Raw genomic sequence first — 52,071 nt, forward strand, 5'->3', positions numbered from 1 at the left:
GCTGCCCTTGTTGCTCTTAGTTATTTTTCTAAAGAGTTGGATCATAAAAAAAGAAGTATTTTCGTGGCGGTGATTGGTGTAATAACGATCATTGGAGGTTTAGTAATTGGCGGATTTGAAGGGATGCCAATTAGTACAATAGGTATTGGTATTTTAACCGACTCAATTTTACTATTAATTGCCGGAAATAGATCAATGGTAAGAAATGTGGTTTTTGCATTAGTAGTATTGGTGCCATTAGCTGTCTTTATATATGCTGGTGTAGATAAATTTTATGGAAATAATTTTATTGTGGTTGCTAAAAATGAAAATATGGATACTTATCTAAAACAGTATTATGAAGAGTTACAAGTGAAGACAGACACGCAAGGATTTAAAAGGTTTGAACCAAATAATGGAGAAAAGTTTATAGTTCTTTCTTTAGGTAAAGAAAAGCAAGGCAATAATATAGAGGTTGCAGGGGTAGAAAAACAAGGTGATAGAACATTGATTAATGTAAAAACCTTTGATAATCAATCAACAGAAAAGAATCCAACTATTATTATCTTTTTAGACAAACTTGGTAAAAACGTTGTCGTTAAGGATGCGGATGGAACTGTTTATGAGGAAGTTAAATAAAAGAAGGGCCTTATAGGGCGAAGGCTATTAGGGCTTTTCGACAGCCTGAATCCCCCAGTATTAAACTGGGAGGATTTTTACATCAGAAAATCATCTTAAATTGGTCACGCGGTTTCCGTTAAGGGCCATTAATCACTAGGGGTAGCATCAGGAAAATGCGTATTAGCAACGATAAGCATTCTGATACAGGTTAGTTCTAAAAGATGTATCACGCAGTTGACACAAACTGTGCGGATTGAAAATTTTAATCAGCATCTTTTTTTTCATAATAAATCAATACTACCTTGATAATTAAAACTATGAAAAGGGCAATACCTATACTAATATCTAATGTTCCTTCGTCTTCGAGTTTATTAAAAAACCCATTAACTGTAGTGAACGCTAGAAGAGTTAAATATACATATGCTTCATTTTTTTGGAGAAATTTAATTGGGACTACCGCCTTTAGAGTTGAAATTACTATTAGTAAACTATCAGGAACTATCTTATCTCAAAATAGATTAAATAGGTAGAAGCTTAATTATTTTCTAAGAAAGTACAGCACAGTACGAATAAACTTAGACCGCCTTATACACTGTAACGTTTTAGGAGGTGAAATGATGAAACGTGCAATAGGAATTTTTCTTACTCTTTCATCTGTATTAACATACTTAATTGTGGACAAGCTTTATGACCCTATTAAGGAAACAGAAACAAGAAAATTTTCAGGAGCTACAACAGTAACAGTACATTATCAATATCCTTTGATGTTTTGGGTAATTTGTGTCATTTTAATCATTACTTTTATTCTTGGAATTTACTTTATTCTAGCAAAGGAAAAGCTATATGAGGAATGTCCACTCTGGGATACTCCAGAATATATTAGTAATAAGTGAACCGAACTAACGGGTGCGTTAGCTGAAGACTAGAGCTGTCTTTAAGGCAGCTCTTTTTTTCTTATGCAACTAAAGGGGCAGGTTTTCCATTACAGTTTATAATACGAGTAGACTTTGATTTAAATTGAGGAGATAAAATAATGTGTTCTTTTTTGAGAAAAGAATTTTGGGATGACAGAAATAAACCTATTTTGTTTATACAGTGGGTATTAACAATCTTGGCAATAATATTATATTTCCAAACTTATGAAAATACGGTTTATTTTTACTCTGGAATTTTAAGAATAATTGCAGGAATAATCACCCTTCTAATAGGAATTGAAAACTACATTGTTAAAAAAAGAGATTATATATTTTGGTTCATCCTATCGATAATGTGTTGTGGAATGGGGATTGACATATTAATGAACTAACGGGTGCGTTGCTTAAGATCCTCTCATTAAGGCAGTTTCTTCTTTACTAAACTAAAGGGACAGGTTAGTTGCATAAGGGTGATATAATAATTTCAATAGAAAAGATGGAAAATGAGAACTACTGGGAGGGAAATTGGTACTTGGACAAAACTCAAGTGATGGTTTATTTCTGCTTGTATGGAGATGAGTTTCCAATAGATTATGTGACCGAAACGTTGGAAATTGAACCAACAAAAACCTATAAAAAAGGCGAAGTCATTGTAAGACCTGATAATCCAAATGTTATTTCAACGAAAACTCTTTATCGAAAAGAAACAGCCTGGGAATTAAGTACGGGCTATCAAGAATCCTATGATATGAAGGAACAAATGGACCAGATTTTAGGACCGTTAAAAAATAAGGCAGCTATACTAAATCAGGTGAAAGCAAAGTATAAACTGGAATGTAAAATCTTCATCGTTATTATTATGGAAAATGGAGATTCACCGGGTTTGTATCTTGATAACGAACAGATTGAATTTGCAAATAGCGTTAAAGCTGAAATTGATATTGATTTGTATGCAAATCCTTATGAAAATGAATATGACGACTAAAAAAGCACAAGCTCTCTTCAACTAACTGGTGCATTAGCTTAAGATCGGAGCTGTCTTTAAGGCAGCTTTTTCTTATGGAACTAAAGGGGCAATTTAGTTCAATAAGGCTTATAATCTGGTTGTAGGAATAGAACCTATAAGGTGGATAATAAAATGGAAACAAATGCTTTATTTTACAAGATTCGAAAGAGAACTATTTTGACGGAGGATTATGTAAATTGGTCGCACAATTTATTAAAAACCGGTGTGTCATCACCATCCGTAAATATTATTTCTTCCTTTCCATTTGACGAAAATATTTTCGAAGTGGAATTTTATTTTAAAAGAGCTTTGAATGAATTGGGTATAGAGGAACCAACCCTTGAGATATGTGCTAGAGCCTATATAGGTCATTTAACAAATGAAATTATTAAAGAAAATAACCATGCAGTGACCTTTGATTTTGCGTATATGATTTATCGGATTGTTGCGTCGGATTTAGATTATCCAAATGATTTGATGGAGTGGTATGAGATAAGTGAAATGATTGATGAACTACGAAATGGTGATATACCTTTAGACTTTAATGAGAACGATGTAATATCAAGGATTAAAAATGAGGCAGGTAAATATCTTATTAGGGAGTAGTATTTCTTCATCAACTAACGGGTGCGTTAGCCAACGATCGGAGCTGTCTTTAAGGCGGCTTTTTCTTTTGGCACGATCGGGGCAGGTTAGTTCCGTTGTGTACAGTTTATTGTACTTTACAATATCAAATATTCATGGAAATTATTTCATAATTTAGGTAAAATATCATAGGGTTCTTTGATTTGGAATTACAAACTAGCTTGTTCATGATCTCCTTTAAATAGTAATTTCCACTAGCTTTTTATTTTGATGGATAAAAGCCACAAAGGGCGGGGCGTAGTGAATTTCATTCATCAACTGCTATTTTTGTTTTGATCAAGTAGAAAGGAATGAAAGCAATTAAATGATAAATATAAAGAAATTAATAAAATGTATCGGAATAATTATTATAATATTATTAATCATTTCCCTTTTTTCACCAACATGGACTTCTCATATAAAAGGTGATAACAGTATAAGTGCATTAGAACAAGTAGAGATAAATGGAAGTAGTCAGGAAATCATGATACGTGGTAAAGATAAAGATAATCCGGTTATTATTTTTGTACATGGAGGACCCGGATGTCCGGAAATACCATATGCCGATCAATACCAAGACTTATTGGAAACTAATTTTACGGTTGTTAATTATGACCAAAGAGCAAGTGGAAAATCATATCATTTTTTTGAGGACTACTCCAATCTTTCATCAGACTTACTGGTGGAGGACTTATTGGCTATGACGGATTATATATCAGAACGTCTTGGCAAAGAAAAGATTATACTTATTGGTCATTCTTATGGTACATATATTGCCATGCAAGCTGCCTATGAAGCTCCTGAAAAATATGAGGCATATATTGGTATTGGACAGATGAGTGATACAACAGAAAGCGAGATTGACAGTTTGAACTACAGTATTAATCAGGCTCAAAAAGCTGGCAATACGGATGATATCTTATTTTTACAAGGGTTAACAGAAAAAATCAAAAATGGCGATACGTTCACCCCGCGAAATTATGTCATGAAATATGGTGGGGCCTCAAGACTTATTGATAACCCTGATGGTGATAACATAGGTATTTTATTCAGCAGTGAGTATAACTTATTAGATGTCATCCGTTATAACTTTGGGTTATCCTTTTCTCAAAATATTTTGTTAAAGGAAGTATTAAAAAATCCATTACCCACTATAGTAACGGATCTTAAAATACCATGCTATTTCATCATGGGTAAATACGACTATATGACATCAACAAAGGCAGCAAAAAATTATTTTAATATGATCGAAGCAAATAAAAAAGAATTTATTACTTTTGAACAATCAGCTCATTATCCACAATTTGAAGAGAAGGAAAAATTTTATGAATGGATGTGCGATACATTTATAAAATAAATATAGATAAGGCAGCGTTTTCCTTATCTTGAAAAAGAGAGTGTGAAGAATAGTAACTTAATCTAACGGGTTCTTTACTTCAATAAGATAGGTTGCTGAGGCAGCCTTTTCTTATGGCGCTAACTTGATCATAAGTTTGAAGTAAGCTATAAAATTTATGACGTTAAATCAAGGTATCTTATTCTAACAAGTGAGTAGCTACGTATACAATTGATAACATGGGGAAATATGAACTAGCGGGTGCATTTGTTGAACAGGAAGTAAAAGGGGTGAAATTGTTCTTCTTAAATGAAAAAAGCATCCAACTGGATGCTTTTTTGTTGTGTGTTACTTGAATGGACGGATGGCAATTAGCGTCATTTGTTTGCCTCGTTTACTGTCCAATGTTAACTCCACTTCAGTGCCTTGTAATGAAAACAGCTCATTTTTCAGTGAATCGGAAGTGGCTTTTGCTGAATAAGTAACACCATCATTGGCTATGAATCGGAATACGCCCGTTGAGTCGACTCCTGTAACCATCCCTTTAACGTTAATCGTCGTATTGGTTTGAGTAGGGGGAGACACGACTGGGATTTTTATCGTTTGTCCGATTGTTAATTTTGATGAGTCCACTTTAGGGTTTGCTTCTTGAATAACAGCTACAGGAATGCCTAAACGTTTAGAAATCTTAGTAAATGTATCTCCGCTTTTAATAACGTATATAGAAGAATGGGAAGGGTTCTCTTGTTTGCTTGTTTGCGGTTTAGCAGTTAAATAGCTCTCGCTCACATATGCTTTTTTTCCGTGGTACGTGATTTGAGCCCAACCATTAGTAGTTGAAACCACCGATACTTTACTATTTTGTTTCAAGGAACCCAATACTGCACCAGTTGCAGAGGCAGCGGCCCTAACACGTAACGAGCTTGCATGTACATACATCGTCTTAGCTTGAACAGATGTATCGGGGGTAGTATCAACAGGATTCGTACCTTGATCCGTTGCTTTAGATTCAGAAAGGTAAGCGGCACTCACAAACACCACTCTGCCTTCGATTATTATTTCTGCCCATCCATTTTTCACATGGATAAGTTTTACTGCATCCCCTTTTTTATAGCTGCCGACAATGGAACTGCTTGTACTAGGTGAGGAACGAACATTCAAAGAAGTGGCCGTAACATACGCATCTTTAACACTTGGTAAAAGTAATTTTTGGTGATCTTTAATCGAAGTGATGCCGTTTGCCTCTTTGATTTGTTGCGGTGTAACACCGTGTTTTTTAGAAATAGCTTCAATCGTATCCGTATCTTTCACCACATACGTATATTCATCTATACACGCAGAAGCGGTTTGAGCCGAAAGTGTTAATAAAATCGTGAAAATTCCCGATACGATGACTGTTTTAGCCGGACTTCTTTTCACCCATTTCCGTACATTGGCTACATGGGTTCTCCAATCCAGTGTGATGTTTCTCAAGAAAGATTTTACATCTAAAACATTTCTGATATCCAGATTATGGGTTGCTTTATTATATTGACGGGTTTCCATTCTTGTAGTGAATACGGGCGTGATTTCTTTCGCTTTGATTTTTCCTTCTTTGTGATACCCATGTTTTTCTTTTCTGCTTACTGCCAATTTTCCATCCACCACTAAAGGCATCTCTATGTTCATTTTCATTCCCCCAAATGTGGTTTACACATTTCTATATTCTGTAAATGATAAGGTTCTGTCCTTAAACATTGCTGCTAATTTGTTGCTCCTTCTTTTGAATGGAAACCACCATTATTCCTGTTTCAACAAATTAAGATCATTCTTTTCCATTTAACGGCCCCGGTAGTGAAAAAATCCATATTAGTAAATTAGATCAATTGAATATTAATTATAATTGTGAAATATGCGAACTAACAGGGCCAAAAGATGCAGTGAATTCAGCAGAATTCCATGTAATTTTTAGGTAAATTATGGTAGTGTGAAATGGGGGTGATCACTTGAGGAAATGGTTTATTCTTTTTATTAGCTTCTTTTTCGTTTTATTCTTTTTACCAGGTTGTTCAGCAAAGCCTTCTCTGGAGCTAGTAGATGCGGATGTTGATATTGTGAAAGATAAAAGCTTAGTTGGTGCGATTAGGATAACCGAAGGGGAAAGAAAAGGAGATGAGCTGATACCGACCGCTTTATTTTATCAATTCACCATTAAAAATAATGGCAATGATCCAGTAGGCAGCATCGAGAAAGCTGATAAAGGAATCGAACTTAAGATTGAGCCTAAAGACCAATTAAAATCGGTGTCAAAAGATGTGATAGGCTTCAATATATACAATCCTGATAATTATAATGAGAGTGGCGTAGGGTTCGGCCAATCCCTTATATCCATTATTAATGCTGACCAAAAGGAGAAGTATACATGTACCTACGATTTAGGTGTAAGCGAAGAAAACCCCGAAGTTCCGTTGCTTGTACCTTCAAAAGAAAAATTAGCCCAACTGAAAGAGAATGCATTTAATGCTTTCCTGATTGTAACGATCGAAAATCAAGAAATTGCAAGATTTGACCTGGATGAATTTAAAAACTAACGGAGCAAGTTAGTTTTACATAACAAACCTTGTAGAAAAAATCTGAATGAAGTCGGTGATGTTATGTTTAAGCAAAGCATTAGATTTCCCTTAATATATTTTGTGGTATTCACCGTTTGGAAATTTATTGCTAACAAAGAGGTTGATTGGATGGATAACATAATGACCTGTTTTATATTGTTCTTGATCATGCTGCTATATAATTGGGCGAAAATCCCATATAAGTGGAATAAGGACAAATGAAGAGGAAAATATAATCAATACTTTTCTCTTCAGCTAACAGGGTGCGTTTGCCGAAGATCGGAGCTGTTTTAAAGGCAGCTCTTTTCTTATGGAACTAACGGGGCAGGTTAGTTTAGCAAAGATATTAAAAATGTAAAAGCACCCAATAAAGGCCGTATTTTATTTACTCGCTCTTTCGTTCGATTTTTGTCTTTTATGCAATGTATGCTTTGTTCCCCATTCATGCATTGCGTGTAAGATGTGTTCCAAGCTCCTGCTGTATTCAGTAATCGAATATTCCACTTTAGGAGGAACCTGTGGAAAGACAACGCGCTGAATAGTATCCTCGTTTTCTAACTCACGTCATTGATTGGTTAACATTTTTTGCGTGATTCCAGGCATTCTTCGTTTTAACTCACTGAATTTTTGAGTACCGTTCGTAAATAAATGCAATAAGATAATTGGTTCCCATTTCCCGACTAATATACTTAAAGCATCTTCTACACAGCATGATTCTGGTTCTATATTCAGCCTAATAGCTCCTTAAGTATCTTTTTCTATACTATACCACTTTTAAGTGCGTACTTTTTAATATGACCATTATGCGTAATAATAACATTGAGAGAAAGGATGATATTAAATGACAAAAATCGGTATTTTAGTTGGTAGCTTACGAAAAGAATCTTTTTCTAAAAAAATCGCATCGAATGTTGCAGCTTTGTTTCCCGAAGGATATGAAACAGAATGTATCGAAATCGGAAATCTCCCATTCTATAATCAGGATGATGATAGTGAAAATAATGTCCTACCAGAATATACGGCATTTCGTAACAAAACAAAGCAATTTGATGCTTTTTTATTTGTAACACCTGAATATAACCGTTCTGTGCCAGCTGTATTAAGTAATGCACTGGATATAGGTTCACGTCCTTATGGAGCGAGTGTTTGGAATGGTATACCAGCAGCCATTATTAGTCAATCACCTGGTAATTTAGGCGGTTTTGGTGCAAACCACCATTTACGTCAATCACTTGTATGCTTAAATATGCCAGTGGTTCAACAACCGGAAGCTTATTTAAGTAACGCGGCAGCTTTATTGGATGAAAACGGCAAAGTTAAGAATGAAGGAACTGTTCAATTCTTACAATCATTTGTCGATACGTTTGTAGGTTTGATTCAGAAATATCAAGTTTAGTTTTATTCGGCAATCGGGGCGCAATTGTAAAACATGAAGTAAAAGGGCGATACATATTAATCATGTCTAATATGTATCGCCCTTTATTTTTTATGGAGCCTACGCACCTTATATTTTGAAAGAAAACCGGAAGTAAATAAAAAACATACGCAATTAAAATATTGATTACCATAGCGGATTGCGTATTTAATGGATAGCGATCTGGTATATCACTATTAAATATAACTACATTAAACAAACCGGCAAAATAACCTGGCCAACGATACTCTTCAAATTGATGCACTAAAAAGGCCACAAAACTTAACGCTAACAGTACTTTTATTTCACTCATTTCTCCCCAATTCGCGACTAAACAAACAGCGACAACAATAGCCGCAACTAACCCTATATCACACCAATGCTTTCTAAAGAAACTAACCATCTCTATCACCCACTGTCTCAATTTTTATAGAAATAGCGTTCAAATAAGAAATCAATCTGTTTTTCTACAGGCAGTACTCTTATATCTGCCCCTGATTCAAGAATTATAAAAATTTAAACTGTCATCATCATTAAAATTTCCTGATCCGTTTCATTTGTTATTTCGATCAGAATATTCTTCACTTTACTAAAACCTAGCTTCTTCAAAAAATCTCCATATTCGTATTGAGATGTAAATACCGTAGTTCCCATTGCAATAATTTTCCTAACTAACTCAGGGTATTGCTGAATTACTAGTACATAATTAAGTGAAAATATTTTTAATCTTTCTTTCGCTGGCACTTTAATATCATCTAAAATAGAAAAAAGTACCTTGAAAGCTAATTAATAAGACTTTAATCGTCTCACTAATCAACTTTTCTTTTGAGCCAAAATGATAATTTATAAGCGCGATATTTGTATCTGACAATGCCGCAATTTTTCTTATGGTACACTTTTGAAACCTTCGTCTTTAATTAACTCTAATGTTGTATTTAAAATCTTTTCTTTCGTTGATATGTTTTCATTTTCCCCCCTACATTTTTAAAAATTTATTCCATACAAAAAAGCTGAAATTGCCACTTTTCACGCTTTTTGTATTTGTACTGTTATAAACCAGCTCCTTATATTCCGCACATAAAATAAATTTCTAAAAAAAATTTTAAACGATCCATATACCAATACGTAAAGAAAAATATATTGTAATTTCCTCCGAAAAAAGCTAAAGTAATAGTTTTTTTAAAATATCCCAATATATCCCGGCTAACTCTCGAATTTTGTAGATTAAGTGAATGGGTTTATTAAGCTACGAATTCATGGAACTCTTGGCTACTTAAGTCCTCTAGAATATAAAAAATTAACCCTTAAAAAAGTTGTTAGATATAGTGTTGACATACCATCCTTTTCTTATGGAACTAAAGGGGGGAGGTTAGTGAATGAAGAATTTTCCATTTTTTACACAAATAAAAAGGTGTCAAATGATGATTGAACAGAAGTAGTACAGAACTTTTTTAGGGGGAAATATTTTCTTGAAAATGGTTAGAGCTATCTTAGTAGTAGTTGTTCTTGTTCTATCAAGTTATAGTCTAATAACTGAAACCGAGTTAATGCCGTATTATATGTTTTTCATAGGGGTGCTTTCATTCGTGACAGGATTAGCTGAACTTCAAAAAGGCAGAAAAGGCTTTTTGGGATATATGAGCATTGTTATCTCTTTATTTGTTTTCTTTGTTTCCATACAGGGTTTCTTAATGAACTAACGGGTGCGTTAGCTGAAGATCGGAGCTGTCTTTAAGGCAGCTCCTTTTTTTATGGCACTATCGGGGCAGGATAGTTGAAGAACAATTGATCTATTACACCTTAAAAACTGGACTATTTTTCTTGAAATTAGGAAAGATAACTTCTGAGGTGAGTTTTATGAAAAGGCTATATAGATTGATTATTACCATTCCGATGTTGTTTTTTGGTTCAATTCAAGGATACGCACAACCTACAGAATGTCCTGTGCTAAGTGAATTAGAAACGATTAAGGATAAAAAAGAGGTAATAGACGCGTTAAATACTTTAATTCCAAAAACTTATGGAACTGGATTAGATGACTTACCTAACTTATATACTAAGTGGGATGTAGTAACGGCAAAACCTTTTCCTAAAACAGTTGGCAATACAGAAGAAGAAGACTATTTTGGAATGGCAAAGACCTTTTGTGGCAAAGAAATTGCTGAAAAATCATGGCTTGTACGTTTAGATTTTCCCAAAGCACCTGGAGCTAACTTAGCCCAAGGTCAAATATTTTTAGCGAAAAGCAAGAAAAAAGGATGGTTTGTTTGGTTTCAATACCATTAAATTGCTATTCCTTAATGAACTAACGGGTGCTTTAGCTGAAGATCGGAGCTGTCTTTTAGGCAGCTTTTCTTATGGAACTAAAGGGGCAGTTTAGTTCTATAAGATTTATCACGCAGTTGACACAAACTGTGAGATAGGGCGAGAAAAAAGAAAAATATAATAGGAAGGAACCTCTAATTAAATCAACTTCGATGCTAAGTATAAGTAATCTTAACAAGTTTACTTCATTGCCTATTGAAAAATGAAATCAAATATAAATGAAATTGTACTAAATGTTTTATTTTTATATGGTTTTGCATCATAAACGAAATAAAGGATAGCTAAAACAATAAGTTTTTTTATGTGCTTGGTTTTATGGTTCGTTTCTTTTCTTTTCCTACAATCAGAATTTGTGGTATGAAAATCCCAATTAAAATACAAACAATTCCAAGCCATTGCAGAGGTGATACGATTTCATGCACAAGTGTAACAGAAGCGATGATTGCTGTAGGCAGTTCAGCGGCTCCTAAAATTGTTCCAAGTCCTGTGCCTACCTTTGGTACCCCAATAGAGAAACAAATAACTGGTATAACTACACCGAAGAGCCCAAGTAAGAAAGCATATTTCCATAAACCAGCCTGCAATGTACCATCGGTCAAGAAAGTGGGTGGAAATATTAAGCAAACGAAGAGTGTAGCACTCGTTGTCATGAGAAAGCTTTTTGAATAGGTTGGTACAGTTGTAGCTACCCTTCCACTTGTAAATATATATATGGAAAAAGCTATTGCTGCTAGCAACCCAAAGATAATACCTTTTGTAGATAATTGTTCTCCTATGCCTTCAAAAATACCCCCAGCAAGCAAAGTTCCTACAAATAAGATCAGGATGGATAATATCTTTCCCCTATTTGGGAAAGTTTTGTTAGCAACTGCTTCAATTAGCACACCAATCCATGTGAATTGAAATAATAGAACAACAGCAATAGATGCAGGTAATTCCTTCACAGAAAGACCATAAAAAATACTCGTTAAACTCATTGATGTCCCGACAGCTAACAACGCGAATATATTACTTTTGGATACTTTATTACGAGAGAATAAAAGAACGAGTAATAATAGTCCAATCCAACCAAATACATATTGTCCCCCTAAAAGTTCAGAGAAAGAAAATCCATTTAAAAAGCCAATTTTAATAATGGAAGAAAGTGCACCGTAGCTACAGGCACCCAATAATACTAATAAAGAAAATTTTGATTTGTTCAAAAAACCCCTCCCAAAAAATAAAAACGCTCGCTGTCTATACATAGACAACGAGCGAATGAAACAGAGCCAAAAACTCTACAAAATTCCGCCTCTCACAAAAGTGTGAATTTGCGTATTAAATTATATTGGGAATTATATAGGTAAATCAAAAAGGAGTCAACAATTTTTGAAAAATTGTAAAGGCATGAATAAACCTTTGCTGTTGACGGTTTTTCTGCATGGATTACTATTTTGCTCATTGTTACGTCTTCCTTGAATTCAGATTTTTACTATTTCAAAAGAAAAAAGGACCGTGCAAAGTGCGTGTTAATCACTTCACACCTACTTGTTTTGACTTCTAGCATCATCCCTTATACGCTTGTGAACAAGAAGAAGACGAACGGAAGGAAGAAGATTTGAATGTATGATAATGGGAAGAAACGTACATTTTCATTGGCTTTTGGAACTAAAGGCGGCAGGTTAGTGCATGTAGAATTCACATTTTTGGAAAACATTGTTATAATGAAGTGGGTAATTTCGTTAGGAAAGTTGCTGTTCAAGGTGGTTAGAGATATGAAATCTAAAAAAACAGTAGTGATCATTGTTTTCGGTATAATATGTATAGCTATCGTTATGAATCTGTTAAAGAAGGAATTATGGGATGTAAACGAAGAGCTGTTAAAAGAAGAAGTGTTATCAATTGGAAATTCCGTTGAAACAATAAATTTATTAGATGTAACACCGTTCGACTGGGATGTAGTATATTCCTTTCGGCCATATACCCCGAAAGATGATATATATGAAACGGTAGGTTATAAATGGGATACCATTAGCGAAACTGTAAATGAAGGAATGAATCAGATAGTATTTTTGAACGATGGAAAAGTGGTCTGCTATTTATATGGGTATCCTGAGAATAATGGATATGGTATATCGTTTGAATCTAAGAATGTGAAAGATGCAGGTTATATGCTTAATAGTAAGGATGATTTAAATTTTCAAGTGGAAAGAAGCGACAGTGTCGTTTTTTTGAAAAAATAAGCAAAAATGAGGCCTTCAACTAAAGGGGCTAGTGTTATAGAATTGTGCACTTATAAATAAGGTACACTAACACCAATACTTATAAAGGCAGGAATTAAATGAATATTGGCGATATGTTATATCAACTAGTTTTCCTTATTTTTATATTTGGAATTTTTTCTGGTGTGTTTTTTCTTGTTCGTTCTTTAGTTACTAAACAACCAAACAAGTCAGAAAATATGAACAAAAGCTTGATAGAATTATTGATTTACTTGAAAAGGATAAGAAAGATTAAACTTCTCCGTAACAGGTGTGGTAACTAAAGATCGGAGCTGTCTTTCAGGCAGCTTTTTCTTATGGCACTAAAGGGGCAGGTTAGTTGAAGAAGAATTAAGAATTGCACGGAATACTGAAGTAAAAATTAAGGTGGGATATTGTGAATGTAGAATTAACAAGGTTTAGAGTAAATGAAGGTAAATCAGAAATAGTAGATGAATGGATGAAATTTTTAAAGGACAATATGAAGGATGTACTTATTACTTTAGAAGGTGAAAGGATGTATGTTGAAACCATATTTAGAGAGAAGCTTGATGGGAATGAGTATTTATATTGGTACTCATTACAAGGAGAAGGTGGTCAAAATGTCGAAGAATCAAGCCATTGGATTGATAAAAAGCATTTAAAATATTGGGAGGAATGTATAGACTCAAGTTTTAGACCTGTTGACCTAAATACGGAGGTTGTTATGATACCTGAGAAAGTTAGGGATATAATGAAACCGTAATTTATATTAAATTTACAGTAATGGTTATTAGGTGTTTTGTGAAGGATTACACTTAAACTAACAGATGCGTTAGTTGAACAAGGAGTTGTCTTTAAGGCAGCTTTTTTATGCAACTAAAGGGGCAGGTTAGTTCATTAAGATGTATCACGCAGTTGACACAATCTGTGAGGTAGTGAAAAAAAAGAGCCTGCAAAAGCAATGGCTCAAAGTTTAACACCCTCAGATATCCGATCATAGACCATAGGTAAGTGTTTAATTAAATCATTCTCGTCGTAATCTTGGTCTTCAAGTTTTAGAAAATAATTGTCTATTGCTCTTTTTATAAAAGCATTCTTTTTATTTATCATATATCTCCATCCTACTTTGAGATTCTATATCAAATCTGATGTTGTATAACCCAACCGCATAAAATATATACAGGACTGTATATATTTTTCAACAACAAATAATGAAAATAGATTTTAATGAACAGCCCAAATAAACTACGTGGAAACAAAAGCTTAATCATTTTCATTGGCTTTTTCAACTAAGGTTGAGTGGCCGTAACCATTAATACCCACCACTGCATTAGGACGCCCTGTGATCATGCCATTCTTCTCTCCTAAGATGCTCTACTTCTTTTTCTCGGAAAATTGGTTAGCCATTTCCATGCCCACTCAAAAGGGCCTGTTGAAAAATAACGAAGCCAAACATGTGAAAATATTACCATAACAACTGAGATAGCAAACCAAATAGCGATAATAGATAGAGCATTTAATTTATATAGACCCAGTCCCAATCCCCAACCATAAAACACAACTGAAGCAATGACATTTTGCAGCATATAGTTGCTTAATGCCATTTTTCCAATGGCCTCGAATGAATTAAAGAGCCTCAATTTCTTATACTTATCCAATAACCAAGCAATAACCCCCATGTAAAACAAAGCCATAATAGGGGCAAAGATGTATCGAACCGGAAATAGTGCCGCCTCATATGGAAGAAAGCTTAACAAATTAAGTGGGACTGCTATAAAGCCAAAGGCAATAAATTTTTTTCGAATATTGATCACTATACCGGTATCAACGGTGAAAACCTTATTTCTCATTAGCAATATTCCAATGATAAATAAACAAATATTTTGCGGAATGATAAAAATCGCTTCCGCACGAAGTAACCAGAAATGATCCAATCTATAGATCCATTGCTCAGCCCATGTCCCTGTAGGGTAAACAGGAGAACTAAGAGACATCGAAAAATCGTCTGGTGAGAGGGAAACAGCCATTGTCAAAGCTGTCACGTTTAGAATATGAATCGTTCCCATGACGTATAGCCATCTCAGCATTTTCTTTTGTGGTAATTTAGCAATAAAAGCTACTATGATTGCAGTAATTCCATAGCTCATTAACACGTCTGCTTCAATTACAAATACATAATGCAGAATACCATCTAAAAAGAGCAGAACCGAACCCCAAATATATATTCCAGGCCACTCCCAATCTCTCCTTAAAGCTTGTTGACGCTTAATTTCTAATCCTATCCCAAACATAATGGTTAACATGCTGAGAAGCTTTCCATTGACAAAAAATAAAAACAACGAGCTAATAAAGGCATCCCATGAAGACCACCACATCATTTCACCTAAAAGGTAATCATTTTGCGTGTTCGTTAAAGCAGCAAAAAACCATATATTCGTACCAAGCGTTCCGATAATAGCAAATCCTCGTAAAATATCTAATAATCTAATCCTTTTCATACATTCAACCTTTCTTTGAAAACGTTCGTATATAAATAGTAAACGTTCGGTTATAAAAATGCAATATTTGTGGTAAAATGAAGTAGAATGACATTTATACAGTACCCATCGTTTATTAAGGAGGCTTTTACATGAAACAGACTAAGAATAAGATGATAGACTCAGCGATTATCCTTTTTGCAGATAAAGGGGTCCAAGCTACATCTATTCGTGATATTACTGAAGCATGCGGCCTATCAAAAGGGGCATTCTACAATCATTTCCCCACTAAGGAATCCCTTCTTACTCATATCATTGAGGATCATATCAATGTTTTTCAATCAGAAGTTCAAAGAACGTTAACGATCTCGAATCCTCAAGAACGGTTGAAACAACAAATTTTCGTTCAATTTGATTATATTCAGCAGCATCAAGAGCTGTTTATCATACTCAACCGAGAAAAATACTCTTGGTTTAATGAAGACATTGAAAATTATTTTAATGAGATAGACAAGCAAATATTAAATCTCTTTCAAGAAAGTATTCAAGCCGTTCACTCAGAATGCACGTTACAACAGACGTACAGTCTTTCTTTTATTCTTAATAGCCAAATTGTTTCATACACTCTTCTTTTATTGGATGGGAATGAAATGGATCTCAACTTAATGGTCACAAGTTTACTAAATTTAATCAAAGATATTAAAGATGGAATGATTTCAAGAAATGAATCTGGTCCCCTTCCCCTAGGGTGGCTTCAAGAAACAATCGGAATAAATGAAACGGAAAATAGTAAGATGTCTTTTGAAGAAATTTTTCAACAAGTTTACGAACAAATTATTCAAATGGATGATGCGACTAATAAGTCTCAATGGATAGAAGCTCTTAAATGTCTACAACGAGAAAATGGTCAAATAACATCCAATTCCTTCGTTTTAAAAAGTATTCTTTCTAGCCTTCTGAAGGAGCCTGAACTGAAGTCCGTTTACACGAGCCTAACTAGGCTCTTAACTGAAGTTGAAAAGAAACGAAGAACGGCAGAATGAGAAGAATCCCTTTATTAAATACCAACAAAAAGAGTAGGTAGAATTTGAAAATGGGAGGTTTAAGAAGTCATTTTATAGAACCTAGTGGTCCAAATGATCCAACAAATATATTCCATATTTATATGTATTACCTTTCAAAAGTTGAAAGAAAAACACTTTCCATTCAATTTTTCTGGAAATATAATGGAAACAATAGGAGGAAATGAGAATTCCATGCACCAATGCATAAAGAGCATAATGAACGGGTAGAAGAATTTCACCAAAGACACGCTGCTCAAGTGGCTAACGGAAACAGCCAAGCTCGAAACGTCTTTTTTTCATAAAGTACTTGCTCCTCTTAAAGTTGTGAAATAACATCTTTTTCTGCTCCTGCTCTTTAAGGAGCAGTTATTTTTTTGATCTTATGTGACACAGTATGTGTCAAATCTACAAAAGTCCTTAATGAACTAACGGGTGCGTTAGCTGAAGATCGGAGCTGTCTTTAAGGCAGCTTTTTCTTGTGGAAGTAAAGGGGCAGGTTAGTTGAACAAGAAAGTATGGTAAAATTCATAAAAAGTATCGAGGTGATTGTATGAAATATACTTGTCTTTGCTGTGGATATAAAACATTAGATGAAGAACCAACCGATACATATGCAATTTGCAAAATATGCTTTTGGGAAGATGATGGTGTTCAATTTCGAGACCCTGATTACGAAGGCGGGGCTAATGAAGTTTCATTAAGGCAAGCACAAAAAAACTTCGTAAAGTTTGGGGCATGCGAAGAAGGCTGTATTGAGTTTGTAAGAAAACCAAATGAGAAAGAGATAAAAGACCCTAACTGGAAACCGTTTATTTAGAGAAAGCTAACAGGTGCGTTAGCTTACGGGGCAGGTTAGCTACATAAGAAGTGCTTTTAAATGATGTCAGCACACTCGAAAAGCATTGTAAGGCTTTCAAGAAAAATAGAAAGCGGAAACCAAAAATGGTTTCCGCCTTTTGTTTTGAACTTAGGATTTTAATGAAAGATATTCTTTTCTTGGAAAATACTTAAATTTTTTTGAAACTTTTCTTGTGTATAGTTCCACTAATTAGTAAAGGGGGTCAAATATGATGGCAATTGAAAGCCACCGGCTTGTTAAAAAAGCAATCAAAGGTAATAAAAGCGCCTTTGGAAAGTTAGTTCAACAACATTATGAAAGAATTTACCGTACTGCCTATCTTTATGTACATAACGAAGAAGATGCGCTGGATGCTGTCCAAGAAGCAACCTATCAGGCATTTACATCTATCCATTCGTTAAAAAATCCGGAGTATTTTTTGACCTGGTTCACCAGGATTGTCATACGATGTTCGGTACATATCTTAAATAAAGAAAGCAATGTCGTACCTTTGAGTGATGAGATATTGGCAAACCTGCCTGGCCAGGTCAATCCTAACATTGAAGAATCATCTCAGTTGCTTCATGCAATACAGCAACTGAGAGAGAATTACCGAACTGTTATTATTCTATTTTACTATTATGATTACCCAATAAAAACAATTAGCAATGTCATGGGAATTCCTGAGAGTACAGTAAAAACTTATTTAAGCAGAGGGAAAGCGGAATTGAAAGCATCCTATAAACATGAGGAGGACGAATGCCATGGATAACAAGGATTTCAAATCAGCAATAGAGCAAATACCTGTGCCCAAAGAAAAGGTATTTAGCGCCATTTCCCAAGGGATAAACAAGGAAAGCGACAAGGGGAAGATAAAGAAAAAGAAGGTTCTTGCAGGTGTGGTGACTGCTGCTCTTCTAGGAATCACTGTTGCCTCCGGATTCGTTCATCCGACAATGAATAGAGTATTGGCTAATACCCCTTTGATAGGCGGGATTTTTCAAGAATTTAATGATCCAACAGGCTTGAAATTAGCTAACGAGGATGGAGTTACAGAATTAAACCAATCTATTACAAAAAATGGGGTAACTGTAAAACTGACCAGCGCTTACTTTGATGGCAATGTAGTATCCATTACAGGATTTGTAGATGAAGATGTTGAAAAGGGGCATAACGAAAAAGGAGAAGTAAGCTTTGATGTAAACTTTGAACACAATAAAGGGGATCATGACCCTTGGCTAAATGGAAAATCAAATGACATTAAGAAAGTGGAAAATGGATATAACTTTCAATGGAAAATGGTATATCCTTATAAATCATTTAAGGAGAATTCTACTCTTCCCATAACGATTCATAATATCAACGGGATAAAAGGTGAATGGAATTTTGATATCCCAATTCAACAAGAAAAAAATCGTGCACTTGCTATTAACCAAGAGCAAGGATATCCGGAAGATGAGGTGAAGATCCGTATTAAAGAAATACTCACTGCTAAGGCATCATCTTCACTTATATATGAGACCGTGGAGAAATTCAAAGGTGATGATATTTATTTAAAAGTAGTTGATAATAAAGGAAAAGTGTATAGGTTTGGAGATGGAACTTTACTAGATGAGTCAAAACAAAAAGATGGATATCAAAGTACCATAAGAAGAGAAATGACCAAGCTCAATACAGATATTACTTCACTTACCTTTTATCCTCAGTTATCTGCAACAGATCCAAAAGTACAACAGCTTTTGAATATTAAATCTTTCACCTTAAAAAGCACAAGGTTCAATTTAGGCCTGCAGGTAAATGATGTTACTCAAAAAGGTGAGGAATTGGTAATAGATTATCAACTTACAGGACTTCAGAAGAATTTGAGTAAAGGTAAACTTGAAGTAATTAACCATAATTTGCAATACCTTTTGTGGTTGGTTGATAAGGAATATTTAACTAAGATTGACCCGGAGAATCCAGGGATACCTAAAAACCACGGTATTCCCTTTAATGAAGTAAAAATGATTGATAAGGCAACTGCACACTTTCAATCTACTTTTGACTTAAACGGAGAAGAAAGGATGAAGGATTTCAAGCTGGAGAATACAATGTTGATATTTGATTTTTCAAGTTTTATCCCAACTAAGGAATTAAAACCATTTACTGTTCAAGTAAGGAATGAATAAGTAATTAATGTAGCTCATTTAATGCCCTATAGTTGACGAGTGGATTTCTATTTCTAGGGCGATGACTTATGTAAGTCATCGTCTTTTTTTTATTAGTTAGAAGTTGTTCCTAGAGCTTATGCCAATTTTGATAATGCTGAAACTCAAAAAGCTTATTTGAATTAGGTTACGAATCAGTCTATGATTCATTAGAAAGAAGTAACAGGTATTTTAACCACGAATTAAAGTTACCTGTACAAATTCCCCCAATTCCATTTACACATTTATTTGGTAGGAATAAGCATGAGGATAGAAATAACAGTACACTTGAAATCGAATATATAAATCAAAAGGGTTCTCCCTTTGGAATTACAATATTTACAATTGAATCAAAAGTTCAATTGAGTGAACTAGATAGCAGAGCACAGTTCTTCACCTTGAAGGATGGGAGTAAAGCCGGTTATATTTCTAAGCCACCGCGCAAAATGATTAATCTTTTTTACTTTGAGAAAAATGACTGGCAGTATCTTTTTAGGATTCACTCTGATACCTCTAACGTTATTACACCAGAATTATTAGTTGAAATTGCAGATTCCATACAATAATTTACCGCAGAATTTGTGTCAACTCTGCGATAAGTCTGATAGAACTAACCGGGCAGTTTAGTTTAATAAAGATTAACAAATTGAGAAGAATAAGGAGTAGGTAAAATAATATGAGGTGAATCTTGATGATTAAACAATACATAATCTTTTTTGGATTATTGTTATTTGTTATTACTCCTTTACAAACTGTTAAGGCAGAAACTGTTTCAAATTCGGAAAGAGAGTATTTCACGACAGAGGATATCGTTGCAGATATTGTGTTTCCGTCTATCGATAGAATAGTTACAAAAGAGTATGAGGGTGATTATTTCGTAGGCTGGCAATGGAAAAGAATTGTTGGTATAACTTACAATAACAATCATTCTTATGATGTTTCTATTAAGATTGAAGTACCTTTAAAGGAAAATCCAAATGAATTTAGCGAGGATTTAATTAAAGTAAGAATTTCTCCATCTTGTGATAGTGAGAAACTTAATAAGCAGTTATGTGATCACGATTTCAAAATGAAAATTTTAGAATACAAACATTTGTCTCAATAAGAATTATTACCTTTATACTCAACTAACAGGTATGTTAGCTTAAATCTGAGCCATTCAAGTAAAAGCAAATATCATCCATTGTACATCTTTAACGCACAGTGAATGACGTTTGCTTTTTTCTTATGGATCTAAAGGGGCAGGATAGATAAAGTGGGCTATTCAATTTTTTTGAAATAAAGGACATAAAATAAATAGAACCCCACACAATAAGCATGAACTAATAATAAAGGGGGAGGTTTTATGTCGGTGTTGAAGGAAACCCTGAAAAAAGTACTTCTTTTATGTGCAGTATGTATAACCTTTTCACAAAGTGTTCAAGCAGAAGATAATCATGAACAAGAAGGGAAAGTAGTTTATCAAATCCACTATGATTATGAACCAATCTATAAGTTACTAAAAGTTAGTCAGAAGGAATATGACCAATACTGGGAAGATGGTCTTTCTATTGCTGAAATGGCAAAGAAACAGGGTATTTCAAGAAGAGATGTGGAAGGCTATTTTATAAGTTTACACTATAACGAAATGCAAAAGTGGAGAAAAAAAGGTGCCCTATCAGAATTTAATTATTTCAACCTTGTCTATAGGTTAAAAGAACATGACATCGAGGATTTTATTGATACCAATCCAAATCATCCTTGATGAACTAACGGGTGCGTTAACTGAAGATTGGAGCTATCTTTCAGGCGGTTTTTTTGTTATGCAACTAAAGGGGCAGGTCAGTTTAATAAGCAACAGCAAATTGGGAAAACTACCTATTTAAAAACCAAACAGGAAGAGGTAGTAAATTGAGCTTACTTTTTATACGTTTATTTGTTGCTTTTATTCTAATTCAGAACGTTCCACTAATAGTTCAAGCTAAAGAAATTAAATATAATCACGATAGTATAACTATTTCTGAAATCAAGAAGAAAGTTGATTTTAAAGTAGTTGTTCCTCACAATATTCCTAATGATTGGACGTTAGAAATAAAAACATACCCTTGGGATGAAAAAGACAAAATCACTAATTTTAGTTTGCACTATATGGATGGCGACGATAAATATTTGCTAATTAGTATTGATCAAAGGAAGGGACCTTTTAAGAAAGAAATGCACATAAACGAAGAGCAGGTAGATATAAACGGTCATAAGGGCTTTTTTGTAGAATGGGGTAATAGTGGTGAGTTAGATGAAAAGGGAGAACTTGTTACTGGTGGTTTACTTCGTTGGAAACAAGAAGGAACTTATGTAGAAATGCATAGCTCACGGGTATCAAGGAATAAAATGTTGAAAGTTGCAAGATCAATGAAATAGTTTAAAGAACTAGCGGGTACGTTAACTGAAGATCGAAGCTGTCTTTCAGGCAGCTTTTCTTATGGATATGTGTTTTTTTTCGTCTTTTTAGGAAAACTATTCAAAAATTGATTTATACAACAGGAGGCAGCAATATTGAAAAAACTTATTACCTCATTTTTTATTTTTTGCTTAATAGCCACTGGAGTAGTTTCAAATGCAACAGCAGAGGCGGACAATCTATTTAAAACTCCTATCGTAAAGCAATCTCATCAATGGAAAATCGAAATAAAAAAGGGTGAAGAGACGGGAGAAGGTACTAATAATAATGTTGAAAGGTATACTGTAGTTATCACAAATATTGGTGAAGATCTAGATGAAGTTGAATTTAATACTTACAGGAATGAACCAAATACAGAAACAAAATACGGATTAAGTCTTAATGACTTTCAACATGAAAAATTTAAACAGGGACAAGTCTTTGAATTTCAAAATTTCCCTATGTCGGTGAAAGCCAATGAACTTGAATTTGAATTAAGTTGGCACGGAAAACCACACAGTAAAGGAGTTCACGGAAGAAAATACAAGGAAACGTTTATTTTCACGGCTACTAAATAAGAGAAATGAATGGTTGGTGCCCTTTTTACCGCACATCACCTTATAGTACTAAAGCGTGCTTTACCTCATTACTAGGAGCTGATCAGCAGCTCCTTTTCTTATGGGACTAAAGGGGATGTTTAGTTCCATAAGAAAATCGAAAATTGGGGATAATACCTTTAATATTGTTAAAGGAGAGACTTCCAATGAAAACTAAATGGTCTATTTTAATCGTAACTATGCTTATGTTAATAACTGTTAATGTACATGCTCAAACTTCCGAAAAGTATACGGATAATAGCAAGAAACAACTAATCAGTGCAAATGAATTTTATCAAAAGAACGACTTAGATTATTATGAATTCAAATCGGCAACCCTAAATATTAGAGAAAAAATTCTGTATAAAGATTTAAAATCAACAGTTAATAAATATGCGGAAAAATATCAAATAGTTAATAGTTACAATAATCCTCACCCACATATTGATCCGAAGAGGCAGGTATATTTTTTTTGTTCTATTAAAGAGAAAAAAGAAAGTTTTGTCCATAAATATTTAATTGTAGATGCTGAGACAAAAGAGCCAATAACTGAAGGAAACGGAGAAAGGTGGTACTACCATTAAAGGTCTATACTCCCCTCCAATGAGAAACCCAACGCAGACGGAAGAAACTACTTCATTAAGACCTAAATTCTTAATCACCTAACGAAAGCTTATTTTCTATGCAACAATCGGGCAAGGTTAGTTGAATAAAGAAAGAATCAATATTTTTAAAAACGTATGGGAACAGTAAACCTAAACAATATTAGGATAGGTTATATTATGAATCAATTTTTCTTGGGGCTGTCCATAAGTTTGATACTATTGAGTGTTCAACCTCATATAATTACTTCAGCAGAAACTGAATTACATGATAAATTAATTTATGATACATTATTGACTACACTTGACCCATATATATCGGAAGAAGTGGTTCATTATTATGGCTATTATAAACAGTACGGTTTATTTGATGCCAGGATCATAAAGGTTATTAGGAAAAGTGAAGGTAGTTATAGTTTTACGGTAACGGTTCAGGTAAATACATTTGAACACGCTCATAATCCTCCATATGGCAAAGAAACGATCACTTTTGATGTAAGCCCTTTTGGTGTAAAAGTGATTGATTTTGTTCATAAAGGGGATGAGGAGGAAATGAAAATAAAGGAGTTCTATGAGAAAGTTCTTTCGGATATTCAGCAAACGTTTAATTTAAGGTTGGAATCCTTTTCAAAATATAGTTATGAACAACTGCTATATAAATCAGAAAAACAAAAAGAATACAAAGTTCTTTCAGATATTGTCACCGACATTATCGTTAATGATTTAAACCCTGATATAAAACCACCCTATAAAAATGTGATCGATCCAGTTACTTTCATTAAGGGGACCCAAGGTTATATTTTGTTTAAAAGTCCGGATGGGACAAACATCGTTCTTCAAGTGGCTATGGAAAATGGGATATGGGTGGTCGTGGAAAAGAAAAACAAACAAGGCGAGAAAATGCAAAATGAACTGATTTGGTATATGTAATATCATATTAGGCTAGATCGAAGCTGTCTTTCAGGTTAAAAAGATTCATTGAGGCTTCGTTGCTCGATCTTTTGGAAAGTGAGTACAGAAACCATCCTCTAGCAGGTATTTCTTCCACGTAAAAAAAGGTAATTCGGCTGAATTACCTTTTTTGGTGTTCTGCAAGCTCAATCGGATGTCGTCATGGACGCCTGGACATTAGGACTAATTTGTGTCTGAGGATAGTTGATTCGTTCGTCGAATTCGACCCAGTCGAGATTTGCCATCAGCAGCAGGAATCGTTTATCGGTGGACGGGTCGCTAATGATGATGTGGTCACGCCCAGCCGTTTCTACGCGCCCGCGGTAAATCATTGAATTCCATTTGCTGCTGCCTTGGTAAGTGAAGTAGAAGGTACCGATCTTACCTTTGTTGAAGCGCAGGATGTTTTCCATAAAAGATTCTTCGATCGTGCCAGCCGGAAGTTGCTGCCCCGTCCCCATTGGGACGACTGGGGCGGCATACGAAGGTCCAGAAGGCATGGTTTCCCGGAAGCCGCCGTATGGTGGTTGCCCGGCAATGCCATTCATCGTGGAAGCTGGATAAAAACCAGGATGATCATTCATTGGATAATAATTAGAGTCTCCGCAAGTCATGAGAAGATTGCTCCTTTTTAATTCAACTATAAAACTCTGGACAATAGCCCGGTACGCCGACATAAAAGCAATGATTCTTGTGTGAAAAATCGAACTGCGTCATGGGCGACCTTGGCATGGTGGCGGTACAGGGTGCTCGGTATTTTTTCCCCGGACTGGGATTGAAAAACCACAAACTATTTCGGGCCCGCGGGTCCCGATACCCATGCAATACATTCCTGGCCCTCTGAAGGTCAGCTTCATTGGGGCGTTGTGTATACAAGGTTCCATTCAAGACGGGCTCGAAGTGAGGAGTTTCAGTTCCGGGTATCGTTTGATAAATCGCATGTCTGATATTGCGCAATCCTCTGAAGTCAGGGGCACAGTCAGCCTCGACCCGATTGGCCACAACCGTTCCCACCATGTTCATGCCCTGGACTCCCTCACCGCTCGCTTCCGCCTTCATGAGTCTCGCCAACTCCTCCACGTCTCGTGAATTATGTTTTATTCGTCGACCCATTTTCTCGCCCCCCTTCAGCCTATACAGGTAGCTTATTGCCCAAAGCTGGTTTTGGTAACTTGGCTAACAGCCCATTGTTACATGATCCTTGGGCAATTTTTATCGTTTGTAAGCTACTAGATAACTTTAATTAATGAAGGGGTTTTTCATTTGAATGAAAAGATAGCTGGGTGTACGGCAATGTTAGATTCCAACTTCTTATGTACAGTTATTGGCTTTTGGTAAAATGAGAATTTTAATATGGATTCCCTTGAAGTTTCAGTTATTTCCCCACGAAGATATACGGTGAACGTCATGGAAAGCGCCCATCCGAAAAAACGACTGAACGTTGTTTTAGATTCTACTTCTCCTGCTCCTGTATCACTTGCTCAATCCCTGCCAGAATCAGCTTCAAACCGAATTCAAACGAACGATCGGACCCCATCAGGTTGAAAAGCCCATCTGTGAACATTCTCCGGAACAGTCCTGCGTCCGACTCGCTCATGGAGTTCAGAAGGCGGGTCACCTCCTCGCCAGGATTCGTTTCCTGGTCTTTCATGATGGCAGAAACATTCCGTTCATGCTGATAATCGTCTAGAACGAAGTAATAGATATAATTCACAAGCGTGGTGACCACTTGCATTTTCTGCTCTTGCTCAAGCGTCGTCGATTCCACGCAAAGCAGCATGCGGTTGGTGAACCGGATGATGTCCGGTTCGTGGGGCAGCGTCATCATCATGAGCTGTGTTGAGCAAGGATATTGGCTGAGCACACTCCGTACCGTTACCGCAAGGACCGTCAGCTGCTCCTTCCAGTCACCGTCGGAGTGAAACTCCTTCAGGATCATTTTGGATACATGGTTGGCCAGCCGCTGGTAGAGGTCCTGCTTGCTCTTGAAGTACCAGTACAGAGAGGGAGCCTGAATTCCAAGCCGGGTGGCCAAGCGTCTCATGCTGAATTTCTCGATGCCCTCCTCCCCCAGAAGCTCCCATGAAGCTTCTATGATCTTATCCTCCGAAATCTGGGGCTGTTGCTTTTTCATTGATATAGCCTCCTTATAACTAACGGTGTAAGTTTATGATTTACATGGTCATAGGTGTATGATATCATCTAATACTGTAAGGGGCAATCTAACACCGTTAGATTTAAACCTATAATAATGATGAAAGTGGTGACTCCATATGGATTCAGAAAACCTCTATTATTTTGAAAAAGCACCGATAGCAAAAGCCGTAGCTCACTTCGCTGTACCAATGATGCTAGGTACGTCGATGAGTGTCATATATTCGATCTTGAATGCCTATTTCCTTGGTACGCTTCACAATACCGCGATGTTAACGGCACTCGCACTAACCTTGCCGTTATTCGCGATCATCATGGCGCTGGGAAACTTGATTGGCGTAGGCAGCGGTACATTCATCTCGCGTTTGCTTGGAGAGAAAAAATATGATGATGTAAAGCATGTGTCTTCATTCGCCTTTTACAGTAGTTTAGTTCTCGGTCTTATCATGATGGCCGTCGGGCTCCCGCTGATCGATCCAATCGTCCATGGCCTGGGGGCTACGCTTGAATCCTTTGATTTCACGAAGGACTATGTCACGATCATGCTTATCGGTTCACCATTCGTCGTATTATTCTTTACGCTGGAGAACATCGTGCGCTCGGAGGGGGCGGCAATCACGTCGATGATCGGTATGATTCTCAGTGTTGTCGTAAATATCATTCTCGATGCGTTCGTCATCTTCGTATTTCATTGGGACGTGATCGGCGTTGCGTCTGCTACGGTCATTTCCAACTTGGTTGGGAGTGCATTCTACGCCTTCCATATGGGATTTAAGAGCCAATTCTTAACGGTCTCGGTAAAATGGTTCAAGGCTACCAAGGAAATTATGGGCAATGTACTGAAAATCGGAATTCCTGTCTTTATTATGAGTGTGTTTATGGGAGCCATGTCGCTCATTTTCAACCATTTTCTTGTCGAATACGGGGATCAGGCCGTAGCCGCCTTCGGAATTTCATCCCGTTTATTGCAATTTCCTGAGTTCATTCTGATGGGCTTATGCGAGGGAGTCGTGCCGTTGATTGCCTTCTCTTTCACAGCGAATAAATTACGCATGAAGAATACGATTGGATTTACGATCAAAGCGATCGTTGCGTTAGCAGTTGTGTTCGGCATCATCGTCTATTTGATTTCCGACCACTTAATCGGCTTATTTACCAATGACCCGCAATTAATCGAAATGGGCAGCTACATTCTGCATGTGACGTTTTTATCCTTGTTCATTACCGGAATGACCGCATTGTTTACTGGGATCTTCCAAGCAACTGCGCAAGGAACTGCCGCTTTCATTATGTCAATCATTCAAGGAATCACCCTGATTCCCGTATTGTTTATCGCCAATCAAATGAACGGCTTCCACGGGGTGGTCTGGTCGCTTGTCATAGCGGATGCCGTGGCATTTCTCGTCGGTGCCAGCATGCTGTATGTTCTGCGAACCAAATTGCAGCCCGATTTGTCTGAATTAGTACAGTAAAACACCCATTAAGGAAGGATAAGGGATTCCCCGATATTCTTCCTTTTTTATATATAAGATTGCCGCTCCGTTAACGGAAAGGATGATTAGGGAAGTCCCCCAAGCAGAAGCAAACCCATTGAACATATGCTAAAAACGAACAGCGCTTCCCAATAAGGGGAGCGTTTTGTCTTTAATAGGGATCTTGCTTGCTAGGGTAACCAGAATAAACGGGTATCCATTTTAGGATTTTCGATGATTGCTGTAAGAAAGGAATGGATTAGGTGTATTCATATTCAAGTTAATGAGGAACTGGCGGAAAATGAAAAAGCATGGATGGAACAAAATATAAGGATCTTGTTGAACCAACGGGTCTGATAGCGAAGGAGCGGAGCTGTCATATGCCGCATTTTATCCATTCCATAAATATCCATTATTTGTTAACATAGAGGTAGCTAATGAATTACGCTTGAACTAACAATGAGGAGGAATACCATGAACCGAATGCCATTCGAACAACCAACCGAACATTATGATGAAAGGATTTCTTCGATAGATGAACAGCTTTGCGCATTAGTAAGACAACGGAAGGACATTTCTGCCGACAATCCGGGCGTTCCGCCTGAGGATGCTATTTCCAAATGGGCTTTGAAATATAATCTGTATGAGGAATTATTAAGGACGTTATTCACTTCAATGAGAATGGAAGACTTCTTTAAGCCTCGTGTAGAACCGACTGGATTCAGAAAGCACCTATCGGTTTTGAAAATGGTTGAACAAGACGATCAGGTATATTCGGTAACGGTTATTCGGCAGTATGAGAATGCTAGTGTTATTCAGCTTCACGTCGATTGGGAGGAAGCGAGGGATATACCGATGGACGAGCATCATCACAAAAGTTTTGAATTATTTTTAGGGGAACCATATGATTGTTGGCAGGATGGTTCAAGTGGGACAACAGGACATTGTACATATCACTTCATTGTTTCCCCTCCGTTGCCTGACGATATATCAAGCATGGACTTGGTTTTTAAAGAATATCACGAACCCTTTAAGGAAAATCCGACGGGTTCTGAAATTGTTATTCAGATAGAATGATAAACAACGGGGAGTTGCTTTGGCAGTTCATTTTTTGATGGGCAGTTTAGCTTGAAGGGAAAAAGGGGGAGCGGAAAATGGAAAGTGAATCTGCGTTATATGAACATTTACTGCAACTGGAAAAAAAGTTGTTAAAACCAGAAATTCGTACATCTCAAAACGAGCTTAACCATTTACTTGCAGAACAGTTTTTTGAATTTGGTAGTTCTGGTGAAGTCTTGTACAAAGATGAGGGGATTGCTGAAGAAGGAATAGGTGAGGTAAAGATGACTTTGAGTGATTTTGACATACATCCATTGTCTGAAGATATTGTGTTAGCCACCTATCGAATATTTAACGAAGTAAAAAAACAACATTCATTGCGAAGTTCCATCTGGAAATTTACAGATGGAAGATGGCAAATGCTTTTTCACCAAGGTACAATAACCACTCCTTAGCTATGGTTTCTTAATGAACGATCAGGGCAGGACAGAAAGTATAGTATTTTCCATTTGAAAGAGTGAATAAACAACAAGTTTGAATTAACATTCCTCATTAAAAGGGTGCGCGGCACCTTTTCTTTGCGAATCTAAAGGGGCAGAGAGTTCAACAAAGAATTACACTTCATCCTGTGGAAATGATTACTTAACAGGCAATTGCGGATGAAGAAAGAGGGGATTAAATGAACGATGAAGTCATCATAAACATGCCGATATCCAATCATGAAGTCCCTGAATTAAGGGAGCTTGTTGGGTGGGCAAGACGCGATGAAGATTATCCTAGATTGTTCGAGCGATCCAATTTCTGGGCTGGAGTAAGAAACGAAGATAATAAGCTGATAGCATTTGGTTATGTTGCAGGCATGGGATTGGAACATGGCTATATGGAAGACATAATGGTTCACCCTGATTATCAAAAATGGGGGATTGGTGTGAAGCTGGTAAGAGAATTACTGAATGAGTCGGAACGGTATGGATTAGAAATCGTTACTTTAACGTATGCCACCAAACACAAAAACTTTTATGAAACCTCTGGCTTCATTCCCTGCTCAGGCGGGCTGTGGAAAAAGGCGTAACAAGCTGAAAGATGGAATGGCTGAAAAACGGAGCTGTCTTAAAGACAGCTTATTTTTATGCAACTAACGAGGCAGGGTAGTAAGAATGCTTGGCTACCCACAAGTCAAACAGACATTGAAATGAATACCTACACACCCTTCGTTCGATTTCATTTTGGGTTTATGCCCAAAATCTTGAAAAATAAGTATTGATTTGAGCGTCACGGTCTTTCTTCCTATTACTTAATTAGCGGGCATGAAGAGCGATGCCTCTCCCCAATTGGATATATGGAAGGCGGCTATATTCAGGATTTAGGATGAATCGGGTAATTCTTTAATTCAGTTAGGGTTAGTGTTAACATATAGGAAGTATATCGTCTAAGTGAAGGAGCCAGTTATGAATCCTAATATTATCGTGCGTAACAATGTAAAGGTAAAGGGAAGCGGTACACGACCAATGATATTCGCCCCAGGCTTTGGTTGTGATCAAAATGTCTGGCAATCAGTTGCAAAAGACTTCGAGGATGAATACCAAATTATCCTATTTGACTATGTTGGGTCAGGTCATTCCGACTTACAGGCATACAACGTGGAAAGATACAGCTCTCTTGAAGGGTATGCACAAGACGTACTTGATGTTTGTTCCGCATTAGAGCTAAAGGATGCTATTTTTGTTGGACACTCTGTTGGCTGTGTCATTGGCATGCTGGCCTCCATTAAGCACCCTGAATACTTTTCTAAACTTGTTCTGGTAGGGCCTTCGCCTTGCTACCTGAACCTCCCTGATGATTATTACGGAGGATTCGAGAAAGAACAACTTTTCGGATTGATTGATATGATGGAAAAAAATTATATAGGCTGGGCAACCGCCTTTGCGGGAACGGTTATGTCCAATCCCGATCGACCAGAGTTAAAACAGGAGCTGGAGAAGCGGTTTTGTTCCACTGATCCCATTATCGCTCGCCAATTTGCAGAGGCAACCTTTTTCGCAGACAACCGTAAAGACTTAGAAAAAGTAACAGTGCCATCACTTATTTTGCAATGTTCTGAAGATGTTATTGCTCCGGCAGCAGTAGGTGAATATATTCATAGACATCTTCCTGATAGTACGTTGAACAGGATGAAAGCAACAGGACACTGTCCGCATATGAGTCATCCCGAGGAGACGATTCTCCTGATCCGTCAATATTTGGATGAGTCTTCGACAATCGATTGATAGAAAAGGATAGGTGTGGATTTTTGTGAATGAACAATTAAATGAGGCACCTTGCGGGTTTTTTACCTTGTCAGAAGAAGATACTATTTTATCCGTTAACCAAACTTTACTTAAAATATTGGGGCATGGTCATGAAGAAATGGAAGGGCAGCATATTAACTTTATCCTTTCAGCTTCGGCTATACTCTTTCATCAGCTATATCTGGTTCCTCTGATTAAGCTGGAAAATCACATTGAGGAAATTTATATATCTTTAAAGTCTGCAGATGGTGAAGAGATACCCGTGTTACTCAACGCTGTCCGAAGAGAGCGGGATGGAAGAACCATTATTGAGTGTGTGGTGATTCTCATGCGAAAAAGAAACGAACTGGAAAATGAGCTTCTATTAGCGAAAAAAGAGGCAATGACAGCTCTACATGCTAAGAATGAAGCTTATTCTGATTTAGAGAATGCTCATGAAACGGTGAAAATGCAAAAAGAAAAGCTTATTGAATTGAACGGGAAAAACGAAATGTACAAAATGGAAACAGAAAGAGAAATGGAACTCGCAAAAAAAATCCAAGAGGCGTTATTGCCTGTTCCCATTAGTAATGAACATCTTGAAATTCAAGCCTATTATAAAGGCGCCAATCAACTATCAGGTGATCTTTATGGATTTTACCAAATTGACGCCCACCGATTTGGCCTTATCCTGCTCGATGTGATGGGGCACGGGCTTTCTTCGGCTCTCATAACCATGTCGCTTCATTCCATATTTCAAAGATTGATTCTAAAAGGTTCCGAAGTCGGGGCCGTCATGAAGGAATTAGATGATCTTCTTCATTCTCTATTCAATAACACAAGTGAAACTTCTTATTATTGCACAGCTGTTTACCTTTTAATCGATACGGATAAGAAAGAAATCCGTTATATTAATGCAGGCCATCCTCCCGTAGTTTTACAGGATGTGAACGGAACCCAATATCACCTGCATTCCAATCGTCCGCCACTCGGGATGTTCGAAGGGATAAGTTTTAATACGACTGCCATCACATACAATAAGGACAGCAGTCTGTTCCTTTATACAGATGGAGTGGAAGAACCTCTAGGTTCAGACCAATTATGCTCATTAATAAAGAACCATTCGAAAGCCCCGCTATCGACACTTAAACAGGAAATCATAGAATCCCTTAGAAATGGAAAGAACTCGGATTCATGTAAAGATGACCAATGCTTTATACTGGTTAAACTAAATTAAGTCATTGAGGTGTGCGTTAGTTGAAGATTGTAACTGTCTATAAGACAGCTTTTTCTTTAAGCAAACAGGACAGGATGGTTCCATCAGGAAAATAAAAAGCATTCTTTATTGAATGCTTTCAGAGTATAGACAAACTTGATGAACTTCGGGTTTGTCTATTTTTTATGCAGCTAGCCGATCAGTTCCTGTTAATAAGCTTAAATCGTGAATCTCATTTTATACTATTTTTCGCTTGAAAAATTATACTTTTAGTGTAAAATTACACTAAAAAGGGGTTTTTACTACTAATGGAAAGAGAAGAATTCATCCATTTAATTTCAGAAAAAATGAAACTTGTTCGAACTGAGCAAAGTTTTTCTCAAGATAAGATGTGTGAAATACTAGGGATTTCAAAAAAAACACTAGTTCAAATTGAAAAAAGAAGAACAGAAGCCAATTGGACCACCGTTGTGGCATTTTGCGCTTTGTTTAAACATAGCCAATTGCTGATGTCATCGATTGGTGATGATCCAGTTGATTTTGTCCGGCTAATTGCAAGCAAAAATGGCGGGACGCCTAAAGAAAAAACAATGGGCGGTAAGATATGGTGGAAGGAAATTGATTATAGAGGGGATTTTCGATTGCAACAAAACTTGATTAGTAACCATTACCGTATATTGGATCAATACGATTATCGCTGGCATAGTTCTTTTAATAAAGAAGAGAGTGTAAGTCGTTTAATCGAATTACAGGAGTTAGAGACGTTCGAAGGAGAGATAGGGAGGGGGATATGAAGAATAAAATTTTAGTTACATTATTGATGATCAGTATTGGGTTTAATTTGTTTTTATTTGGAAGATGGCTTATTTTTGAACATGCGTATGAACCTTCCAAAAATGAACAGGTTATTTTAAGTGAAATGGTTCAAAAAACGGTTGAGAGTCAAGATTATAAAAAGATAGCAGAAAAAGAGAACATTATTGCGATGGATGCTAGCCTTGATAAAAATAAAGGGGGAGCATTCCCCTACTATTTTGGAGTAAGTGTCCGTACTGACCAGCAGACCTATCTCTTTTTTTGCAATGATGATCAATGCTCAGAAATGGAAAATGGAGGCTGGACTTACTCTATCTATCAAGATGAAAGTCCACGGCTTCCATTTAAACAATAGGAGAAACCGTTAGTATGAAACGATCGGTTTTCCTGCGATGAATATTTTAAATATTCACCTATTTATCATGGAGGTATTATAAGCACTACATGTTCATTGTTGCGGATCGTTGATAAAATGGCTGTGTTAGGGATTCCTGCGGAGGAGAACAGATAATAAAAAATTTCTAGAAAGAGGTGTAATTTCAATGAAATCATTGAACCATATTTTTTGTACTTCCACATTCAAAAAAATAGTGCCAGTACTGGTTCTTTCATGCGCTGCGCTTGCGGGTTGTTCAAACAATAACGGGAATGCTGAATTAACTGAACCTAAAAAACAAGAAACGGCCAAGATTCAAAATTTTGCCCAGCTTGAAGAGAAATTTGATGCCAAGCTTGGTATCTTTGCCTTGGATACCGGTACGAACCAAACGGTAACCTATCATCCAGATGAGCGTTTTGCTTATACATCCACTCATAAGGCCCTAGCTGTAGGAGCTCTATTACAACAGAAATCATTGGAAGACCTTAAGCAAAGAATTACCTATACACAGGAGGATCTGGTTAATTATAATCCGATCACAGAGAAGCATGTTGATTCCGGGATGACGCTTAAGGAGCTTTCGGATGCGTCTCTTCGATACAGCGACAATACTGCTGGAAACCTTATTCTTAAGCAACTGGGGGGACCGGCTGGTTTCAAGAAAGTACTGGAGGAAATGGGTGATGATGTTACCAGCCCTGAGCGGATTGAGCCAGCTTTAAATGAAGTGAATCCTGGTGAAACTCATGATACGAGCACGCCAAGAGCACTTGCTGCCAGTCTTCAGGCTTTTACATTGGGAGATGCACTTCCAAAAGAGAAACGTGAGCTTTTATTAGATTGGATGAAGCGAAATACCACGGGAGATGCATTAATTCGGGCTGGAGTGCCGAAAGGCTGGGAGGTTGCTGATAAGACTGGCGCGGGATCATATGGTACGCGAAATGACATCGCCATCATATGGCCATCAAAAGGAGACCCTATCGTTCTTGCCGTCCTTTCAAGTCGTGATGAAAAAGATGCCGAGTATAATGACAAGCTTATCGCTGAGGCAACAAAAGAAGTAATCAAGGCCCTTAAAGTCAAAAATAAATAGAAAAAGGATTGTACTAAAAAGGGTTACGTGAAGTAGCCCTTTTTTTGTTATACCTATGACGATTGATAAAAAAAGCCAAAACAAAAAAATGACTTCTACACCAAAGTCATTTTTTTTGAAGGTTTTCATGGATTTGCGTACCTAATATTTCGGCCAATTACTTGGTTTTATTACGCAGTTCGAATGACTCGTCATTGTCATCCCATTTTACATGTATCTTAATCTTTTCATCTTTGTTCTTCATTGCTCCATTTACTGAACTTCCACTAGTTGTAAATACTTTTTCACTAGGCGGGGCAGGATAGTCCTCTCTTTTACTTCCTTTACTTGAGCTTGTTTCATAAGAATATTCAAGGTGTTTCATTGAAGATAATTCTTCCAAAGTTCCCTTGTATTTTAATGTAAGTACATAGTTATCTTTGCTGGAGTGAGTTGCTTGTCTGCCCTTTTTGCCCCATATTTCGGTTGCTTTATAAGAATATACAGCCTCCCAGTGCTCGCTCTCTCCTGTAAATTGATAATCAATTTTGGTCTTCGTCTCTGATTCGGTACCTTTATCAGTGAAGATGCTACAAGCTGTTAGTGCCATCATGATAACTAATACAGCGGTCATTTTCTTCTTCATCGTAATTCCCCTTTAAACTTGAGTTTTACCTTAAATTTACCATTAAAAGGAATGTAATGGCAAATGGTGAAAGAGACCGTATCGCAAAAAAAAATAGCTGCCCCTTAAGTAAAGGCATTTTGCTACAATAGGTAGAAATAAGCAGGGAAAGGGAGAAGGGAATGTGTGGAATCCAATTCATTTTAGCTACCACCTATAAAGAAGCGTATAAGGAAGAAACGTTTGTAGAGTTTGAGGAGGGGATACACTCCTATCTTTTAAAAAAGGAAAAGGATCCTGCTAATAAGTTTGGAATACTTCTAAATCTTGATATTTATGGGGAAACCATTTTGTATAGAGATGAGATTAAACAATTGATAGGCATATGTGAAGGTTTAATTCATACATACACAAAGGAAGACAAAGATCAGCAAGTCCGGCGTTTTGCTAAAGATTTAAAATGGCTCTGCATGGAAGCAATACTACGAAAAAAACATGTATTTGCCATAGGTGATTAGCTTTATGTAGTCTAAATTCGATGACCCTGATGAGCAATCGTTTCCAGAGGGATTTAAAACAGATAAAGGGTAGGAAAGACTTTAATGAATTGCAGTTTCACAGCCTGTTGAAAGATGAATGAGGTTTATTGTGAAACCAATGGTTACGATTAACTTCGTTGCAAAGTTATTTATTTTTTTAATGTTTATCTCTTTTAATACATATATATGTTTTTATGCAAAAGACAAAACAGCAGGGATCGTAACTGCGTGTATAGGCTTCTTTCTAATGCTGGTCGTGGCAGCTACTGGATTCTTTCTAGAAAAAAAGAAAAGGGATCCGGATATACCATCAGGATCCCAAAAAGGGTGAGGGAACATGAAATGAACATAGATATAGGGTTTCTCTTTCTTATTCTCCTATCGATGACAGGATTGATATTTTCCATTAGATATACTAAAGAACAAGATAAAGAGAAGACGGAAGTGATAAGTGGAGCAGGAATCCTCGGTAATTTTATGTATCTTTTGATGAATTTACTGCCATTTAAGGTAAGAAAGGCGATATATATTATTGTGTGCCTTCTTTTGGTCCTTCTGTTTTCCATTGGTTTAGGGGAACTAGCAAAGGAATAGTAATTGCAACTAACTGGTGCTTTGCTGTGGGTTCGGGCTGTCTTTAAGGCAGCTTATTTAAAGGGGATACGGAGGAGGGTAATTCAACAAGGAGCCGTGAATCTTATGGTGAAATGAAAAAAATGTTTGTTTGGAGGGTATTCAGTGCAAATCATCATTCCGATAGGTCTTACTGTTGTTGGGTTATTCATCCTATATGTGGTTATTGAAACGGCAGTAAGAAAGGGAATCAACCATTCAATCATTGGTCAAATCCTTGAAGAAAAGCATGAAATGAAAAAAGATAAAAAGTCATTTCTGGATAATGATTTAGATAATGATCGTTAAAAGAGGTTGCTGAAGCGGCCTTTTTCTTATTTGGCTGGTTAGCCACATGGAAATACCTTTATATATGATGTAGAATTTTTTTAGCTTGTGCTGAACATAAAAATAGAAGCTTAGAGGGTTAGGGTGTATGAATATCACTGATATATTGGTTTTGTCTGTGGTTTTAGGCTTAATTAATGGTTTTAAGGACAAGGGAAATAAAGTTCAAGGTTTTTTCACAATAGCTTTCACCTTCTTTACAACAGGTCTAATCTTCAACATAACAGGCAAACTATTTCTTGATGATTTTTTAGATGAATATTTTTCTAGTGAAGAATATGGGGTATGGTTATTTGGCGGTTTGTTCTTGCTATTCTCGATTTATTTAACGATTAAAGGATTAAGAAAAAAGACCAGAAACTCTCTTCATTAATTATCTTTACTAGGCATGGCGGCAGGAACTTATTTTTAAGGAGGAAAATATGGGCTTGAATCATGAGTTTTAGCTTATTTCCAAAACAACTGTTATTTTCGTCATGGAAAAATCTATTCAAGAACGCACCTGCTAGCTTTGTACTCACTGGTGCATACGTTTATGGCGAAAGCGACACTCAGGACGGGTACTTTGAAAAGCTAACCTTAAGCCGAGATGAAGTGATGGCACAATTTGAAAAGATCATTTCAATGTCAGAAGCTTTGGCTAAAGGTGAATTCTTCCTTTATCATTGCGGAATATGATAACTGAGCAATAACGGAACGAAAAATGAACAGAAAATAAAAAACCACTTGCAGTGGTTTTTTTAATCGCGCATGGCCCCGGCCTCACGGGAGGTCATTGCACCTTGTCCTTCGCTTACATCTTTTTGGATTTGTTGTTTTACCTTTTGTGCATCAGTTCCGGAAAATTCCGGTTTCATGATGGAATCGGAATTCCCTTTAGCTTGTTGATCTTGTTTCATATAAGTCCTCCTCATTGCGTAGCACGCTTATTATTCACAAGAATACACCGGTTGTATTCCTTGGAGGCATTGACAAATTTTATAATCAAATCTAGAATTTGGTTAATGAAATGAATGGGGCGGTGTGTATGTTGAGTAATATAGGTATTCCAGGCTTAATTCTAACTATACTTTTCGTATTATTGATTTTGCTTTTAGTAAGAAAACTAATGAAACCAAAGAAAGCACTTCAACAAAAAATGGATAAGCTAGAAGAAGAGGTTCGTATATTAAAAAATCAGAAATGATGAGTACCAGGGGCTGATTGGCAGCTCCTTTTCTTTTGCGCAAACGGGCGGAATACCCTTATTAGGGGGGGGATTCAGTCTTGAAAATGATGAAAATTATCTTAGCAATAATGATATTCGCCTTATCAGCCTATCAGCTACTGAGTTGAAGAAGGGAAACCTCTTTTTGTCTAGAATATCTCTAAGTAAGAACGGTTGTAATAGTTGGGGAGGGTTCAGATGGATAAAAGAGTTCAATTTGACTTTGAAGTCGTGTTTACGAATGGCGGTGGGCTTCAAGGGCAGGAATTCCGCTTGGATATTGAGGGAGATGACATCACAGACCAAGAGCTGGCCCAGTATATTGTAGAGGATATGAGGTTACTGATGGTTGGAGACGTTAAGATATTCAATAAAAAAATAATAAATGAAAAACATAAACGAAAGCCTGTTGATGAGTGAAAGTGTCAAAGGAAGATTGGAGCTATTTTTTTAGGCAGCTTTTTATTATTCTGCCATTCGGGTGCCTCTAAAGCATTGGAGTAACGAGATTTCGTACTTATCTGTTACTTGGGCACCCCTATTTTTTTATAAGTAGAAACAAACAAAAAGACACCCTCCTGAAAGAGAGGGTGTCTGTACATTATGCAGCTTACTTGATTTTGTAGCTTGGGCTGACGATTTCTCCGCCTTCTACAATCAAATCTTCTTGTTTTTGTGCTTTTCCTTCAAAGAAGTTGTCCAGAATGGCTTTTGTACCGATTTCGATACGGTGCTGAGCTTCCAGGGTCATGCCAGAGTAGTGGACAGTCATGGCTTGTTTTGGCATTTGTCTCCAAGGATGATCAGCAGGAGCAGGTTGTGGGTACCAAGTGTCACCAGCGTAACCAGCTAAATGTCCGGATTTCAAGGAATCTACAAGAGCATCCGTTTCAATGATTTTTCCGCGTGCTGTATTAACGATATAGGCACCTTGTTTTGTACGGCTTAAAACATCGCGGTTGAACAGTGTATCCGTTTGCTCGGTCAACGGAGCGTGGATTGTGATGGCGTCACTTGTTTCAACCAATTTGTCGAAAGTTACATATTCCACTCCCAGTTCATCTTCCAAGTCTTCACGACGGTATGGGTCGTTGTAGACCAATTTCACATCGAATGGGCGCAGACGGGCAGCGACACGTTGTCCAATACGTCCGAATCCAAAAATACCAACTGTTTTTCCTTCTAAGTCATGGGCATAAGCACCAACTTTTGGCAGGTTCCACTCTCCATTTACTGCTTGTTCGTGACCGCCTACAAAGTTACGGAGCAAGATCAGGATTTGCATGACAGCATGTTCAGCAACACTAACAACGTTACTTCCCGTTACTTCAGCAACCGTGATATTCCGTGCTGCACAAGCTTCCAAGTCGAAGTGGTCGGAACCTACGCCAGCCGTAAGTGCCATTTTAAGATTTGGAGCACGATCAATTTTCTCTTTTGTCAGGTAAGCAGGGTAGAAAGGGCTGCAAATGAAGATGGACATATCTGCCAAATGCGGCTCCAAAGATTCATTTGCATCGCTCAGTGTAACGAATTCATGACCTTTGCTTGCAAAATATTCATGAAGATTATAAGCTTTCTCAACGTTAAACAAATAGCCTGGAGATGGTTCTGGCAATTCTACTACTGGTGGTAATACTGCTACGATTTTCATATTGTGTTCCTCCTAGGAATAATGTTAGTTTGATTTTGTTGAAAAAATACATATAAAAAACCACCACATTTTGGTTAAGAGGATAGCCTGGGCCAATCCTTTTATCCAAAATGATGGTGGTTAGTTACTAAGCACATACGTACCGTATTCCATCCGCCTGTCATATTGAAAACATATCTTCTGTTCCATCTATGGGTTGTTCAAAAACAAATATAGATACGACTTCATCTTTCTCTAAATCTACATCTGTAATAAGTTTTATAAATTTTGCTCCTACCAGTTGTTCCATATCAGTGGGAGTTAACTCACTGTACAGTTCTTTTATCATGTGTGTACGAGCATGTAAAATCATATTCCGTCCTTCTTCAGACCGTGTGATAAAACTTTCTACCGGACTTAGGCATCCACTCATATGAGCGACAACCCAATTTCTGGTGAATGTTACCTTGATCTTCTCAGGACCTTTTCCAATCTGTTTCTTTCGATAAGCTCGAATGAGATTGGCGAAATTCTGTTCAAGTTTTTGTAAAGATTCACTCATACAGCTCATCCTCGAGGCATGTAATTTTATCTGTATTCGTAAGCATATGTCTTACACGAAAAATTATATATCATTACTAACCAAATGTAAATAGATATAACTAGATATAACTAGATATAATTAGAGTGGGAGGACTTACCATGGGAAGAAAACACCTCAAGTCTAGGTGATTCTCTTCCCATTTTTCATTTAAAGTCCCTGTTGATTGTATCCTCCAAGATCATATAAAGAATGAAATGAGTAATATCAGCAGGATGGAGACAAGTAAGAATATATAACCGATTGGATTCCCGAAGTTTATGGCCCAGCCGACTCCGAACCGTTTTTCGACGAAAATGGAAGGATCATTTTTGTTCACATAAAAGATGCCTGCCTTCCAGTATTGGTCGTCGTCGACAAAGGTGGTATCCATCGTTTCCTCTTCTTCAGCCGTTACCTGAATGCGAGAGCCGCCTTGACCGACCTTGAAGGCATAGACGGCGGTCACGATTAGCATGATTAAAAGGAAGCCGAGTGGCACCGCTGCCATAAAAGCGGCATTCCCCATTCCGCCTTGAATGATCACCAGCTGTATGAAGCCAAACAGAATGGTGATCAGGACAGTCGTGAAAAACAAAAACCAGCTTGAATATTTACGGAATGCCAGTTGCTGGACTTGTGAAGATTTCTTTTTGGCAGAAGTCAGCTTGATGCCTGAACGTTTTGTCATCACATTTATTCCGAACATCATACCCTGGATGACCAATAGAATAAGCAAAAGGGAGATGGCGGAAAAAGACGTTTTTTGACTGAACGCGTCCGGTTGGCCGGCTATATCCCAATGAGTGGGAATCATGGCGGGCAACTGACTGTATTGGCTTGCTGTATAAACGAGCAGTCCAGCTGTAATGAGCGCGGGAAGGGCAAACATATAGGACGGAAGCATTTCATCTTTTGCATGGCTTGCGAGATCGGCTATCCGAACTGGTTTTAATCCTGCACCCCACTTATGGGTGCGTTTCAATTTCGTTGTTTTTGCATGGAAATAAAGATACATGATCATACATAAAAAAAGAATGCCGAACTGGATGGCCAAACCGGCAAAAACGACTTGATCCTCGGAAAGTGTCCGTTTTTTTGCCCAGAGGAAATAGACAATCAAGGCAAGGAAACCGGTAATAAGTATCGTTGCTGAATAAAAGCGTTTATACGAAGAAATCGCTCGTTCCTGCATATGTTGTTCGGGAATGGTAACGCCAAATACAATCGACCCCTTCAATAAGAACGGAATGGCGGCTTGCAGCAAAATGATGAAAGCCAGTGTAATAAGAAAAATCGATAATGACATAGGTCTTATTCCTCCTTCATATCTGAAAGTATGGATGAAGCGAGTTGCTGAATGTCCTCCGCATTCATACCCAGCACGATTGCCTCGGCAATAATCGGCTTCAGTTCCTCGACGATCCTCAGACGATGTTCTTGGGAAATGCCATCTCGAATGGATGGATTAATTACGGCTCCGGACTTCGGTACGATGCGGATGATTCCTTTTCTTTCAAGCTCATGGTAAGACTTATTGACTGTGTGCATATTAACCCCAAGGTCAGACGCCAACGATCTGACGGAAGGCAATACATCGCCCCCTTTTAATTGATCGCGTGCGATTAGTTCAATCAGTTGATTGGAAAGCTGCGTATAAATGGGAATATCCGATGAGGTTTCGATTTGGATAAGCATAAGTACCTCCTGACTGTTCTAATTGAAGTATAACACGTTGTTCTATATATTGTATAACAAATCTTTGGCTGGTTTCTGCGGGCTTATTTTCACTTGGGTGGATGAAGTGTGTTAGCTACCTTTTATTTATGCACCGGTCTAGTCAAGTTTATTGCGAAATAATGGGTTAATTATCCAAAAGATTTGTTGTATTATGGTAGAATTTAAGAAACTAACTTTTTTAAGGGGCTTATCGTGCAAAAGACATTTCTTTTTGTTTCTTATTTGTTATTTCTCGTTCCTCTACTATTCATTGTGAATTTTCTGTTTGATATTGTTACACTCGAAAAAGTGCAAGGGTTGCCTATATTTTTTCCATTGGTAATTGGTCCTATTGGTCTCTTCTTCGCTTTAAAAGCACATTATATTCATAAAGATGTTATGACGTTTGTTTCTATTTTTGTAAATGCATGCTTATTCCTATTTCCCTTTATATATATGATTTTAGGGACAATGATATTTGGTGTTTGAATGATTGATTAGATCCTTTTCTAAAGTTTAAAGCCAGAATACATATCATAAGTCAGAGAGAGGAATCAGTTATGAGAAATAAGATGTATAAAGCAGAATATATTCCAATATTGGTAGGGTGCTTGGTAGGGATATTGCTTATGATAGGTATATCCAGTAGACTTTTTCCTATGAAAGAAGTAGCCTCTTTTTTTCTAATGTTATCGTTTCTTTTTGTTTTAAGTTTCGATATCAAAACAGGTGCTTTCAAGAAGAAAGAAACCAAATTCCCGTTTAAATATTTTGTTTGGATTTGTCTATTTTCTTTAGCAAGCATTAGCTAAAACCTATGCTGTATGGCTCTATTCCTTTATTTGAATTTATGGTTGCTTACGGAAACAAAAACATCCCTAAACCGCATTTTCCAATGTGATTCGGGGGTGTTTTTTTAGAGTGCAAAGGCTGGTTTTCTTTTTTTATAAAATCGATTTTTCAAGCTTCAGCCATCACGTTGTGATAATGCCATGGTTGTTTCAACAAAGGTCTTGAACTTCAAAACGGCAGGTGACATATATCCAGTCGTTCTCCAAACCATGCTGATTACCCTTACACTTTGTGGATTCTTTATCCGGATCATTGAAATTTTTTCCTTATCCAGGCCAGGAATGAATGGAATGATGGCAACGCCGAACTTGGCTCCGACAAGTCCTGCCACCGTTCTCTCTTCCAATCCCTCAAACGCTTTCTTTGGGTGAAACCCGGCTTTGTGGCAAATTTCCTCAATGACATCACGAATGGCGGTTTCAGGCTTGAACAGCACAAATGGATCATTGGCTACCTCGCTTAAATCGACTTCTTTCCTTCCGGCAAGTCGATGGTCATGGGGGACTATTAAAAATAATTCATCCTTCACGATTGGCAGTGAGCTAACCTTTTCAAGGGGGCCTTGCGGGGAGCAAAAGCCGATGTCAATTTCAGTGGATGCTAATCGATCCAAAATCTCACTTGTTGTGTGCTGATACAATTGAAATGTCAATTTTGGCGCTTCTTGACGAAAGTCACTAATCAATTCCGGTACGAAGCTGGATCCAAGCGTTTGAATGAACGCCAATGAAACCGTCCCATTCAGCGGATTGTTCAGGTCGTTGATTTCCTGTGTTGCTGCATGTATTTCCAATAAGGCTTGATTTGTATGTTGAAGAAATATTTTTCCGTATTTGTTCAATTCCACTCCATGACTTTTTCGTTCAAAAAGCGGAACGCCGATTTCTTGTTCAAGTCGAGAAATCGAACGACTCAAGGCTGGCTGGGAAAGATCTAATGTAACGGATGCTCTTGAAAAGTTTTTAACATCAGCCAATGTCTGAAAATATTTTAATTGTTGAAAATCCATAAACAGTATCCTCCTAAAACAACTGGTATTACAATCATGCATGGAATCCATAAAAAAGACAATTAGCTTGCATAGTCTGCCGGGAGTATAATGATAGTATAACGGTACACTATAAATTGTTAGGTACTTCATTTACTGAAAGTCATCAAAAGGAGCCATCGTATGAGAGAAGTACATGCAACATTGCCATCTCTTTTTAAACAGGCAATGAGTGTCAATAGAAAGCCATTTCCTTGGGTAAAAGCATTCTGTGCGGGGTTGGCTTCAGCCTTGCCGGTTTTTATCGGATTATGGTTTGGCCATTTCGAATATGGGTTGTTAGCTGGGATGGGGGGATTCACTTATCTTTACGTTTTCAATATCCCCTATGCTCAAAACGCTAAAAAGCTATTTTTCGTTGTCCTTGGCATGACTTTTGTTTCAGCTCTTGGAACGCTTGCTGCACCTTACCCGCTTGCAACGGCCATCTTGATGGGATTGATAGGGGCTGCCGCCATTTTTATTTTTGGAGCATTCCGAATTCCAGGTCCATCGGCCATTTTTTTCGTTTTAGTCTTCGCCATGACAACGGGTATGCCCGTTCATCCAGAACTTGCCCCATTGCGGGCCGGTCTCGTTTTTTTAGGCGGTGCATTATCCTGGCTCATTGCAATGATCGGTTGGATATTTCATCCTCATGGGCCAGAAGCAGGTGTAGTGAAAAGAGCGTATGCAGAACTTGCAACATTTGTTGATTCTGTTGGTACGGAGAAATTCAACGAGTCTAAGAATAGCGTGATGTCCGTTTTAAAAGAGGCGGAAGAAACACTTGCAGCAGGGTATATTCCTTGGCGGGAAACGGAATTATTTAAACGACTGTATGTATATAATGACCATGCAAACAGGATATTCTTATATATACTCGAAAATTTTTCAGAGGACCATCCTAAATTACCAGCGGAACTGGGGCAAACGATTCGGGAACTGGCGATTAAGCTGGATGGTAAGGGGAAGGGGAAGCAGGTTTGTAAAGAAATTCTTCAGCCAGAAGAAATGAATGATAAGGTTGCAGCGTTATTCGTAAAAATATATGATGCTGACGCAATCATGCTTGAAGCAACATTAAAAAATAAAGTGATACAAGTCTCCAAGCCGTCACTGAAGATGATTATTGGCGGGGCATTTGACAAAAATTCGATTGTATTCGTTTCTGCATTGCGATTCTGTGCCGTAACGATCATCGCCGCGATCATTGCCTATCAGTTTCATTTAGCCCGTTCCTATTGGGTGCCATTATCATGTGTGGCAGTGATGTCCGGCTCGACCATTGTGACGACCTATCATCGGGCCATTCAAAGAGGACTGGGTACGATTGCAGGCATTTTAATTGCCAGCTTCATTCTTGCCGCGCAGCCATATGGATACATCATAGCTTTGTTCATTCTGCTGTTGACGTTTATAACGGAGCTTTTTATCGTGAAAAATTACGGGCTGGCCACACTATTCTTCACACCGAATGCGTTACTCATGGCTGAAAGCACAAGTCAAGGAGGCTTCAGTTTTTCTTATTTTGCATCAGCTAGATTAATGGATGTCCTGATCGGAAGTGCCATTGGCTTAATCGGCGTATGGCTAATAGGGAGAAAATCTGCATCCAGCCGCCTGCCTCATTTGCTCACTAAAACCATCCGTAGTCAAGCGCAATTTTTACTGCTCCTTTTTTCTGACAACGGGACAGGAGTAATTGTTGACGATAAGAGTCAAATAAAAAAAATGCAAACAAACATCATTCATTTAAAAACACTTTATACTACCGCAGCAGGGGAGATCCCGGTCGACCAAAAGGCATTGGATTATTATTGGCCCGTGATATTTTCAGTGGAACGCTTAGGGTATTTATTGGAAAGTTGCTCCAAGGTGGAACAGCGTCCAATCCTTTCAGAGGAAACGCTTGCCCGAATCCTTTATGTTTTTGAAACGATGGCAAATACTGCCGGACGAAAACAATCGCCGTCGATTAAGCATGTTCCTGAAATAGAATCGTTTTCAAGCATACAGAATGAGATCATGTACTTGCAAAAATCTCTTCACATGCAGTCATGACTTGTGTTACGAGAGTAAAAGAAGTAAAGGCTGGGTATACGTATGTATAAAGTACAAGATCATTTCCGGAGAGTGCAGTAAGTTTATTGAAACCCCTTTAGGGCTAAACTTATTATAAGGAAATTACATTTGGATGCAGGCTAATAGAAAAGGAGATGGAATCATTGTCAAACGTTAAAGTAGCAGTCATATTTTACAGTATGGGCGGAACCAATTTCCAATTAGCAAAATGGGCTGAAGAAGGAGCAAAAGAAGCAGGAGCTGAAGTGAAAGTATTAAAAGTACAAGAACTGGCTCCTCAATCGGCTATCGAAGGAAATGAAGCATGGAAAGCAACTGTCGAAGCAACAAAAGACGTACCGGTAGCGTCATCGGCTGACATTGAATGGGCAGACGCCATCATCTTCAGTGTCCCAACGCGCTTTGGGAATGTGGCATCACAAATGAAACAGTTCCTCGATACCCAAGGCGGACTGTGGGCAAGCGGCAAGACGGTGAATAAAGTCGTAAGTGCCATGACTTCAGCGCAAAACCCACATGGCGGGCAAGAAGCTACATTGTTATCGTTATACACCTCCATGATGCACTGGGGTGCTATCATTGCTCCTCCTGGTTATACGGACCCAGTACTATTTGGTGCAGGAGGAAACCCATATGGAACAAGCGTAACGGTCGGACAAGATGGCAAAATGATCGAAGATGTTTCAGGTGCGGTAAAACATCAAGCTAAACGTACAGTCACCGTTGCTGAATGGGTCAAAAAAGGAAATCAATGAATGCCATTCCAATTATAAAAAAGTGATGAACTAAACCCCGGATGACGGACACGCTTAAAAGTGTCCCTTATCCGGGGTTTTTATGTAAGAAATACATGGGATAATAAAGAAAAGTGAATCGGCGGTTAAAATGAAAATGACTATCAGAAGGTTGAATGGTGAATCCGCTACGGAGGGAGTTGCTAGGCAGCATTTTTTCTTTTGGAACTATTCGGGAGTTTAGAAGAATATAGGCATGACTCAATCTAAATCTTACCAAAAACAAGAATATAAGTCTATTTCTTTTTTGATAAATATGGAAAAATTATGATAGTGTCAATAAAAAAATCTGTTTATCATAAAAGAAAAGAGGCGTTTGTACATGAAACAAAACATTTATGATCATCCGGAATTCTTCGAGAGCTATCGAAAATTGCGTGAGTCTGAATTGAATTACAATGATTTACTAGAGCAGCCTACCCTAAGAGATATGCTGCCTGAATTAAAGAATAAAAAGGTGTTGGATGTAGGATGTGGAATGGGGGACTTCGCAAAGTATTGTGTGAATGAACAGGCTCGGGAGGTTCTAGCAATAGACATTTCAAAGAATATGATAAACGTTGCTCAACAAAGAAATGCTCATGAACGTATTAACTATGTAAATATATCATTAGAAGATCTTCAGATAAGACAGCAGGATTTTGATGTTGCAGTTAGTTCGCTAGCTTTACATTATATAAGGGATTATGATGCTGTCATAAAAAAAATGAACGGTTGTTTGAAAAAAATGGGGGTCTTTCTTTTCTCCATTGAGCATCCGATTGCAACAGCTAGACGAAATATGGATAATTGGATCATTGACAAAGAAAACAGCAGATCACATTATGCAGTTGATCATTACCAGGAAGAAGGTGAAAGGCAACAACATTGGTATATAGACGGTGTTGTTAAATATCACCGTACTTTTTCAACACTAATAAATGAACTAATCCTTAATGGCTTTCAGATTGAAAAAGTAATCGAGCCTATTCCCGCTGATGAAGCAGCGGATAGTTTACCAAAAATCATGAATGAGTTGAGAAGACCATCTTTTATGATCATTAGGGCAAAGAAAGCTTGGTAATATGGGAGGTTGCTGCGGCAGCCTTTTTCTGATGGACAAAAGGGCAGTTTGGGTAAAGAAGGAAATCGCGAATGGTCGGGCGAAGTAGTTAGGATAAAAAAATTTAGGATGATTAAATTGAATGAGATTGTAAAAATTAAAGCCCTGAAATTCCCTGATATTCTCCACTATGAATGGGAAGGTGAATTGCTACTCCATACTTCTGATCATTTACTAGTCTTATGCAAACCAGGACGGAAGTTGATTCACCATACCAAAAATAAGCTTTTCAAGATTGATAATACTTCTTTAGAGTATTTCTCCTTGAAGGAATGGTTCACAACCGCAATGGAAATTGAAGATGGTAAGGTTGTATCCACGTATTGCAATGTAGCAAAACCGTCGGTGTTCAAGAACAATGAACTGAGATTTGTTGATTTAGATTTGGATTACATTCAAGTAAATGATCAAGAATGGGAAGTTATAGATGAAAATGAGTTTGAATCAAACAGTATTACCTACCAATATCCCACAGAGTTAAAGATTGCGGCAGTAAAGGCATTGGCAAGGTTAAAAGAAGAAGTTCCAAGAATAGATTCCCTTTTAATGCAAGCATCATTTCTCATATAAAAAGATAATTCAGGATAGCTAAAAATAATGAAATATCTCACAAAACTTCTAAGCAAAATCAATGGTTAGTCTGGAGGATTTATATGTCATTCGAACAATGTCATAGGATTGCTTCTTTGATGTCAGGATTCAATAAAACGTGGTTCTTTGCAGGTGGTTGGGCAATTGATTTAAGTATCGGCAGAGAAACAAGACAACATCAAGATATAGAGATTGCACTATTTCGGAAGGATCAGTTATATCTGAAGGAGTATCTGAATGAATGGGATTTTAAGAAGGTTGTTAAAGGTACATTCCATAGTTGGAAAAATGAGTTTTTAGAGTTACCTATTCACGAAATACACGCTTTACATAAATCAAATGGAGATAGATTAGAAGTGCTTTTAAATGAAGCAACGGATTCTGAGTGGAAATTCAGAAGGGAGTTAACGATTTCCCATCCGCTTATGTCGGTTTGGAGTTATTCTGATACAGGCATTCCTTATCTGAATCCAGAAATTGTCCTTTTATATAAGGTGAAAAACACCAGGGAAAAAGACCATCAAGACTTTATCGCTATAGTAGATAAACTAGATGATCAGCGGAGAAAATGGCTTCGGGGTGCCATACAATTGCACGAACCAAAACATAAATGGCTTCAATTCTTAACATGATATTTCAATGAATGAACAGTGCTAACCTTGATTACCTGGAGCTGATCGGCAGCTCCTTTTTTTTGCGGCTAACGGGACAGGTTAGTTGCATTACGATGAATGTTAAAGGGGTGATCATGTGAGTGACAAATTATTAAAGAACCGTCAGTTCCTTATTGTATGGATAGGTAATGCCATCTCTGAATTAGGCGGGGCTTTCGGTACTTTTTGTAACTCCATTCTTCTATATCAACTAACGAATTCGCCGATGGCATTGGGGAGTATGTGGCTTTTGTATTTCTTACCATCCCTTATCCTGCAATTGTTCATTGGTCCGTTTATTGATAAATGGAGCCGTAAGTGGTTAATGATCATTTCTCAATGGACCAGGGGGGTAATTTTCTTGATTCCACTTGTTTCCTTGGCAGTTGGAAATCTCGAATCTTGGCATATTTTCGTCGTCCAAATAATAGCAGGCTTAATAACCCCCATTTATACACCTGCTAATCAAGCCATTACACCTACTATCATTCCTAAAGACCAATTAAGCACGGCTAATGCTTATAAAGATGGCACCGTTAGGCTAATGACATTCTCTGCACCATTTTTGGGCGGAATCGTTATAGAGCATACAGGCGTAATACCGGCCCTGATTTTTGTTTGTGGACTGCTTATCATGAGTGGAACTCTTTTGCTTTTCATCCAGGAGGTAAGGACGGTTCAACATGTACGAAAGTCTTGGCTGGAACAATTTATGGAAGGAATATCTTATTTCTTTAAACAACCGGTTATTGTTTGGTTAGGAATCTTTTTGGCCTTCGTTCAATTTGGAGTGGGGGTCACAATGGTTGTAAACCTTCCTTATGTCACAAAGGAATTATCGGGCAGTTATGCAGAGTACGGATATTTTATGGCAAGCTTCCCATTAGGATATGTAATGGGTGCGATCTTTGCCGGTAAAATCAATAATAAAAGGCGCAGGGTTTTAATGCTAGGAGCATTAGTTATAGGGGGCTCAACATTCATTTCATTAGGTTTTAACCATAGTATCGCCTTTGCGTTAATCACCGAGGTAATTGCCGGAATAGCCATGGCTTTTTTTGGTGTTCATAACATAACCATTTTTCAGCAAACTGTGCCAAATGAATTAATGGGTAAAGTATCCGCTGTCCGGCTTTTCATTATCAGAGGTGTTATGCCATTAGGCGTGCTCACCGGTGGTTTTTTGAGTGAAGTTTGGGGAATACGGCCACTATATTTTTTAATCGGGTCCATTATTTGTACCGTATCTTTACTAGGGATGATACTTCCTTACTTTAAGATCATCGACCATTCTTACATAGGTGAAAACATTCCGTGTTCTCGAAAAGATCATAAAGATATGCACTAATGTTAATTGTTGGAAATTCCCTGGAGAACAAACTAACATCGTATGTATCGGAAAGACCTTTCAACTAACGCTGCGATGTTGGCAGCGTTTTTTGTGTCCATCTTTCAAGCGGATTATGAGCCATAAATTAATTTCCTGAATAACCATCTATACTAAAAGCCAAGATAATAACATTAGAAATTGGTCAGACAAATGAGGGTCCTATATGAACCAAGCTACTGTCAATGTTAAGTATAAGGTATCGCCATTTTATGTGTTTTTTTTAATGCATGGCATGCAAACTGGATTAGGAGCGTTGAGCTTTCAAAGGGAATTGGCGAAGTTCACAGGAACGGATGGATGGATCTCGATACTGCTGGCGGGATTGCTCATTCATCTATTTATTTGGCTCATGTATAAGATTTTCGAAATGGTTCCGGGTGATATTATATACGTCAACCATCATGTGCTTGGCAAATGGATCGGCAATTTCTTCAGTCTTTTGTTCATTCTGTACTTTTTTATTCTGGGAATGACGATCATCGTTGGATATGTACGTGTCATACATGTGTGGATGTTTGATGATGTACCTTCCTGGGCATTGTCTGCGGTGTTCCTCATCCTGATTTATTACATCATTTCCGGGGGATTCCGAACCGTTACGGGAATTACTTTTATCACAGTGATCATATCGTATTGGCTTTTATTCTTTCCTTTTTATGGGGTTAGATATTCGGACTTCACGGGAGTGCTTCCTATATTCGATCATACCTTCCTGGACATTATGAAAGGAACCAGAAGTATCTCCTTAACGATGCTTGGTTTTGAAATGCTGCTGATGTATTATCCATTCATAAAAAAAGCAGAAACATCACAAAAGTTTGCCCATGGAGGAGCATTAACCACTACTTTGCTGGCTTTAACCGTCTATTTCGTTTCAATCGCCTTTTATCCACTCAAGCTGCTTACCCTTACCCTATGGCCAACCTTAACCTTGACCAGCATTATTGAATTGCCCTTCATTCAGCGGTTCGAGTACATAACCATTTCTTGGTGGGCCATCATTATCATCCCCAATATGGTCATTCCCTTGTGGGCTGCCAGCAGGGGGATCAAGCGCTTATTCAATGTCCAGCAAAAATACCCCTTATGGATCATGTCCATCATCATCATCCTGATCAATATCTTTTATTACGATATCGAATTATTGTATGTACTAAACAAAATAATCAATCCATACAGCGTCGGCTTCATTGTTTTATATATACCGCTCCTATTTGTTCTATTAAAAACAAAGAAATTATTGAAGCGCTCTTAAACGTAATGGAACAAATTCTTTTAGCTGCCTTGTTGGCAGCTTTTCTTTATGGCCGTTTTCGCATCCTTCTGCAGTGGAAGATCACTTATCTTACCAGGGAATGGTTGGTTCGGAAGATGAAGCCGAACGGTGGTTCAATAAGTGGGAAACAATGGGTAATATATGATGTCGTTTATTCATACCCTGTTTAAAATGCTTTTTTTATTAAGGAGGACGGATGAATAAATTCCAGCCATTGATGTGGATTGTGTTTACGACGATGATTGTCATATTAGTAGTGCCTTCCATTTTGGTAGTTTCCTTTTCAAATCATGCAAAAAAGAACCTGGATGCGTCAACAAAGCAGGATGTGAGTGAATCGACGTACACGAAAGAAAATTCGTCTGAGCCATCCACCGACGTTTCGGTTTATAGGACAAAAACGAAAGTGATTGAGCATATTCCTTTGGAAGAATACGT

At 37.4% G+C, this 52,071-nt stretch carries 58 protein-coding genes and 5 pseudogenes (1 of these 63 cut by a window edge); 47 read left to right on the plus strand and 16 right to left on the minus strand.

Features of this window, described 5'->3' with window-relative positions; genetic code table 11:
• From CVN76_RS09070 to CVN76_RS09095, 6 genes are all read left to right on the plus strand, one after another.
• Window positions 1-618, plus strand: the 3' portion of a protein-coding gene (locus tag CVN76_RS09070; protein ID WP_100530993.1) for a hypothetical protein. Its footprint begins 42 nt before the window's first position; 618 of the gene's 660 nt are visible here — the last part of the coding sequence; its start codon lies beyond the left edge, outside the window; its stop codon occupies window positions 616-618.
• 599 nt (window positions 619-1,217) lie between these two features.
• Window positions 1,218-1,493 carry a hypothetical protein gene (locus tag CVN76_RS09075; protein ID WP_100530994.1) on the plus strand — a complete coding sequence of 92 codons (276 nt, stop codon included), beginning with the start codon at window positions 1,218-1,220 and terminating at the stop codon, window positions 1,491-1,493.
• 140 nt (window positions 1,494-1,633) lie between these two features.
• A complete protein-coding gene (locus tag CVN76_RS09080) occupies window positions 1,634-1,906 on the plus strand; it encodes a hypothetical protein (RefSeq protein WP_100530995.1) in 273 nt (90 codons plus the stop codon).
• Window positions 1,907-2,064: 158 nt separating this feature from the next.
• On the plus strand, window positions 2,065-2,499 hold the full coding sequence (locus CVN76_RS09085; RefSeq protein WP_100531044.1) for a DUF4279 domain-containing protein: 435 nt from the start codon (window positions 2,065-2,067) through the stop codon (window positions 2,497-2,499).
• A gap of 153 nt (window positions 2,500-2,652) precedes the next feature.
• Window positions 2,653-3,126, plus strand: a complete 474-nt coding sequence (locus tag CVN76_RS09090) for a hypothetical protein (protein ID WP_100530996.1) — start codon at window positions 2,653-2,655, stop codon at window positions 3,124-3,126.
• Window positions 3,127-3,469: 343 nt separating this feature from the next.
• Window positions 3,470-4,501, plus strand: coding sequence for an alpha/beta hydrolase (locus tag CVN76_RS09095; RefSeq protein WP_100530997.1), 1,032 nt, complete (start codon window positions 3,470-3,472; stop codon window positions 4,499-4,501).
• 327 nt (window positions 4,502-4,828) lie between these two features.
• Here the strand turns inward: CVN76_RS09095 and CVN76_RS09100 are convergent, their stop codons facing one another.
• A complete protein-coding gene (locus CVN76_RS09100; protein ID WP_198512526.1) occupies window positions 4,829-6,148 on the minus strand; it encodes an SH3 domain-containing protein in 1,320 nt (439 codons plus the stop codon).
• A gap of 317 nt (window positions 6,149-6,465) precedes the next feature.
• Here CVN76_RS09100 and CVN76_RS09105 point away from each other — a divergent pair, with 317 nt between their 5' ends.
• Window positions 6,466-7,050 carry a hypothetical protein gene (locus CVN76_RS09105; protein WP_100530999.1) on the plus strand — a complete coding sequence of 195 codons (585 nt, stop codon included), beginning with the start codon at window positions 6,466-6,468 and terminating at the stop codon, window positions 7,048-7,050.
• Window positions 7,051-7,452: 402 nt separating this feature from the next.
• On the opposite strand, the pseudogene CVN76_RS09115 reads toward CVN76_RS09105, so the two are convergent.
• A pseudogene (locus tag CVN76_RS09115) lies at window positions 7,453-7,803 on the minus strand (winged helix-turn-helix transcriptional regulator).
• Between the two features lie 109 nt (window positions 7,804-7,912).
• On the opposite strand from CVN76_RS09115, the gene CVN76_RS09120 reads away from it, so the two are divergent.
• Window positions 7,913-8,467 (plus strand): NADPH-dependent FMN reductase, encoded by a 555-nt coding sequence (locus CVN76_RS09120; protein WP_061140939.1) that lies wholly within the window; start codon window positions 7,913-7,915, stop codon window positions 8,465-8,467.
• A 97-nt stretch (window positions 8,468-8,564) separates the two neighbouring features.
• Here CVN76_RS09120 and CVN76_RS09125 read toward each other — a convergent pair.
• Window positions 8,565-8,897 (minus strand): annotated as a pseudogene (locus CVN76_RS09125) (HXXEE domain-containing protein); the annotation flags it as partial.
• 8 nt (window positions 8,898-8,905) lie between these two features.
• Window positions 8,906-9,445, minus strand: a pseudogene (locus tag CVN76_RS09130) (TetR/AcrR family transcriptional regulator).
• A 515-nt stretch (window positions 9,446-9,960) separates the two neighbouring features.
• On the opposite strand from CVN76_RS09130, the gene CVN76_RS09135 reads away from it, so the two are divergent.
• Both CVN76_RS09135 and CVN76_RS09140 read left to right on the plus strand, forming a co-directional pair.
• Window positions 9,961-10,185: a DUF3953 domain-containing protein gene (locus CVN76_RS09135; RefSeq protein ID WP_198512528.1), complete on the plus strand. Its 225-nt coding sequence runs from the start codon at window positions 9,961-9,963 to the stop codon at window positions 10,183-10,185.
• 157 nt (window positions 10,186-10,342) lie between these two features.
• The gene (locus CVN76_RS09140) at window positions 10,343-10,771 is read left to right on the plus strand and encodes a hypothetical protein (RefSeq protein WP_232732147.1); all 429 of its coding nucleotides are present in this window, start codon (window positions 10,343-10,345) and stop codon (window positions 10,769-10,771) included.
• 338 nt (window positions 10,772-11,109) lie between these two features.
• On the opposite strand, the gene CVN76_RS09145 is transcribed toward CVN76_RS09140, so the two are convergent.
• Window positions 11,110-12,012, minus strand: coding sequence for an EamA family transporter (locus CVN76_RS09145; protein WP_100531002.1), 903 nt, complete (start codon window positions 12,010-12,012; stop codon window positions 11,110-11,112).
• Window positions 12,013-12,411: 399 nt separating this feature from the next.
• On the opposite strand from CVN76_RS09145, the gene CVN76_RS09150 reads away from it, so the two are divergent.
• The 3 genes and pseudogenes from CVN76_RS09150 to CVN76_RS09160 all read left to right on the plus strand — a co-directional run bounded on the left by CVN76_RS09150 (window position 12,412) and on the right by CVN76_RS09160 (window position 13,795).
• Window positions 12,412-13,032, plus strand: a complete 621-nt coding sequence (locus CVN76_RS09150) for a hypothetical protein (protein WP_232732148.1) — start codon at window positions 12,412-12,414, stop codon at window positions 13,030-13,032.
• Between the two features lie 113 nt (window positions 13,033-13,145).
• Window positions 13,146-13,306 (plus strand): annotated as a pseudogene (locus CVN76_RS09155) (DUF4083 family protein).
• A gap of 141 nt (window positions 13,307-13,447) precedes the next feature.
• Window positions 13,448-13,795: a DUF6176 family protein gene (locus tag CVN76_RS09160; protein WP_100531003.1), complete on the plus strand. Its 348-nt coding sequence runs from the start codon at window positions 13,448-13,450 to the stop codon at window positions 13,793-13,795.
• Between the two features lie 601 nt (window positions 13,796-14,396).
• Here CVN76_RS09160 and CVN76_RS09165 read toward each other — a convergent pair.
• A complete protein-coding gene (locus CVN76_RS09165) occupies window positions 14,397-15,530 on the minus strand; it encodes a DUF418 domain-containing protein (protein ID WP_100531004.1) in 1,134 nt (377 codons plus the stop codon).
• Between the two features lie 131 nt (window positions 15,531-15,661).
• On the opposite strand from CVN76_RS09165, the gene CVN76_RS09170 reads away from it, so the two are divergent.
• The 10 genes from CVN76_RS09170 (at window position 15,662) to CVN76_RS09215 (ending at window position 24,141) form a co-directional block, all read left to right on the plus strand.
• Window positions 15,662-16,552, plus strand: coding sequence for a TetR/AcrR family transcriptional regulator (locus CVN76_RS09170; protein WP_100531005.1), 891 nt, complete (start codon window positions 15,662-15,664; stop codon window positions 16,550-16,552).
• Between the two features lie 571 nt (window positions 16,553-17,123).
• Window positions 17,124-17,390, plus strand: a complete 267-nt coding sequence (locus CVN76_RS09175; protein WP_100530167.1) for a CPCC family cysteine-rich protein — start codon at window positions 17,124-17,126, stop codon at window positions 17,388-17,390.
• A gap of 250 nt (window positions 17,391-17,640) precedes the next feature.
• Window positions 17,641-18,183 carry a sigma-70 family RNA polymerase sigma factor gene (locus CVN76_RS09180; RefSeq protein ID WP_100531006.1) on the plus strand — a complete coding sequence of 181 codons (543 nt, stop codon included), beginning with the start codon at window positions 17,641-17,643 and terminating at the stop codon, window positions 18,181-18,183.
• Complete coding sequence (locus CVN76_RS09185; RefSeq protein ID WP_157805610.1) at window positions 18,176-19,579, plus strand: DUF4179 domain-containing protein; 1,404 nt, start codon at window positions 18,176-18,178, stop codon at window positions 19,577-19,579. Before CVN76_RS09180 ends, CVN76_RS09185 begins: the two co-directional genes overlap by 8 nt.
• Before the next feature lie 709 nt (window positions 19,580-20,288).
• A complete protein-coding gene (locus CVN76_RS09190; protein ID WP_100531008.1) occupies window positions 20,289-20,702 on the plus strand; it encodes a hypothetical protein in 414 nt (137 codons plus the stop codon).
• A 240-nt stretch (window positions 20,703-20,942) separates the two neighbouring features.
• The gene (locus CVN76_RS09195) at window positions 20,943-21,341 is read left to right on the plus strand and encodes a hypothetical protein (RefSeq protein WP_100531009.1); all 399 of its coding nucleotides are present in this window, start codon (window positions 20,943-20,945) and stop codon (window positions 21,339-21,341) included.
• Between the two features lie 146 nt (window positions 21,342-21,487).
• Window positions 21,488-21,994: a DUF4367 domain-containing protein gene (locus tag CVN76_RS09200; RefSeq protein WP_232732149.1), complete on the plus strand. Its 507-nt coding sequence runs from the start codon at window positions 21,488-21,490 to the stop codon at window positions 21,992-21,994.
• Between the two features lie 135 nt (window positions 21,995-22,129).
• Window positions 22,130-22,591 (plus strand): hypothetical protein, encoded by a 462-nt coding sequence (locus CVN76_RS09205; RefSeq protein ID WP_100531010.1) that lies wholly within the window; start codon window positions 22,130-22,132, stop codon window positions 22,589-22,591.
• Window positions 22,592-22,776: 185 nt separating this feature from the next.
• Complete coding sequence (locus tag CVN76_RS09210) at window positions 22,777-23,193, plus strand: hypothetical protein (protein ID WP_100531011.1); 417 nt, start codon at window positions 22,777-22,779, stop codon at window positions 23,191-23,193.
• A 198-nt stretch (window positions 23,194-23,391) separates the two neighbouring features.
• Entirely contained in the window at window positions 23,392-24,141 is a 750-nt protein-coding gene (locus CVN76_RS09215; RefSeq protein WP_157805612.1) for a DUF3888 domain-containing protein, read from the plus strand.
• Between the two features lie 167 nt (window positions 24,142-24,308).
• Here CVN76_RS09215 and gerQ read toward each other — a convergent pair whose 3' ends face one another.
• The 3 genes from gerQ to CVN76_RS09230 form a co-directional block, all read right to left on the minus strand.
• A complete protein-coding gene (gene gerQ / locus CVN76_RS09220; RefSeq protein WP_100531013.1) occupies window positions 24,309-24,776 on the minus strand; it encodes a spore coat protein GerQ in 468 nt (155 codons plus the stop codon).
• 22 nt (window positions 24,777-24,798) lie between these two features.
• Window positions 24,799-25,275, minus strand: a complete 477-nt coding sequence (locus CVN76_RS09225; protein WP_061140921.1) for a cell wall hydrolase — start codon at window positions 25,273-25,275, stop codon at window positions 24,799-24,801.
• Window positions 25,276-25,615: 340 nt separating this feature from the next.
• Window positions 25,616-26,296 carry a TetR/AcrR family transcriptional regulator gene (locus CVN76_RS09230; RefSeq protein ID WP_100531014.1) on the minus strand — a complete coding sequence of 227 codons (681 nt, stop codon included), beginning with the start codon at window positions 26,294-26,296 and terminating at the stop codon, window positions 25,616-25,618.
• Window positions 26,297-26,435: 139 nt separating this feature from the next.
• Between CVN76_RS09230 and CVN76_RS09235 the strand changes: the two genes are divergently transcribed.
• The 9 genes from CVN76_RS09235 (at window position 26,436) to bla (ending at window position 34,621) form a co-directional block, all read left to right on the plus strand.
• Window positions 26,436-27,788: an MATE family efflux transporter gene (locus CVN76_RS09235; RefSeq protein WP_100531015.1), complete on the plus strand. Its 1,353-nt coding sequence runs from the start codon at window positions 26,436-26,438 to the stop codon at window positions 27,786-27,788.
• A gap of 474 nt (window positions 27,789-28,262) precedes the next feature.
• Window positions 28,263-28,865, plus strand: a complete 603-nt coding sequence (locus CVN76_RS09240) for a hypothetical protein (RefSeq protein ID WP_100531016.1) — start codon at window positions 28,263-28,265, stop codon at window positions 28,863-28,865.
• 77 nt (window positions 28,866-28,942) lie between these two features.
• Window positions 28,943-29,302 (plus strand): nuclear transport factor 2 family protein, encoded by a 360-nt coding sequence (locus CVN76_RS09245; protein ID WP_100531017.1) that lies wholly within the window; start codon window positions 28,943-28,945, stop codon window positions 29,300-29,302.
• A 224-nt stretch (window positions 29,303-29,526) separates the two neighbouring features.
• Complete coding sequence (locus tag CVN76_RS09250; RefSeq protein WP_100531018.1) at window positions 29,527-29,919, plus strand: GNAT family N-acetyltransferase; 393 nt, start codon at window positions 29,527-29,529, stop codon at window positions 29,917-29,919.
• A 376-nt stretch (window positions 29,920-30,295) separates the two neighbouring features.
• Complete coding sequence (locus CVN76_RS09255; protein WP_100531019.1) at window positions 30,296-31,114, plus strand: alpha/beta fold hydrolase; 819 nt, start codon at window positions 30,296-30,298, stop codon at window positions 31,112-31,114.
• Between the two features lie 25 nt (window positions 31,115-31,139).
• Window positions 31,140-32,351, plus strand: a complete 1,212-nt coding sequence (locus tag CVN76_RS09260; protein WP_100531020.1) for a SpoIIE family protein phosphatase — start codon at window positions 31,140-31,142, stop codon at window positions 32,349-32,351.
• Between the two features lie 287 nt (window positions 32,352-32,638).
• Complete coding sequence (locus CVN76_RS09265) at window positions 32,639-33,124, plus strand: helix-turn-helix transcriptional regulator (protein WP_100531021.1); 486 nt, start codon at window positions 32,639-32,641, stop codon at window positions 33,122-33,124.
• Window positions 33,121-33,501, plus strand: a complete 381-nt coding sequence (locus CVN76_RS09270; RefSeq protein WP_100531022.1) for a hypothetical protein — start codon at window positions 33,121-33,123, stop codon at window positions 33,499-33,501. The genes CVN76_RS09265 and CVN76_RS09270 overlap by 4 nt, the downstream gene beginning before the upstream one ends.
• A 187-nt stretch (window positions 33,502-33,688) precedes the next feature.
• Window positions 33,689-34,621 carry a class A beta-lactamase gene (gene bla / locus CVN76_RS09275; protein WP_100531023.1) on the plus strand — a complete coding sequence of 311 codons (933 nt, stop codon included), beginning with the start codon at window positions 33,689-33,691 and terminating at the stop codon, window positions 34,619-34,621.
• A gap of 157 nt (window positions 34,622-34,778) precedes the next feature.
• Here the strand turns inward: bla and CVN76_RS09280 are convergent, their stop codons facing one another.
• Window positions 34,779-35,246, minus strand: a complete 468-nt coding sequence (locus CVN76_RS09280) for a hypothetical protein (RefSeq protein WP_232732150.1) — start codon at window positions 35,244-35,246, stop codon at window positions 34,779-34,781.
• A gap of 161 nt (window positions 35,247-35,407) precedes the next feature.
• Here CVN76_RS09280 and CVN76_RS09285 point away from each other — a divergent pair, with 161 nt between their 5' ends.
• The 5 genes from CVN76_RS09285 (at window position 35,408) to CVN76_RS09310 (ending at window position 37,402) form a co-directional block, all read left to right on the plus strand.
• On the plus strand, window positions 35,408-35,743 hold the full coding sequence (locus CVN76_RS09285; RefSeq protein ID WP_100531024.1) for a hypothetical protein: 336 nt from the start codon (window positions 35,408-35,410) through the stop codon (window positions 35,741-35,743).
• A 130-nt stretch (window positions 35,744-35,873) separates the two neighbouring features.
• Window positions 35,874-36,095, plus strand: a complete 222-nt coding sequence (locus CVN76_RS09290) for a hypothetical protein (RefSeq protein WP_100531025.1) — start codon at window positions 35,874-35,876, stop codon at window positions 36,093-36,095.
• Window positions 36,096-36,502: 407 nt separating this feature from the next.
• Entirely contained in the window at window positions 36,503-36,685 is a 183-nt protein-coding gene (locus CVN76_RS09300; RefSeq protein WP_061140906.1) for a hypothetical protein, read from the plus strand.
• A 127-nt stretch (window positions 36,686-36,812) separates the two neighbouring features.
• A complete protein-coding gene (locus tag CVN76_RS09305) occupies window positions 36,813-37,097 on the plus strand; it encodes a hypothetical protein (RefSeq protein ID WP_100531027.1) in 285 nt (94 codons plus the stop codon).
• A gap of 62 nt (window positions 37,098-37,159) precedes the next feature.
• Window positions 37,160-37,402, plus strand: a complete 243-nt coding sequence (locus CVN76_RS09310) for a hypothetical protein (protein WP_100531028.1) — start codon at window positions 37,160-37,162, stop codon at window positions 37,400-37,402.
• A gap of 62 nt (window positions 37,403-37,464) precedes the next feature.
• Here the strand turns inward: CVN76_RS09310 and CVN76_RS31420 are convergent, their stop codons facing one another.
• Window positions 37,465-37,623 carry a hypothetical protein gene (locus tag CVN76_RS31420; protein WP_185113023.1) on the minus strand — a complete coding sequence of 53 codons (159 nt, stop codon included), beginning with the start codon at window positions 37,621-37,623 and terminating at the stop codon, window positions 37,465-37,467.
• Window positions 37,624-37,751: 128 nt separating this feature from the next.
• On the opposite strand from CVN76_RS31420, the gene CVN76_RS09315 reads away from it, so the two are divergent.
• Complete coding sequence (locus CVN76_RS09315) at window positions 37,752-37,910, plus strand: twin-arginine translocase TatA/TatE family subunit (RefSeq protein ID WP_100531029.1); 159 nt, start codon at window positions 37,752-37,754, stop codon at window positions 37,908-37,910.
• 219 nt (window positions 37,911-38,129) lie between these two features.
• Window positions 38,130-38,351 (plus strand): cyclase, encoded by a 222-nt coding sequence (locus CVN76_RS09320; RefSeq protein WP_100531030.1) that lies wholly within the window; start codon window positions 38,130-38,132, stop codon window positions 38,349-38,351.
• A 190-nt stretch (window positions 38,352-38,541) separates the two neighbouring features.
• Here CVN76_RS09320 and CVN76_RS09325 read toward each other — a convergent pair whose 3' ends face one another.
• The 5 genes from CVN76_RS09325 to CVN76_RS09355 all read right to left on the minus strand — a co-directional run bounded on the left by CVN76_RS09325 (window position 38,542) and on the right by CVN76_RS09355 (window position 43,724).
• The gene (locus CVN76_RS09325) at window positions 38,542-39,585 is read right to left on the minus strand and encodes an NAD-dependent formate dehydrogenase (RefSeq protein ID WP_100531031.1); all 1,044 of its coding nucleotides are present in this window, start codon (window positions 39,583-39,585) and stop codon (window positions 38,542-38,544) included.
• Between the two features lie 160 nt (window positions 39,586-39,745).
• On the minus strand, window positions 39,746-40,126 hold the full coding sequence (locus CVN76_RS09330) for a DUF2294 domain-containing protein (protein WP_061140899.1): 381 nt from the start codon (window positions 40,124-40,126) through the stop codon (window positions 39,746-39,748).
• A gap of 220 nt (window positions 40,127-40,346) precedes the next feature.
• Window positions 40,347-41,453, minus strand: coding sequence for a DUF1648 domain-containing protein (locus CVN76_RS09335; protein WP_100531032.1), 1,107 nt, complete (start codon window positions 41,451-41,453; stop codon window positions 40,347-40,349).
• A 5-nt stretch (window positions 41,454-41,458) separates the two neighbouring features.
• The gene (locus tag CVN76_RS09340) at window positions 41,459-41,842 is read right to left on the minus strand and encodes a GntR family transcriptional regulator (RefSeq protein WP_061140894.1); all 384 of its coding nucleotides are present in this window, start codon (window positions 41,840-41,842) and stop codon (window positions 41,459-41,461) included.
• A 988-nt stretch (window positions 41,843-42,830) separates the two neighbouring features.
• Window positions 42,831-43,724 (minus strand): LysR family transcriptional regulator, encoded by an 894-nt coding sequence (locus CVN76_RS09355; protein ID WP_100531034.1) that lies wholly within the window; start codon window positions 43,722-43,724, stop codon window positions 42,831-42,833.
• Between the two features lie 162 nt (window positions 43,725-43,886).
• Between CVN76_RS09355 and CVN76_RS09360 the strand changes: the two genes are divergently transcribed.
• From CVN76_RS09360 to CVN76_RS09395, 8 genes and pseudogenes are all read left to right on the plus strand, one after another.
• On the plus strand, window positions 43,887-45,806 hold the full coding sequence (locus tag CVN76_RS09360; protein WP_100531035.1) for an FUSC family protein: 1,920 nt from the start codon (window positions 43,887-43,889) through the stop codon (window positions 45,804-45,806).
• Between the two features lie 164 nt (window positions 45,807-45,970).
• On the plus strand, window positions 45,971-46,582 hold the full coding sequence (wrbA, locus tag CVN76_RS09365) for an NAD(P)H:quinone oxidoreductase (RefSeq protein WP_100531036.1): 612 nt from the start codon (window positions 45,971-45,973) through the stop codon (window positions 46,580-46,582).
• 361 nt (window positions 46,583-46,943) lie between these two features.
• Window positions 46,944-47,684 (plus strand): class I SAM-dependent methyltransferase, encoded by a 741-nt coding sequence (locus tag CVN76_RS09370; RefSeq protein WP_100531037.1) that lies wholly within the window; start codon window positions 46,944-46,946, stop codon window positions 47,682-47,684.
• Between the two features lie 117 nt (window positions 47,685-47,801).
• Window positions 47,802-48,293 (plus strand): DUF402 domain-containing protein, encoded by a 492-nt coding sequence (locus CVN76_RS09375; RefSeq protein WP_198512527.1) that lies wholly within the window; start codon window positions 47,802-47,804, stop codon window positions 48,291-48,293.
• Window positions 48,294-48,376: 83 nt separating this feature from the next.
• A complete protein-coding gene (locus tag CVN76_RS09380) occupies window positions 48,377-48,946 on the plus strand; it encodes a nucleotidyltransferase domain-containing protein (protein WP_100531038.1) in 570 nt (189 codons plus the stop codon).
• Between the two features lie 118 nt (window positions 48,947-49,064).
• Complete coding sequence (locus CVN76_RS09385; RefSeq protein ID WP_100531039.1) at window positions 49,065-50,315, plus strand: MFS transporter; 1,251 nt, start codon at window positions 49,065-49,067, stop codon at window positions 50,313-50,315.
• Between the two features lie 205 nt (window positions 50,316-50,520).
• Window positions 50,521-51,612 (plus strand): GerAB/ArcD/ProY family transporter, encoded by a 1,092-nt coding sequence (locus tag CVN76_RS09390; RefSeq protein WP_100531040.1) that lies wholly within the window; start codon window positions 50,521-50,523, stop codon window positions 51,610-51,612.
• Window positions 51,613-51,829: 217 nt separating this feature from the next.
• Window positions 51,830-52,071 (plus strand): annotated as a pseudogene (locus CVN76_RS09395) (stage II sporulation protein D); the annotation flags it as partial.

It is taken from the genome of Bacillus sp. mrc49 (genome assembly GCF_002803435.1).

What these genes read in the sequence shown, in the direction of transcription:
- CVN76_RS09235 (WP_100531015.1), top strand. Translation starts at nt 26,436, where the DNA reads ATGGATTCAGAAAACCTCTATTATTTTGAAAAAGCACCGATAGCAAAA.
- CVN76_RS09080 (WP_100530995.1), top strand. Translation starts at nt 1,634, where the DNA reads ATGTGTTCTTTTTTGAGAAAAGAATTTTGGGATGACAGAAATAAACCT.
- CVN76_RS09245 (WP_100531017.1), top strand. Translation starts at nt 28,943, where the DNA reads ATGGAAAGTGAATCTGCGTTATATGAACATTTACTGCAACTGGAAAAA.
- CVN76_RS09135 (WP_198512528.1), top strand. Translation starts at nt 9,961, where the DNA reads ATGGTTAGAGCTATCTTAGTAGTAGTTGTTCTTGTTCTATCAAGTTAT.
- CVN76_RS09370 (WP_100531037.1), top strand. Translation starts at nt 46,944, where the DNA reads ATGAAACAAAACATTTATGATCATCCGGAATTCTTCGAGAGCTATCGA.
- CVN76_RS09265 (WP_100531021.1), top strand. Translation starts at nt 32,639, where the DNA reads ATGGAAAGAGAAGAATTCATCCATTTAATTTCAGAAAAAATGAAACTT.
- CVN76_RS09215 (WP_157805612.1), top strand. Translation starts at nt 23,392, where the DNA reads ATGAATCAATTTTTCTTGGGGCTGTCCATAAGTTTGATACTATTGAGT.
- CVN76_RS09180 (WP_100531006.1), top strand. Translation starts at nt 17,641, where the DNA reads ATGATGGCAATTGAAAGCCACCGGCTTGTTAAAAAAGCAATCAAAGGT.
- CVN76_RS09325 (WP_100531031.1), bottom strand. Translation starts at nt 39,585, where the DNA reads ATGAAAATCGTAGCAGTATTACCACCAGTAGTAGAATTGCCAGAACCA.
- CVN76_RS09210 (WP_100531011.1), top strand. Translation starts at nt 22,777, where the DNA reads ATGAAAACTAAATGGTCTATTTTAATCGTAACTATGCTTATGTTAATA.
- CVN76_RS09165 (WP_100531004.1), bottom strand. Translation starts at nt 15,530, where the DNA reads ATGAAAAGGATTAGATTATTAGATATTTTACGAGGATTTGCTATTATC.
- CVN76_RS09335 (WP_100531032.1), bottom strand. Translation starts at nt 41,453, where the DNA reads ATGTCATTATCGATTTTTCTTATTACACTGGCTTTCATCATTTTGCTG.
- CVN76_RS09120 (WP_061140939.1), top strand. Translation starts at nt 7,913, where the DNA reads ATGACAAAAATCGGTATTTTAGTTGGTAGCTTACGAAAAGAATCTTTT.
- CVN76_RS09330 (WP_061140899.1), bottom strand. Translation starts at nt 40,126, where the DNA reads ATGAGTGAATCTTTACAAAAACTTGAACAGAATTTCGCCAATCTCATT.
- bla (WP_100531023.1), top strand. Translation starts at nt 33,689, where the DNA reads ATGAAATCATTGAACCATATTTTTTGTACTTCCACATTCAAAAAAATA.
- CVN76_RS09315 (WP_100531029.1), top strand. Translation starts at nt 37,752, where the DNA reads ATGTTGAGTAATATAGGTATTCCAGGCTTAATTCTAACTATACTTTTC.
- CVN76_RS31420 (WP_185113023.1), bottom strand. Translation starts at nt 37,623, where the DNA reads ATGAAACAAGATCAACAAGCTAAAGGGAATTCCGATTCCATCATGAAA.
- CVN76_RS09270 (WP_100531022.1), top strand. Translation starts at nt 33,121, where the DNA reads ATGAAGAATAAAATTTTAGTTACATTATTGATGATCAGTATTGGGTTT.
- CVN76_RS09240 (WP_100531016.1), top strand. Translation starts at nt 28,263, where the DNA reads ATGAACCGAATGCCATTCGAACAACCAACCGAACATTATGATGAAAGG.
- CVN76_RS09355 (WP_100531034.1), bottom strand. Translation starts at nt 43,724, where the DNA reads ATGGATTTTCAACAATTAAAATATTTTCAGACATTGGCTGATGTTAAA.
- CVN76_RS09280 (WP_232732150.1), bottom strand. Translation starts at nt 35,246, where the DNA reads ATGAAGAAGAAAATGACCGCTGTATTAGTTATCATGATGGCACTAACA.
- CVN76_RS09380 (WP_100531038.1), top strand. Translation starts at nt 48,377, where the DNA reads ATGTCATTCGAACAATGTCATAGGATTGCTTCTTTGATGTCAGGATTC.
- CVN76_RS09170 (WP_100531005.1), top strand. Translation starts at nt 15,662, where the DNA reads ATGAAACAGACTAAGAATAAGATGATAGACTCAGCGATTATCCTTTTT.
- CVN76_RS09285 (WP_100531024.1), top strand. Translation starts at nt 35,408, where the DNA reads ATGTGTGGAATCCAATTCATTTTAGCTACCACCTATAAAGAAGCGTAT.
- CVN76_RS09320 (WP_100531030.1), top strand. Translation starts at nt 38,130, where the DNA reads ATGGATAAAAGAGTTCAATTTGACTTTGAAGTCGTGTTTACGAATGGC.
- CVN76_RS09150 (WP_232732148.1), top strand. Translation starts at nt 12,412, where the DNA reads ATGTATGATAATGGGAAGAAACGTACATTTTCATTGGCTTTTGGAACT.
- CVN76_RS09305 (WP_100531027.1), top strand. Translation starts at nt 36,813, where the DNA reads ATGAATATCACTGATATATTGGTTTTGTCTGTGGTTTTAGGCTTAATT.
- CVN76_RS09090 (WP_100530996.1), top strand. Translation starts at nt 2,653, where the DNA reads ATGGAAACAAATGCTTTATTTTACAAGATTCGAAAGAGAACTATTTTG.
- CVN76_RS09225 (WP_061140921.1), bottom strand. Translation starts at nt 25,275, where the DNA reads ATGGGTCGACGAATAAAACATAATTCACGAGACGTGGAGGAGTTGGCG.
- CVN76_RS09390 (WP_100531040.1), top strand. Translation starts at nt 50,521, where the DNA reads ATGAACCAAGCTACTGTCAATGTTAAGTATAAGGTATCGCCATTTTAT.
- CVN76_RS09195 (WP_100531009.1), top strand. Translation starts at nt 20,943, where the DNA reads ATGTCGGTGTTGAAGGAAACCCTGAAAAAAGTACTTCTTTTATGTGCA.
- CVN76_RS09250 (WP_100531018.1), top strand. Translation starts at nt 29,527, where the DNA reads ATGAACGATGAAGTCATCATAAACATGCCGATATCCAATCATGAAGTC.
- CVN76_RS09185 (WP_157805610.1), top strand. Translation starts at nt 18,176, where the DNA reads ATGGATAACAAGGATTTCAAATCAGCAATAGAGCAAATACCTGTGCCC.
- CVN76_RS09100 (WP_198512526.1), bottom strand. Translation starts at nt 6,148, where the DNA reads ATGAACATAGAGATGCCTTTAGTGGTGGATGGAAAATTGGCAGTAAGC.
- CVN76_RS09190 (WP_100531008.1), top strand. Translation starts at nt 20,289, where the DNA reads ATGATTAAACAATACATAATCTTTTTTGGATTATTGTTATTTGTTATT.
- CVN76_RS09255 (WP_100531019.1), top strand. Translation starts at nt 30,296, where the DNA reads ATGAATCCTAATATTATCGTGCGTAACAATGTAAAGGTAAAGGGAAGC.
- CVN76_RS09175 (WP_100530167.1), top strand. Translation starts at nt 17,124, where the DNA reads ATGAAATATACTTGTCTTTGCTGTGGATATAAAACATTAGATGAAGAA.
- CVN76_RS09340 (WP_061140894.1), bottom strand. Translation starts at nt 41,842, where the DNA reads ATGCTTATCCAAATCGAAACCTCATCGGATATTCCCATTTATACGCAG.
- CVN76_RS09310 (WP_100531028.1), top strand. Translation starts at nt 37,160, where the DNA reads ATGAGTTTTAGCTTATTTCCAAAACAACTGTTATTTTCGTCATGGAAA.
- CVN76_RS09085 (WP_100531044.1), top strand. Translation starts at nt 2,065, where the DNA reads ATGGTTTATTTCTGCTTGTATGGAGATGAGTTTCCAATAGATTATGTG.
- CVN76_RS09075 (WP_100530994.1), top strand. Translation starts at nt 1,218, where the DNA reads ATGAAACGTGCAATAGGAATTTTTCTTACTCTTTCATCTGTATTAACA.
- gerQ (WP_100531013.1), bottom strand. Translation starts at nt 24,776, where the DNA reads ATGACTTGCGGAGACTCTAATTATTATCCAATGAATGATCATCCTGGT.
- CVN76_RS09140 (WP_232732147.1), top strand. Translation starts at nt 10,343, where the DNA reads ATGAAAAGGCTATATAGATTGATTATTACCATTCCGATGTTGTTTTTT.
- CVN76_RS09230 (WP_100531014.1), bottom strand. Translation starts at nt 26,296, where the DNA reads ATGAAAAAGCAACAGCCCCAGATTTCGGAGGATAAGATCATAGAAGCT.
- CVN76_RS09095 (WP_100530997.1), top strand. Translation starts at nt 3,470, where the DNA reads ATGATAAATATAAAGAAATTAATAAAATGTATCGGAATAATTATTATA.
- CVN76_RS09360 (WP_100531035.1), top strand. Translation starts at nt 43,887, where the DNA reads ATGAGAGAAGTACATGCAACATTGCCATCTCTTTTTAAACAGGCAATG.